Raw genomic sequence first — 57,671 nt, forward strand, 5'->3', positions numbered from 1 at the left:
AAAAAGCATTTTTGAGAGACCCTTTGAAATATTCCAGAATAAGTTCAAGATATAATTTGAACCGGTTTCACCCGGTCCAAAAAAGATACAAAGCCCACCTTGGTACAGATTACGCAGCCCCGACCGGAACAGAAATCAGGTCTGTCGGTGACGGAACTGTCGTAGAAGCTAGGTACACAAGTGCAAATGGCAACTTTGTTAAAATCAAACACAACGGCACCTACACCACCCAATACCTTCACATGTCCAAAATTGCGAAGGGAATGATAACAGGGTCAAGAGTAAAGCAAGGTCAAGTGATCGGATATGTAGGAAGTACAGGTTTGGCCACAGGTCCACATCTTTGCTTTAGATTTTGGAAAAACGGAAAGCAGGAAGATTGGTTGAAGGAAAAAATCCCACCTTCCGAGCCAATATCTCAGGAAAACAGGATGGCTTTTGATCAGGTAAAAGCTGAAAGCATGCGACAGATTGCAGCTATACCTTATGTGAATGCCGACCAAAAGATGGTAGCCAAGGTAAATCCTTAATCCGAGTTTCGATTGAATAATTGAAGACCAAGAAGTAAAATTCTTGGTCTTTTTTTATGGACAGCCGACATCACCTTTGGCTAACTTTTTGTAAAAAACAAATCCCATCGGCCTTCAAAATCGGGGGTTAATATTGAGGCAATCTACCTAATGCAAATGTACCTGGCCTTTCTGGGTATTAGGATTCACACTCTTGATAAAATGTTGGTGGAGCGAAAAACCCGGCCAAGATTTTCTTCGTCTATTAACCTTAGTTGAATTGAATGAAAAAAAAAGGACCTCCCAGAAGGAGGCCATTTTTACTTATCTATCTCGCAAGTTTAAAAAATAAAGTCTTTAATTATTTTCACTTCAACCGAAGCTCTGTTCTTCTATTCAGTTGGTGCATATTTTCAGTACATGGAATTGTTCCGCAATCATTGATGGGCAATGATTTTCCAAACCATTGGTATTCTATTCTGTTTGCATCCACGCCTCGTTGCACAAGGTATTCCATCACCGCTTTGGCTCTTCTTTCTGCTAATTTGAGGTTATAATCTTCATTTCCCCTTTGGTCAGTGTGACCAGAAAGGTAAAGCTGAAGATTTTTCAATTTTTTCATCACCAATGTTACCCTCTCCAAATCCTTCTCATGGACTGCCCTGATCGTTGATTTGTCAAAATCAAAATACACAGCAGGGATAGAATTCATCTCGTTTTGGATTTGCTCAAAAAGAGATGACTCATCACAAAGGTCTTTTCCAAATAGCGAAGCCGGCAAATCATATTCTTTGTTAGTGTCCGAGAAGGCCTCCAAAACCAATTCACTTCGCCTGTTCAGTTGATGTTTTGTCTCAGGACAAGGAACATTATCACCGCAATCGTTAGCCAGATTTTCCTTTCCAAACCAATCGATTTTCACCCTATTTTCCGGGATACCAAAATTTGCAAGATAGTCTTTGACTGCTGATGCCCTTTTCCCACTCAAAAGCCTATTGTATTCAACAGATGCCCGCGCATCGGTATGAGAACCCACTGCTAAATCGAGAAAATCATATTTTGTCATCAATTCAGCAATTTTATTTAAGACCGGTTCGGCGTCATTTCTAATTTTTGCTTTGTCCAAATCATAATAAACAATATCAACCAAGACAGGCAAATTATAGGGAATTCTGACAAGTTTATATTCTCTTTCCAAAACATCATCTTGAAGACCTTTGGTAGAAAGTGTACTGTCATAAATGCTAAAATATCCTTTTTTACTGATTTTAAGGTTAAAATTACTTTCGGGTTTAAGATCTGCCAAAAGTTCTCCTTTGTCGTTCCTAACATTGGGAATCAAATCCATGCCTTCTTGTTCTGTTAGAGTGGAAGTAAATTCCTCGCTGATAATATAATCATCACAATCGATCACTCTTGCGATGAGTTTTTTGAATAGATCTTCAATCAAGTAAATGTCATCCAATCCCATTCCACCAGTTCTATCCGAGCTCAGGTACCTTTTTCCATCTTTGGTGACTAGGTATCCAAAATCATCGCGTGCGGAATTGTAAGGAAGCCCCATGTTTTGTATGTTATTGAAAACTGAACCTAAAAAATCTGCTTTGAAGACATCCATTCCCCCTAAGCCCGGGTGACCGGTGGATGAGAAGTAGAAAGTAGATCCATTAACAGATGGGTATCTTTCATTTTTGGAAGTGTTGATTTTGTCGCCGAGGTTGACAGGTTCCCCAAAATTCATATTCCCATCGTAGCTGACATAATAGATGTCAAACCCTCCCATTCCTCCAGGTTTGTCTGAAGCAAAGTAAATTCTTTTGTTTTCTTCGTCTACAAAAGGATTCATGACACCGTACTCAGTTATGCTATTGATTGGGAAAGCCTTGGTCTCGGATAAAGATCCATCAGCACCGATTTTGCTGTAGAAAATCTCTGAATTAAGGGAATATTCCCTGCTGCCTTTAATCTTATTTACATCTCTAAAAACAGAATAGAATATCAGGTTTTGGCTTTCCATCAGACTTGGATCACTCACGTGAAGGGCATCCGGAAGGTCAGGTACCAATGCGGAAAGTGTGCTATCTTTATCAAATTTGTAGATTCCAAAAAACGATCTGTCATTGAAGCTACTTTTTTCAGTGCTGTAAAGGTTGCTTTTGGCATCTAGCCTGATTCCTTTTTTGTCTGTGGGCGTGACATTTCCCCTATCGCTTGAAAAATATTGATTTCCGATTTTGTCTTCTTCCAATCCATAATCAGATCCGACTGAATTGATTCCTTTGGCAAGAACCAACTTGACATGGGCTTCTTTAGTGGTCATGGATCTGATCAAGTCAAAATCAAGTTCAGGAAAATCATCTTCATCAAATGAGGAGCCTTTCAGCATTTCATCTATTTGATCCCCTCTTCCAACTTTCATCGCCGCTGTAAGGTATTGGGCATAATCTGATCTCTGGGCTTCTTCATTTGTAATTACTTTTTCCCACCACTCGAATGACTTTTCATAATCTTGGACTAGGCTAAAAGCTTCTGCAGCTTTTCTAGCGGTAGCTATTTTTGGATTTCGCTCATAAGCTTGTCCGTAAATTTCTGCAGCGTGTTGAAAGTTTTCAAGTTCATTCTGCTTGTCAGCATACTTTAAAAGTCTGTTTTGTGCAAAAGATGGATTCGAAAAGGTTAAAGAAATTACAAGGAATAAAAGAGTGTAAAGTATATTTCTCATGATCAGAACCATCTTGGATTATTCATTGTGACTTTTCTTGGAGATAAATAAAATCCTACAGAAAACTCATGAGAATTATTTCTGGAATTTTGAAGCGCATTTAGGGATTGATCATAAGCATATCCAAATCGAACTTTATCAGTGGCAAAAACTTCTATAATGAAAGCCATTGCATTTCTTCTGCTGATTTCACTTTCTAGATTATCATTCCAGATATGCATATTGGTCCGATAGGAAGCACCTAACCAAAGTCTGTCATAAAACAGGAACATGCCGTTAAGGTCAACATTTGTTGGAGAACCCTTTACTTCTTTGATAAGGAATGAAGGTTTGAATTCAACCGCATCTGTGATTGGGAGCATGGCCCCTGCTGTCAGGAAGAAATGCAGGTCATGGAGAGAAAGAGAGATATCTTCTCTTTCCATCGATTTCTTTCCAATCATATTGAAAGCACTCAGTCCAGCATAAAATCTGGTTTTGTGAAAAAACAAACCCACATTCATATTGGGACTGAATAAGTTGTTTATTCCGGCTGGGATTTCTACATCATCCTGATCTATCGGATTGAGCATGTCCCCGTTCAATTGGTATTCAGAGACTCCTGCACTTGCACCTAAGGCCAGATATGATTCTTTGCCAGTTTGGATCCTATAGGAATAAGTTAATAATCCTGTGGTCGTTCTTGTAGGTCCGATCTGATCCGAAAGCATTGATACTCCAAAACCCATCATTCCCTCATTGGCGCTCAGGTCTGCGGTGATGGTGAAAGTGCGTGGTGCTCCTTCTAGATTGACCCACTGATTTCTATAAGTACTCTGGATATATCCCTGATTTTTGTATCCGGCATATCCGGGATTGATATGTAAGCCATTGAAAATATATTGGCTGAATTGGGGCAGCTGCTGTGCCTGTGCCTGATTCAAAGCCATCCAGGCAACCATCAAGCAGAGTCCAAATATTTTGAAATTCCTTTTCATACTTTGCGAGATTTATTTTTTGATAACCTGGATCCAACCTTTAAACTCATGTACTTTGCCTTCGGTATCTGTACCCCTGAATACAAAGAAGTAAGTTCCTCCCACTATTCCTTCTGCGCTCCAGTCATTTTCATAATTACTGTTTTCATAGAGGTGGTCACCAAATCTGTTGAGGATTACTATTTCCCTCTTCGCAAACTTTTGAGAGCCCCTGATGATGAACCTGTCATTTTTCCCATCATTGTTTGGAGTGATCACGTTCGGAATAAAGAGGGCGTTGATCTGATTGGTATCTTCGGCAGTATTGTCATCCGGATTGATATCCTCCTCATCTGAAGACAACATCACCCTGTTGACGATATTCAGCGGGTTTCCATTGATGAGGGCATCTGCCTTCACCCTGACATAGATCGTCAATTTGGAATTCCCAGGGAAGAATGGAATGGTATAGGTGAGTTTCTTTCCTGAAATATCCGTGGTGACTTTGATGTCATTTGAGGAGAAATTAAACCTTGTGCTGACATAAGTAACTCCGTTTGGAAGGTCATCTATCACCACGACATTGGTGGCATTGAATGTGCTTAAATTGGTTACATCAATCTGATATTCGAATTCATCTCCTTCGAAAATTTCCACCTCGTGGGAAGTTTTGGAAATGCTCAAATCCACTTCTGAATTGACCAATCTGAAGGTGACAAAAGCTTCATCACTGTTTGTTGGATTCAATGATTCTCTCAGAATATACTTTAATCTATATTCCCTAGCTTCATTGACACCTGGGATAAGACTCAACTCACCCTCGCCGGTGGTCAATAGACCGATGATTCCATCAAGTTCTATGAATTCGAAGTTGATATTGTCTGGCGTTACAGGTTTGCCATTGAGTAGGTCATTTGATAAGATATTGCCTAGTACGCCTCCGTAATCCAAAGCATGTGTTCCAAATTCGTCGTCATTGGCGATGATCTGATTTTTAGACCCGCTTACTGTTACTGAGTCGGTGGACTTGATTTCCTCTCCTTCTGAATCTGTGGCGTTTACCAAAACGGTATTCAAAATTGTTCCTAAAACAAGGTCTTCGGCTTTTACTGTATATTTTGTCTCAAAAGAAACAATCTGTCCGGGAGCTAAACTTGGAATTGTTTCATTCATTCCAGTCAATGGATCCACGACAGTGATGTTGGTCAAAGTCGTATTTCCGGTATTGGTTACAGCTATGGTATAGGTAATCTCCTGTCCAACTTCAGTAAATGATTCAGTATTTGTTGTTTTACTTACTGAAATCCCTTCTACTTTACAAGAATTCACATTGATAGTAACCAATGATCTTGGACCGATACAGTCTGAAGCGACACCTTCAGCAACCCAAACCTGGATTGATCCTACCATGGTGGAATCGACCTTAAATTCTGTAGTAGCTACGCCACCTTCCGCCTGGGTGAAGAAGAAGACTTCAAATTGACCTTCTTCTCCTTGATTACTTGGTAGAATTAAGGTATTCAAATTAGGGATCTCCTGACCTTGACAAAATTCATAAGCTGTACCCTGGGCGATGGTTGGGCTTGTGGTTACTATCGAAACCTCTATTTTGAACTCAAAAACACAATTACTTGAATTTACAGGAATACCATAATAAGTTCCGCTTTTTGCAGGAAATGGATTTGTTGCGTTGAATTCAGTTGAATTGTTGGGATCGATGCCATCAAAGAACCTTATTCCTTTTGGAAAAGAAAGAGAAATGGTGTTTACCGCAATTCCCTCTTCAGAATTAATGTTGCAGAAAGAGAAATTGCTGAACAAATCAAGTTCACCACAATTTGCCTGTACCCATTCCAAAGCACCTGAAATTGGGATTACTAGAGGTGTTTGGATAGGTTCTCCTTCACATGCTCCATCCAAAAATCCCTGGGTCAATTGAATCCCGCTAAAATCGGTTTGGGAAATTTTGCCTTTTCCAGAAATAGATCCTCCTACTGATATAAAGGCCTCACAACCAGGATTGGACAAGATTAGACAGTCCTCTGTAGCTTTCAGCTTATAGGTCAATCTTGCCAAAATAGTGGTAATATCATCAAGCTGAGGTAACTCACCCAATTCCCAAACAATGGAGCCGGTTGGACCCAAGTTAGGATCGAAATAGGGTGCTTTAACGGTATTTGGTGTGAAGAAAACCTCAAAATTAGCACTTACGAAAGTTGAAGTGTAAGGTATGGGGATGATAACTTTTCCATTCTCAATCGCCTCTGTTCCAAGGTTTCGTATGTCCAAAGTATATTCAATTTCCTGTCCCGGTGATACAGAAGGATTTTCAGATACTGGTGCTCCATTGATGGAAACAACCTGATTGAGTCCTTGAATGTCCGGAACATAAGCATCTACAGAAAAGGCAATCGAGTAAATATTATAAATATCTCTCCTAGAACCATATCGAAATACTGTTGAGGTTTGTCCATTGGCAATGATAGAATTGTTTGGATTTGGAACATTCCACATCGCTATGTCAATCCCAGTATTATTGTCAAGCATTGGATTTCTTGGATTTGGTACCAAGTTCCCGTTGGCATCGCTTACCGGGGTAAAGATAGAAGAGTTGAAAAAGTTGTTTGTACTATTCAAATCATGTTTTAATCGAACCCAATTAGTATTGGCTGCATTTCTGATTTCCAAGTAATCTCCACTTAATCCTCTTTCTCCCTCTCCTGCCATTACTCCGAGCTTAAGGTTTACCGGTCCGTTCTGTACAGCGTTGAACCCATTGATCAAAAGTTCTCCATCGACTGCCACGGAATCACCTATTGCCCTGACATATGAGTAGCCGTCAAATATGGTCACATCTCTCCATTTCATTTTGGAGTTTTCATAGACTACTACTATACCCCAATGGCCAAAATACCCTACAGCACCACCGTTTCCTTCGGTGAGCGCAATATCTGCCACCGTATATTCTCCAAGCCCTTGGCTTTGTATCAGTTGTGTAATATCAACATACCCCACATACATATCGTCCAATTCTCCGGCAGGATATAAAATATTATTGGCAGAGGCAGTTACTTCTGTGTATGCAGAGGCATTTGGACCTTTTATTTTTACTTTCCTTTTGTCAAGGTTAGTGGTATTAATAATTTCTGGAATGAATGTCCCATTAGCAGTAATTCTGGCAAAATTTTCAGTTGTCTGATATGCGGATAATTCCTCTGTTCTTGAAATATTTCTCTGTAACCTGTCTACTTTCAATGCAACTTCACCATCATTAATGATAATCGGGTCAAAAGTCACAGTTCTGATATTTCCATCAGTTGTAACAACCTGATTGGTCAAGGTTATAAATGTCCCACTTGTCCCAATCCTGTATCTTGCAGGATTGTTATTGTTGTTTGAAAATTCAAAAGCAAAGGTATCGCCACCTTTTCTTGATGTAAAATTAAATCGGGGTAATCTGTTTCCTTCTCCACCACTCCTACTGATTGTCATCGTATAATATGAATATGACACCTGATTGCTGTGGTTGGCGATTTGGACCTTATTGGAAACTGAAACAGGCGCTCCTGGTTCTACACTGGTTACTACATCGAAATTCATACCCAATGAAGGATTTGCTCTTCCTGACCAATAAAGACCCGCATAGATTATTTCAGAACAATTTGGATCTGCATTATTTTCACCTGAAAAGACCAAAGTGGAAGAAGATGAATTGACAGTATTTGGGTTTCCATCTACATCTACATAAATCATTTGACTTCCGGAATTATTGATCCTATTTGGATCTAATAAAGTCAGGTTGGTATTGCCGATGATGGTAAAATCACCCCTTAATTTAAATATGTTGTTTTCGGGTGCCGGATTTCCAACTCTATGCTTAAATGGAACTCTATTGTCAGTCTGGGCTGAGATCTTTCCTGAAAAAACTGTGATCATTATGACCAAAAACAAATTGGTCAGGAGGTGTTTTTGAAAAGAAATTTGGAAAAATGTTTTCATTGTTTTAAAGTCTTAGGATTAAAAATTAGAATTAACCTGATATAAAAGAACAATATCACCTTCTTCAATTCCTGTCACCATACTTTCGACATCTTCTGAGGTCAATGGGATTTCTGAATGGATTAAAATGAAGGCAAGGTTTGAAAAACCCTTGAGATTTTCTGGGTTAATCCTTAGGCCTGACTTTTCCGAGTCAATTCCCAAATTGATTTGTAAAAGTTTGACTGTTCGAAAAATATTATTTCCCGATCCCAATGTTGGAATAGAATTGATATCAGTAGAGACTTTTTGGGGAAATCCCTCTCCAACAATTTGAGTTTTGGAATCCGAGATGATAATTGTAGAGACATTGTCATACACAAGACTTCTAAGAAAATCAGTGTTTTTTTCTCCCTCTTCTTTTAAATATTCTTCTAATGAGGAAGCTTTTTGGGAATAGCTTTCTGTAAAAGAAAAACAAACCATTACAATTATAAAAGAGAAAAGAAGGGTAAAACCTTTAGAGATTTCTTTCTTAGGAAATGTAAATAATGTCATCATAAGGAGATATTTAATGAACAAAATGGGTAGGCAGTTGAGATAGATTAAGCCTTAATCGAGTTAAATGGGTGGTAAGGGTGAGTTATTAACATTTAACTGTCGTAAAAATACAATTATTTGATTTTCATTTCCTAATAATTTTGAAAAAATATTTTACAAAATGCATTTTTTTGCATTCAAATACTCCACTAGAATTTTAATCCAAATATAAAAAAGATTGCTTTTTGAATAAAAAAAGGGATTTTTCAACCCCTTTTGACTTTTTTCATTTTTTCTTCTTTTAATGATTGGAGATATTTTTTGATCATTTCCAATCTCTGATTGACTCCCACATTGTTTTGGGGAACAATCCTATCCAAACTCCATAGCATAATTCTGATAACCTTTTAGTCCTTTGAACGGTCTCATAAAAGATTTGTTTTTCCCGATTGGTTGACTGAAATTGATCAATTATTAAACCCAAATAAAATGAAGCCAAACCAAGAACCGGAATTTCTAAAAACTAAGGTTGAAGAAATCTTTCTACTTCAGAAACAACATTCTTTGAAACTCAGAAAAAGTTCTGCCATCAATCGCATTGCACTATTAAATAGAATATTGTATTGGATCAATAAAAACCAGGAAGATATCAGAAAAGCTGTTCATGCTGATTATCAAAAACCATACCCTGAGATAGACATTACGGAGATCTTTCCTGTTAACATAGAAATCAACCATGCCATCAAGCATCTTGAGCATTGGATGAGACCAAAAAAAGTGGGAACTCCTTTGATTTTTTTGGGAACGAAGGCCTATATCCAATATGAACCCAAAGGAGTCAGTCTCATCATTGCGCCTTGGAATTACGCTTTCAATCTTGCTGTTGGGCCCTTGGTGTCTGCTATTGCCGCCGGCTGTACTGCCATTCTCAAACCATCGGAAATGACACCACATACATCTGCTTTGCTCAGAAGGATGGTCGGTGAAATCTTCGACACCCAGACTGTGGCTGTTATCGAAGGAGGCGTTGAGATTTCTCAAATGCTTTTATCGCTTCCTTTTGACCATGTTTTTTTTACTGGAAGTCCTTCGGTTGGGAAGATTGTCATGAAAGCAGCTGCTGAGCATTTAACTTCCGTTACTTTGGAATTAGGAGGGAAATCTCCGGTGCTGATTTTGGAGGATGCTGACCTGAAAGATACCGCTGAAAAAATAGCCGCAACCAAATTTCTAAATTGTGGACAGACATGCATTGCCCCGGATTACATTTTGATTCCGGTAAGATTGAAGGATACATTTATAGATGAAATGAAAAAAAGCCTTGAAAAAATGTATGTTTCAAATAAAAAAGGAATCGAAAGCTCGAAAGACTATTCCCGAATTGTAAATGAAAACCATTTCAATAGGATTCAGCATATTATAGCAGATGCTAATTTAAAAGGTGCAAAAATAGAATTTGGTGGAAATGCGAATAGGGAACAAAATTACATTGAACCTACCATTCTCTCCAATATGAAATGGGACATGAAAGTCATGCAGGAAGAAATATTTGGGCCGATTTTGCCTGTAGTTACCTATGAAAATTTGGGTGATGCCATTCAGATTGTCAACCAACAACCAAAACCACTCGCTTTTTATGTTTTCTCAAAAAATGACCAAAAGGTTAACGCCATTTTCAACGAAACCTCTTCGGGTGCAGCTGTGGCTAATGACTGTGCCGTCCATTTTCTTCACAGGGAACTTCCCTTTGGGGGTGTCAACAACAGCGGCCTCGGTAAAGCCCATGGACATTTTGGTTTTTTGGCTTTCAGCAATGAAAAATCCGTCCTGAAGCAACGCATCGGTTCGGCTGCAGTCAATCCTCTGTTTCCTCCTTTTACTTTGGCTAAAAAGAAACTGATCAAAGGAATCCTGAAATGGCTTTGATTATAAATACCTCAACCTAAAATCCTGTGTTTTGAAAAATAGAATTTTGACTTTCCTGCTCCTTATATATATGATGTCACATTCATTTTCTTTTGGACAATCAAGGCCCCGCGACTTGGGAATTCATATTGGAGTGATACCAACTGGTCTACAAAATTCCATCACCGATGTGGCAGGTGTCAAAGTGGGGCATACTACGCTTATTCAAGGTGCGAATGTCAGAACCGGTGTAACAGCTATCATCCCACACCCGGGAAATCTGTTCCAATCAAAAGTCCAGGCTGCTGTATTTGTGGGGAATGGATTTGGCAAACTCGCAGGAACGACCCAAATAGAAGAGTTGGGAAATATTGAATCTCCTATCATCCTGACAAATACCCTGGGTGTAGCAGCTGGGATCGAAGGTGTGGTGGAATCCACGCTATCTCAACCAAGAAATGAAAATGTACAATCAGTCAACGCCGTCGTGGGAGAGACCAATGACGGATACCTCAATGACATCCGAGGAAGGCATGTAAAAGCGGAAGATGTGGTTGCTGCAATTTCTAATGCCAAGGATGGAAAAGTCTTGGAAGGGAACGTCGGTGCAGGAACAGGTACGGTATGTTTTGGATTCAAGGGTGGTATTGGAACTTCATCACGAAAACTCCCCGAATCTTTGGGTGGCTATACGATAGGGGTTTTGGTTCAGACTAATTTCGGTGGGGTTTTACAGATTGATGGCGTTCCAATAGGCGTGGAATTGGGCGATTATAGCTTCAAAGACCATTTGGTTTCTGTAGATGGATCCTGCATGATCGTCGTAGCCACTGATGCTCCTGTCAATGAAAGGAACTTGAAAAGAATCGCACAAAGGGCCATGATGGGATTGGCCAAAACAGGTGGAATAGCCTCCAACGGTTCGGGGGATTATGTGATCGCCTTTTCCAATTTTCTCGGAAACCTAATTTCCCATAATTCTCCTTCCTCGAACTCCAAAAACCCACCTACCTCCAAAATGATGACATGAGTGCACTTTTTCTTGCCACCATCGAAGCTACAGAAGAAGCCATCATCAATTCACTTTTCGCAGCAAAAGATATGACAGGTAAAGATGAAAGAACCGTAAAGGCTTTGCCTAAAAAGGAGGTAATAGAGATAATGAAGCGATTTAATAGGATCAAATAATTTATATTAACCTAATTATAATTTATCAAGATTCTCTAGATATTTTTCTGCTTGCTCCAAGATTTTGGACTTGTCTTTTATCTTTTCCCAAGTCTTGTAGGCCATTCCTATTCTTGGATTCTTGGCCAATTTGTCCTCATTTCGGTCATAAAAATGCCAATATAGACTGTTGAATGGACATGCATTTTCACCTATTTTGAGGTTTTTGTCATAATGGCATCCCTTACAGTAATCGCTCATCTTATCGATGTAATTGGCAGAGGAAACATAAGGCTTGGTGCCCACGATGCCGCCGTCAGCAAACTGACTCATGCCTCTTGTGTTGGTGATTTCAACCCATTCGATAGCATCGATATAGATTCCAAGATACCATGCATCCACCTCATCAGGATCTATTCCGGCCAACAACGCAAAGTTTCCTGTAACCATCAGCCTTTGAATATGATGGGCATAAGACTTGTCCAAAGACTGTCCGATGCTGTGCTTCAGGCAATTCATTTTGGTCTTTCCGGTCCAATAGAATTCGGGCAATTTCCTTTCGTGCTCAAAGAAATTTAAAGTCGAGAACTTAGGCATTTTCGCCCAATAGATCCCACGCATATACTCCCGCCAACCTATGATTTGCCTGATAAAACCTTCTACTTGGGCGATGTTGATCCTGTCCTGATGTGCAAACCAATATTTCTCTACCTTTTCCACCACTTCAAGCGGGGAAAGCATTTTGGTATTCAAACTGAAGCTGAGGCGGCTATGAAAAAGAAAAGCATCTCCTGTGTACATTGAATCTTGGTATTCGCCAAAACTGTCCAAGAGTTTTTCACAGAAATAATCAAGAACCTGAAGGCTTTCCTCTCTCGAAACAGGCCATTCGAAGTTTTTCTCACCTATTGTTCCGATGGTTTCGACTCCCATCTTTTGGAGTAAACCGGTAATGTCACTTACATTTTTTGGAAATACCTTGGGCGCTTTGAGAAGCAAGGGGTCACGGAATTTGTTGCGGTTGTCTTGGTCGTAGTTCCATTTTCCTGTCAAAGGCTCTTTGCCATCCATAAGGACGTCGTATTTCTTTCTCATTTCACGATAGAAAGTCTCCATCAGGAATGTCTTTTTCCCTTTGAAAAAATCCTCAAGAAATTCTCTCGATGTCAAAAAATGTTCCGAATCGAAATGCCGGGAAGGAATCGAAAGGGATTTACAAAAATCTGCCAACTGCCGATCGAGCCGATATTCATCCGGTAAGAGGTATTCAAAACTTCCGATTTGGTGTTTTTCAATCAGAAAAAGCAGATTTTCCGTGAGGTTTTGGGTATTGTCAGGATGGTCAAGATTCCAGTAAACGACTTCATGACCTCCTTTTTGAAGGGCATCGGCAAAATTTCTCATGGCCAAAAAGAACCCGACCACTTTTTGGATATGGTGCCGGACATAGCCTGTTTCCTGTTTCATTTCCATCATGACATAAATATTGTCAGGATGTACTTCTCTGAACCAAGAGTGATTGATGTTAAGTTGATCGCCTAGAATCAGGCGCAGTGTTTTTGACATAGGTTGTGCACGGACTGATTACCATACACCATTTGCCACCATTTTGTTTTCTCTTAGGAGGGTAACCGTTCCTGTTTTTTCGATCGTTTCCCCTTTGGGAGTTTGGAAGGTGACTTTGTAGACATAATTGCCTGCAGGCAACAATTGACCATTCAACTGCCCATTCCATCCTTCGGCATTTTGGATGGCATTCGAAAAAATCATTTCTCCCCATTTGTTAAAAATATCCATCCTATACCCACTGATTCCTTTGATTTCAGGTTTGAAGAGGTCATTCAAACCATCATTGTTGGGAGAAAAAGCATTTGGCATCATGAGGTATTCACTTACTTGGTTGACTTTTACCTCCTCTTTTTGAACAGAGGAACAACCAAAAATATCATACGCCTTGAGTACAACTTTAAATTCTCCCGGCATTTTGAAAACATGGACAGGATCTTTTTCCAATGAAACTGTACCATCTCCAAAATCCCATTCCCAAGCAATAAAGTCTTCAGATATTTTACTTTCAAATTTCAACTTATCATCGACCAAAATTTCTTCTTCGGTGTCTAGTTCAAGTTTTTTGAAATCAAACCCGAGTCTGTCAGCAGAAGCGATATTGCTGTAGTCGACAAAAATCTTCTCGGTAATTTTGCAGCCATAGGCGTCAGTTACTTCCACAGCCAATTCTCTCTCTGTCAAAAATTCGATCTCTTGGGTGTTTTTGTTGACATTGAGCCATGTAATTTGATAAGGAGCTTTTCCACCTTTGATGCTGACCCAAGCCACGCCCTTCGCCTCATTGGTCTCACAGTTGACATCAACGGTGGTTTCTATCCTTGCGGTAAGTTTTTCCGGACCAGTGATGTTGAAAGTCTTTGAGGTTTCGCAACCCATTTGATCTATGATTTTGACGCTATACTCACCAGAGGATACATTTTCAAGGTTTTTTTCTTTGCTACCATTGGTCCAAGAAAACGTAAATGGAGCCATTCCGCCTTCGATATCGAGAGATATTTTACCTGATTTAGCATCAGCACAAAGCAAAACATTTGAAATCTCCGCCGATACAGACATTGGTTCGGCATCTTGGATGGAATAAGTCTTGGAAACGCTGCATCCGTTGGCATCCGTCACAGTCAATCCATATTCTCCTGCGATTAAGCCGTTGATTTTGTTTGTGGTTTTGCCATTGGACCACAGGAACTGAAACGGGGCTTTTCCTCCATCAGCAGTGACTGCAATCGAACCTTTGGGCTCATTGGAGCAGGATATGTGCGTTACTTCTTCTTTTAGCTGAATGGCTCCACTGTTGGATTTGATTTCAAAGTAGATGGTTTGGTTACAGTTGAACTTGTCGGAAACTTTCACAGAGTATGAGCCTGCCGAAAGGTCTTTGGCATGTAGCGCATCTGTCAAGCCATGGCTCCATTCGATTTTATAAGGTTCTCCCCTGCCCATTTTGATGTTAATTTTGGCTTCACCATCGGCGTTGCTACAGGAAACATTTTTGGTTCCAGACATTTCGATGACTAAGGGAAAAGGCGGCTGAACAACAATTTTTTCTTTGATTTGATGGCCCTGACTGTCTTTTACCCAGACAGTATATGTTCCCGAGAGCAGGTTGTACCTGTTTTGAACAGTCTGAAGATTGTTCCAAACAAAAGTATAAGGTGGAACCCCGCCGGAAATATCCAATAAAATATGTCCTCTATCGGCATGGTTACAAAGCGCAAGCTGACCGCTTACTGTTACTTCCATATCTCCCGGATCTGGTATTCCGCTTTGATTCATGGTCCTGAATACCGATGCATCCAAGGCTACAGGTCTACGGATTTTGCTGTACAATTGCTCCAAGTAGATTCCTTGCGAAAAAGCAAACGGACTTATTACCTGAAAAAATATCAGGATAAAAAGAGAGGTGAAAAGTCTTTTTTGCCAATTCATTTTTATTAAAGGTTTTGCAAAAACAGCGCTCTTTGACCAAGGGATTTTGTGGTTTAAAAGCAAAAATCTGTTTTTAGAAAATTGAAATATTATTTTATGTTATTTGAATAAAACAAAATGATATCTCTGTGTTTGGGTGATTTTATTTAATTTAAAAAATAATATAATAGAAAACCAAGGAATGGAGATTAGTCAAGATATGGTAAAAATGTTGAAAATGATAGGCTTTGCCATCAATTTCAAAAACGCTTGGTAGACCTACTTTTTTTGATGTATGAAGTGAAAAAAGAACTTCAGAAAAAATTGAAATAAATTTTCATCTATTTTCCTAAAAAGAAAAAAACCCGACTTTTTTGAGTCGGGCTAAATGTCTGAGGACATAATATTTTACAAACCGATATCAACCTGATGCCTTAAGATATCTTCAAAGGTTTCCCTTTCCCTGATGAGGTGCGCATTGCCATTGAGGATTAAAACCTCAGCAGGACGAAGCCTAGAATTGTAATTGGAAGACATAGAGAAGCCATAAGCTCCTGCATTTTTTATCGCCAAAATATCACCTTCCTGTACATCCTTTAATTTTCTGTCGGCTGCTATCGTATCCGTCTCGCAGATGTAGCCTACGATGGTATATATTCTTTCGGGACCTTCAAGTTTGGAAATATTCACCACCCCATGATAAGCATCGTACATCATCGGGCGGATCAGGTGGTTGAGTCCTGTATCGACGCCAACAAAAGTCGAGGCAGGAGTCGGTTTTACCACGTTGACTTTAGCCAATAGATAACCCGATTCTGACACAAGGAATTTTCCCGGTTCAAACCAGATTTCAAGCTCAGTACCATATTCCTGACAAAAAGATTTGAAAGCCTCAGAAACCCTTGATCCTACTTCTTCTATGTCGGTATAATTATCATCAGGCTTGTAAGCGACTTTAAAACCTCCTCCAAAATCAAGGAATTTGAGGCCACTGAATTCTCTTGCTGCATCAAAAACAATATTGGCTCCTCTGAGGAATACATCAGCATCAAGGATATCCGAACCGGTATGAATATGAAGACCAATTACGTTTAGGTCATGGGCCTCCACGACTTTGAGTACATGTTTTAGTTGAAGGATCGAGATACCAAACTTGCTGTCAATATGACCCACAGATATTTTTGCATTGCCACCAGCAAGGATATGAGGATTTAACCGGATACAAATCGGAACCTGATTTCCATAATAAGTACCGAAATGCTCCAACATCGGGATGTTGTCGATATTGATCATCACTCCAAGGTCAACAGCTTTTTGGATTTCTTCAAAAGAAACACTGTTGGGTGTGTACATGATTTCTTGTGGTTCAAAACCGGCGTGCTGGCAAAGCATAACTTCCTCCAAAGAAACAGCATCCACTCCTGTACCTGCTTTTTTCAATAATTTCAGGATATTGATATTGGAAAGGGCCTTGGTAGCATATTTGATTTTGAGCTGGACTCCTGAAAAAGATTTTTGTAAAAGCTTTACCTTATTAAGGATTTTGTCCCCGTCATATACATATAAAGGTGTACCGTATTCATTTGCCAAACCGATCAAAGAAACTCCCTGAATCTGATATTGCTGGTTTTTGACTTGCATGAAACTAAATTTAAGCCCCAAAGATAAGGATAGAACCACAATAAAAAAGATTGAAAATAGGCTCCTTTAATCTTCTTTGATTGAAATCCGTTAGGTAATTTCCACAGTTAAATTATGTTAACCTCAACTCATCCCATCCAAGAAGGAATAAATTTGCATCATGTCGAGCTCACAAATGAAACTTATCATAGTCCTGATGTCCATCGCCAGTCTTGGGCTGGTGGGATTTCAATACTATTGGATCAGAAATGCGCTCCGCATCAACGAGGATAGATTTGAACAGGCAGTCTACCAATCATTAGCCGCTACAATTGCCCAAATCGAGAAAGATGAAACGAGTGATGTTTTTTTGAGCTACCTCGCTCAGGACACTTTACTTCAACAATCTCTGGTCAACCAGATAGAGCCGATTGTGGTCCAGATTCGCCAAAGACCCATTTCGGGAAGAAGGAGACCTTCAGTAACCGACACACTCCTTCAGGAACCTATCCCTCAGATAAGTCAAAGTTTTAGAAGGTTGATTGAAGCAAGAGGTCTTGACAAATCTGTGATGGACGACCTCGATAATTTCTTTACAACCCTGACTCCAGAAATCGCTTCTTCGATGTTTACCCCCGACGAAATGGAGATTTTACTTCAGGAAAGGGAGCGGCAGCTGAAATACCTGAACCAATCCGAAAAAGTGTACAGGAGTAGATATGGATTTGCCCCTAATCCGGATTTTGTAGAGGAGTACAATATCCCCATGGATTTTTTGGAGAAGATCAGGATAGCCAATCAAAAAATCGCATTGTTTGACCGTGCTTGGGGAGAATTGATTGGAAAAAAAGATGTCTTTTCTAGAATGGATACCGGTCAGGTTAATCAAATCCTGAAAAATAACCTTCAAGAAAAAGGGATTAATCAACCTTTCGAATTGGGGATAATCAATGAAAAAGGGAAGCTTTTTCCTGTCACAGCTTTATTAGATTCATTTTCTTTGGTCAATTCCAAAATGCAGGCAAGGTTATTTCCGGGGGATATTATTCCGCAGGAAAATTTCCTTTTTATCCATTTTCCAAATAAAAGAGCCTATGTTTTCAAACAAATATGGCTTCCAGTGCTGAGTTCGGTACTGTTTATCGGAATCGTAATTTTCTGTTTTGTCTATGCCATCAGGGTGATTATCCGGCAAAAAAACCTTTCAGAAATCAAGAATGATTTTATCAACAACATGACCCATGAATTCAAAACTCCTATTGCAACGGTCAGTCTTGCAGTAGAAGCTTTGCAAGATCCTGAATTGTTGAATCAGGAATCTTTCCGCAAAAGATACCTGAACATCATCAAAGACGAGAACAAAAGATTGGGAGGTCAGGTGGAGAAAGTTTTGCAGGCAGCTACCTTGGAGAAAAAGGAGTTCAGCTTGAAAATGGAATATGTCGACTTGACGGAAATTTTGGAAAATGCAAAAACACAATTTGAACTTCAGGTGGAAAATAAAGGTGGAAAAATCACCTTTGAAAACAGGATGACCGATCCCAATCTGATGTCGGATCCTTTCCATTTGTCGCACATTATCAATAACCTGCTCGATAACGCCAACAAATACAGCAAAGACAGTCCCATCATCCACATCAAAGCTTGGGACCAAAACGGTTTTGTTTTCGTGTCTATCCAGGACAATGGAATAGGCATGTCAAAAGAAGCCACCAAGAAAATTTTCGATAAATTCTACAGGATTCCCACAGGCAATGTCCACGATGTGAAAGGCTTTGGACTTGGACTATCCTATGTCAAAACCATTATCGAAGCACACAAAGGTGAAATATCAGTAAGCAGTGAACCAGGAAAAGGAAGTATATTTACCATCAAACTCCCCAAGACACCATGAGCAAACCAAAACTATTAGTAGTAGAAGATGATCCGAATCTAGGGGATATCCTGCAGGAATACCTGACCATGAAAGGCTATGAAACTACCCTCTGCCGTGATGGTGACGAAGGTTGGTCCAAGTTTAAAAAGGACAAATACAGCATGGCTATCTTAGATATCATGATGCCAAAGAAAGACGGCTTTACCCTAGGCAAAGAGATCAAGAAAGTTCAGGAAGACCTTCCGATCATTTACCTGACTGCCAAAAATCTCAAAGAAGATATCATCGAAGGATTGAAAATCGGTGCGGATGATTACATCACCAAGCCTTTTAGCATGGAAGAATTATTGCTCCGGATAGGTGCCATTCTCCGTCGAACACAAAAGTCGGAGGAAGTAAATACATTGAAGCTGTATAATTTTGGTGAATTCGAGCTGCATTATGATGAGCAATACATCAAAGGCCCATCAGGCATACACAAACTCACTTCCAAAGAGAATGAACTGATCAGGTTATTGGCCTCTGAAATCAACAAACTGGTAAACAGAAGCCACGCCTTGAAGCAGATTTGGGGAGATGATTCTTATTTCAATGCGCGAAGCATGGATGTGTACCTCAGCAAAATCCGGAAAATCCTCAAAGACGATCCCAAAGTCCAGATCATCACGATCCACGGGGAAGGTTTCAAAATGGTAGTGACAGACTAAAAATGATCAAAAAAAACAGCAATCAAATAATTGTATTGGGCTTCCTCTCGGGGATAGCCCTTTTTTCTTGTGCGCAAAAAAAGCAGGAAACCATTGTTCCTTCGGTAGGATTGGTGAAGGAATTTTCTTCCGAAAATGCCCATATCGAAGAGCCGTATCTTTTCACTTCTCTTCAAGGGGACACGTATCTTTCTTGGATAGAAAAATCTGATTCTGTCAATATTTTTAAATTCTCCAAGTTGGAAGGGGAAACTTTTTCCCCTGAAACCATCATATCGCAAGGATCAGATTGGTTTGTCAATTGGGCGGATTATCCACAGATGTCAGCTTTTGCAGACGGGACTTTGATCGCTGCATTTTTGCAAAAAAGCGGCGAAGGAACCTTTGCCTACGATGTCAGGATCACCATTTCCAAAGATGGGAACCAATGGTCTGAGCCCTTTGTCCTGCACGATGACAACACCCAAACAGAACATGGATTTGTTTCCATGGTTCCTTGGGGAGAAAATGTACTTGTCACTTGGTTGGATGGAAGGAATACCGGAGGTGGTGGGCACGAACATAACCATGACCACGGTCATCATGGTCAAATGACGGTTAGGGCGGCGGTATTGGATACTGAAGGGAAGAAAATAGACGAATGGGAATTGGACAACAGGGTCTGTGATTGCTGTCAGACGACGGCGACCATGACCGAGGAAGGTCCCGTGGTGATCTTCAGAGACAGGTCTGAAACCGAAATCAGGGATTTGGGGATTGCAAAATTTGAAAACGGAAATTGGAAGGAAACGGCACCGGTTTATATGGATTTGTGGGAAATAGCCGCCTGTCCAGTCAATGGCCCGAGGGTGTCCGCTATGGAAAATCAAGTTGCCGTGGCTTGGTACACCGGAGCAAAGGACAATCCTGAAGTGAAAGTGTCCTTTTCTGATGACAACGGAAAATCTTTTAATCCTCCCACCAAAATCGACCTTGGACAAACCCTCGGCCGCGTGGACATCGAGATGATAGCCAAAGACAATGCGATGGTATGCTGGATGGAGGAAGGAAAAATTCTCGTCCGATCAGTGAGTTCCTCCGGTAAATTGGGTAATCCGATCCAATTGGCTACCTCATCCGACAAAAGAAGTAGTGGTTTTCCCCAAATGACCAAAAACGGAAATACACTTTGGTTTGCCTGGACGGATGATTCTGGGAATCTGAAAAAAGTCAAAGTCGCAAAAATGCCAATTTAATAGTTGGTATCAGTTCTAGATACCACACCTAACAGCATTTCCATTTTTCCCTTAAAGTCAATAATCCGTTCTGAAGGATATAAATACTCTGCTTTAAGCAATTGCACATAGGCGGCTTTGTATTTTTGCTCATCAAATTTTTTGACCGCATCATTATAATATTGCAACCCTGCCAATTCACGGAGTCCGATTTTTTCGAATAGGGTATTGGATTCATTTTTGGAAAAAAACGATCCCACCTCAACTGGCTTCAGGTTGGCAGATTTAGATGAATGAATGATAAAACTGTTTAGAAATCCCATAGTCTTCTTCTCTCCCAAGATCAGTCCTTCATTTGCAAAAGTACTTTCTATAATAAATGGTGTTTTCTTAAAAATTCCTTGGATGAATACGTGCTCTTCAGTTTCGATGATCTGATATGGAATATCAAACCGGTTTAAGAGCAAGGCATAAACAGCAGTTCCCGTGACGCAATCATAAATCCCCTGATCAATTGTCTTTGAGAAGTTGGCGTTTTTTTGGTATTCTTTCAAAAGCTGTTGTTGAGCAATGATGTAGATATCAGACAGGATCCTTATGTTTTTTCTCTTTTTGTTGGAGAACTTATCCAAATTAGATACGACTTGGTTCCAATTTGTCAGGGAAAGGTTTTCATTTGGATAAAGAGATTGGAGTAATAAAAATGGATTATCCTGATGGTTAAAAAGTAATTCTCTTTCAGAAGTATTGTCAAAAACAGGAAGAATCAGATGGTCAATTTTATCTTGGGAGCTAGCCGAGAAGCTAACCAATAGCAGAGATAACAGTATCGTTGACAATTTTTTCATTTACTTCGAGGAGCATATGGTAACATTAGGTTAATCCAAAATTAACAATAAATTAATATAAAGGAAATAAATGATCATAAACTTAACATTAAAATAATATTGAAAGTTAAGTATTGTAAAAAATGCTTTTTCTGAAAAGGATTTTGGATTGTGTGATGAAATGTAGCAGTGCTAAAAATTGGACAAGAAGCTCTAAAAACATTCTGACTTTACTCTTGATCAATAGGAGCATGAGTTATGGAGGACTTAATTCAGAATTCTGAATTCTTAACTCCACACTATCCTTCTCAAATCTCCCGTCTTAATTCTCGCTTCTCGTCTCTCGCTTCTCGTCTCTCGACTCTCATTGATGGTGATAAGGTTCATTCTTCAGGATCGTAAAAGCCCTATAAAGTTGCTCGACAAAAAATACCCGGACCATTTGGTGGGAAAAGGTCATTTTGGAAAGTGAGATTTTGCCGTTTGCCCTTTGGTACACTTCGGCTGAAAATCCATAAGTACCGCCGATGACAAAGACCAATTGCTTCAAGCCTGCATTCATTTTCTTTTGGAGGTAGTCGGAAAAATCCACGGAGGAATATTGCTTTCCCTGTTCATCGAGCAGCACCAACTCATCGGAAGTCTGTACTTTTTTCAAAATCAGTTCTCCTTCTTTTTCCTTTTGGGAAGCTTCGCTGAGGTTTTTAGAGTTTTTTAGATCAGGGATGATTTCCAACTCGAACTTGATATAAAACCCCAAGCGCTTGCTGTATTCCTCCAAAAGGGACTGAATGGCTACATGGTCTGTTTTGCCTACGGCGATAAGTCTGATCTGCATCCTGCAAAATAATTAAAGGATTATCGAATAATGTTGGGTGAGGAGATTTTATTGGGAAAAATATTGTATTTCTTAGGTTTGTATAAAAGGAAGCTTGGATATTTAGGATTTTGGTTCTACGTTTAGATACTTCAAATAGATCCGCAACCATTGTGCTATTTGTTACAAATAGCAAACATAGAGCAATAGTTGTGTGAAACAAAAATAGTACTCCATTAAAGAACGAACATGATATTCCTTAGTCATTCCTCAATTGACAAGCCCTTAATAGATGAAATAGCATTTGAATTAATCAATGAAGGATTAGACATTTGGCTTGACAAATGGGAGATTGAAAACGGTGATCTTTTGGACGATAAAATTAATCAAGGAATCAAGGATAGTTGTTTCGTCATAGTATTTCTGTCTCCGGATTCAATGAAATCTTCTTGGGTACAAAAGGAAATACAAGAAACTATTTCTAAGGAGAGTACTGAAAAGAAAAAATATCTTTTATTAGTGAAATTGAAAGATTGTGATCTTGACCAGAAAATAAGTAATCGCCTATATACAGATTTTTCAATTTCATTTACAGAAGGGTTAAGTAACTTAATTCGACTTTTAAAGTCAAAGGCTAAAAATATTAGGAAATTGACCAATCCCTTAATCCCAATTAAGATTAACAATCTTTTATATGTCGACACAGAATCATTATATAGGCTACTTTCAAGAATTGGAGACATTATTAAACTAAATGGTATTCAAAAAGACCAAATCTTAATTGTACAAAATAAAGAATATTATGATTTTAAAAGCATGGCGTATCAAGAATTTGATAAATTCAAAATATCCGGAAACAACAAGGATAGTATTTCTTATTTTAGAGAAGTATTAAGATCTATTGAAGACCTTGAAGAAACTTTAATTGACGGAATAGTTCAAATTCTTTCGCAAGGTCAACGGTATGACTATTATAATCTAGTTAAATCCGTTAAATGGTTTTACAAATCAATCTTCTTCACAATTGGTTCAAAGCTGGATCAACTTCTAAATAAAAGAGTAAAGGATTATACGGGTGTAGAATTAGTTCACTCTCCATTTGGTAGTAATATTAGTGCAGCGAAATTCTATGGTGTTAAATTTGTTAGATACTTTGACATTTGGAAAGATACAAACCCAAATGACTATATAAAATTTTGTGTTAGCGACGATTCATTTATATCACGTGACTATGAGAAATTCCCCTTTCAAAAGGGATTTATTGAGGTTTATGATCCTACCGAATGGTTCAAGTATTTAGTCCCGCAAATGGTAAGAGGTGGGCTACTAAACAGAAAGTTGCCAGTTTGGTGGGACTTTGAAAAAGCTAAGATAGGACCGAGCTAAGAAAACATTTCCTAACAGATTTTTTGCTTCATGGAGTATTAAAAACTTTCCAAACGACAAGTTCTTATCAATCAAATGAGAACGAAAAATCGAATTAAAATTTAATATAATTTTTCATTTAATGATATTATACATATCTACTATATTTGGATCTGAATTTCAGAAAATGTTCGGAGGAAAAATTGAACCTTGGACAGGACATAAAATTGATTATTTCATCCTCGGGTTAAGAATAGGAGAACAACAGTTTAATGACTATTGCGAGAAGGGAATCTATCATGAAGGAATTAAATGGGAAAAAACAATTCGTTCATTAAGAATACAATTATCGCAAAAAGCTCTAAAAAATCTGATAATTCAAAAACCAGAATTAAGCAATGAACTTTTGTTGAATTTTATTAGTAACGAAGAAAAATGCAGTTTAAAACGTATTGAATTTCTAAAACTTTATATAGAATTTATTGATTTAGAGAGAATTTTTAAATCTGATGAAATAACAATTGATTTAATATTTCTTAAAGAATTAAAGAAACAATTAAAAATTTACAATAGGGAAGCAGACCTATCATATCTAAAAATTATAGGTCAAAATAAAAATGTAATCTGGTCAGTTGAATTTCTAAAAGAATCTAGGGAATTTTTAAGTTGGGATGTTTTAAGTTCTAGCAAATATTTAAATTTTTCGAAGGGTCTTATAGAAGAATTTAAAAATTATTGGAGCTGGGATCTTTTAAGCGAGAACGAGAATATTCAATTTAATGAGGAATTTCTAGATAAATTTAAAGGTTATTGGAATTGGAATAAATTAAGCTCCAATAAATCAGTACCACTTACAATAGAATTATTAAAGAAATTTAAAAAATATTGGGATTGGTCAGGTTTATCTGGAAATGGTTTAATTTTTTGGTCGAAAGAATATTTTTTCGAGTTTAAAGATTCCATAGATTTTTTCCGAATGGCTGGAAATAAGAATGTTGACTGGACTCATGTGTTCAATAATTATAAATACTCTATAGATCCCATAAAAGAAAAAGATTTTTGTTTACAACTCGTATTTAATAATCCTGCATTTAATCCTAAAGCACAAGATCTAATCTATTTTAAAGAAAATTTATATTTCCGTGGGAACCACCCTGATCCTAGAGGATATGTTAATTTAAAATCTACAAAACTTTTGAAATATTCTGAAAAGCTAAATAATAGTTACAGGATACATAACAATGATTTACTTTACGAAGAATTTTCCAACGCTATTAATTTTAGAATATCCCCGTGCTTATCATCCAATATAGGCTTAAAATGGACAGACGATCTGTTATCACGATTTTTTTCAAAACTCGATTTTTGGTTAATAGCCTTAAGGGGAAATTTGGATTTGGAATTAATTGAAAAATTCTCATCTTTTTTTGAAGAAATAAGATTTACACATGTTACATATGGACAAAAAAAATCAGATTTTGGAACACCATCCTATTACCATTTTCATTCAGGATGGCAAAACTTATCCTGCAATCCAAATTTTACACAAAATGAAGAATTCTTAGTTTGGGCCTCTAAGCGCACCACAAGGATTATACCTTCAATAGAGTATTTTTATGGAGACAACTTTGATATCGAAAGGACTATAACAAACATAAATATTGAAGGAGGTTTTCAGTGGGTTACATTAAATGAAGTATTTACAAAACGGATTAATAATTTTGAATTTAATATTGACTATACTTCTTTGCATACAAAGTAAGCTCACCACTTTAAAGAAAGGCCTCATCAAAATATTATGCTTAACAATAATTCAAGGATTATTCTGTGTAGATCTACACAATCATTACGAACCGATCTAGCAGACCTACAAAAGTTTTATAATATCCTACAATAACATCTCATTTTTCTGGCTTTCATTTAGAACCAATTTTTCCCCTAACCAAATAGCGAATTTTTCTGCGCAAGTCTGCGCAATCTGCGGGAGCTACGATTTGATACCATCCAAATAAATCATTCCTTTAAACAGTCCTTTTTTGTAAACAAACAGCCATTTACCGTAAGTCAAAATCACTTAACAAAATTTCACAAGTATTTGAAAAACAATAGGATAGGTTTTGGTCTTTGTAATGTCAAACCAAAACTTTTATTACCATGAAAAAATTATTTGCAGTTGCGATGTTGTTCTGTTTTATCCTAACATCATCATTCACATTGAACAAGAATGCCACTTTAAACCCGGAAGCAGATATCGTTGATCTTGCGATTCAGACCGAATTCCTATCCACCTTGGTAGCCGCTGTCAAAGCCGGTGACTTGGTCGGTGTATTGAAGGGTGATGGCCCTTTTACCGTTTTCGCTCCTACCAATGATGCCTTCGCCAAACTTCCTGCAGGAACAGTGGAGAATCTTTTGAAGCCTGAGAACAAAGCCCAATTGGTAGCCGTCTTGACTTACCACGTAGTACCGGGAAAAGTTTATTCCAAAGACCTCAAAAACGGAATGAAAGCTAAAACTGCCCAAGGATCTGAAGTAACCATCACCTTGAAAGACGGTAAAGCTATGGTAGATAATGCTACTGTAACTGCAGCTGACATCGAAGCTTCCAATGGTGTGGTTCACGTGATTGATACAGTGATCCTTCCAAAGATGTAATTGTCCACAGTCGACTGACGAGAGGCACTTAAATTGAAATTAATTCTTCAATTCCAAAGTGGGACATATTAAAAATCAATAAGAAAAAGGCCTGATTCAAATCGAATCAGGCCTTTTTGTTTTACTATTAATTTACCATTTTTCTTGATTCAAACCATATAATTCTAGAATATGAGTGCAGATGAAGAGGCTATATACAGTCAACTATGGTCTGTGGTCTTTTTACTTTTTCACCTCTGCCGTTGCTATTTTCCCTGCGGCCTGTTCAGGAAGATATCCTTTTCTCCTCAGAATGGCTTCCAAAAATTTCCTTTCATTTTCTGTGTTGAAGATTTTGAAAGGGAGATATATAAATTGGGCTTTGGACATAGTCAGGATGTAGGCCTCTTTATTTAGTTCCACTTTTTTGATCATGTCCCACTTGATAGGCATTCCCTGTTGGACGTTGAGCTTCATCAATATCTGCCTGCTGTCAATCTCATAAGACATCTTTTCAAAAATCACTTTGTTCTGTTCCATCTGGGTGACACCTGCAAACTGAATTACCCAAAAAAGCCAATATAAGGCATAAGCCAAGATGGCCATGCTGATCCACCACCATGAAGCTATCCAAAAATAACCGCATCCGATGGCAATGGCGATCAATACCACCCACCATTGTTCTTTGAGGATATTGGTCAACCCTAGCTTAATGTAGGTACCTGTTGTTAATTGATATTTTTTTGTTTTGACTATCATTACTTGATTTTTTTCGTGCGCAAATATCTAATGATATCCCTTATTTCACAAGCTAAACAGGAAACCAATTAATTTTTTTAAAAATTCTTAAATCAATCTTGTCTTTGGCGAGTTAAATGATTGACTTCTACAAGGTTTTGTAGTAAATTGATTCAAATTTCTTTGAATATGAGTAGCTTAATTGTTGATTTGGTTCTTTGCGGAGTCGCCTACGTGGTGCTGATTTATTTTGTGGCTACCATGACCAAATCCAATCTTGGGCGAAATACAGGCAGCAACGATGATGGAGATGGGGGCGTAGAGGACTTTACCCCACCAAAAATCGATTTGCCGCCGGGGGTGATTTGGCCCACAGATTCTCCTACAAAGAAAGCTCCGAGAGAACCCATGGAGGTTTGACTCAATTGCACTTATCGCAAACTCCCTGAATCAGTAAGCTTACCTCTTTTTTGGTATATCCTTCGGGCAAGGAGATTTTTGGCAAGCCCACTTCTTCCATACAAATAGTTCTGCCGCACTTTTCGCATTTGAAATGAACATGCTCGTGGTCATGACGGTGCTCTCCCGCATGGGAATGTGAACACAAGGCGTACTTGGTAGCTCCACTGTCATCAAGGACTTTATGGACGAGGTCATTGTCCAAAAAGGTCTTCAGTGTCCTGTAAATCGTCACCCGGTCAAAATCTTTTTGCAAAACCTCTTCAAGATCAGAATGGGAAAGCGCCACCTGTCTTTCCAAAAAAGTCTTTAACACTTCCTTTCTACAATTGGTAATCCGCAAACTGTGTTCTTGAAGGAGTTGAAGAGGGCTATTGGGCATTATTTTAAAATTGGTTTGGGTAAAAATAGGGACTTAAGGTTACAACACAAAAAAAGGCCAAACATGTTCAGCTTGGCCTTTTTGGTTTTACATTTCAAAATATTACCCGACTTTAGAACGAGTGATGAATTTACGAATCCGTCATGCTGAACGTAGCGAAGCATCTCACAAAAGATTGGAGATCCTTCATCTTCGTTCCTCAGATTCAGGATGACGCCATTCCAATCCAGATTGCCAATTACTTTGGATCCAAGATTTTATTGATTCTTTCCAAAGCATCCTCCAAATGGAGTTTGGATAATTTGTCTGAAGTTCTTGGAATGGCTGCAGTAATCTGTCTTTGCAAGGTTTTCAATTCACCTCTTGCCATCGGCCTGATATCCGATTGGGAAGCATTGATCTGCGGCCCTACAAATGCCCTGAACTGTGCAGGAAGTGTCGGTTCATTACCGGTTAGCAACAATTCCAACCTTTCGATATGTGCTCTTTGAAGACTTCTTCTGTGGACGTCTATGGTTTTGCCGGAAGGCAATTCATTCCAAATTCCACCCCTAAGGTCATCAAATAACTCCACCATGGTGTAGGCATTTTTACCGTTTAGGGCTTCGTTTTCGATCATTCTCCCAAGCCTACCCCATTCCAGGATTCCGTTCAAAGTAGTCACCTGAACCCCTCGGATTCTTTCCAAAGCACCAAAATCACCTGTTCTCTCAATGATTTTTTCATCCATCAACCACGCAGGCGTGGCAAACAATTCTTTGTTGATAAACTGAACGGCACGCTTCTGCTTGGTTTTGTCAGTATGGACATAGACAGCGTCACCTTGACCGGATGATTTGTAGAATTCATAGACTCCACCGACATTGGTTCGGATGTGACCCATGTACCTGTTGTACTGTCCGATGACCTGACCGTACATTTCGTTGAGGTCGCTGTAATCTTTGAATGGTTTGTCTGCTTCAGCAGTCCATTTCATCAGATTTGGAAGGATCACTTTCAGGTTTTTGATACCATAATCCGAAGCTTTCATCGCGTCATCACCCAAGTCTTCACTTTGGCTGCTTGGATCATAGCTGTTGCCCTGACGACCAAATCTGTAAACAGGATCTCCCTGCTTGGCAAGAATCCATTTGTCCAAAGTAGGTTGCTCTTCTTCGGGAGTTTTGGCGTCCAATATCGGTCTGTAACCCCATGCGATAGAGTACTTGTCATAAGGCCCTACATCCGGCATCAAGCTGACATTGTCATCTCCCGGCTGTGCGATGTAGTTGAATCTCGCATAATCCATGATGGAAGGGGCTGTTCCAAATTCTTTGGTGAAAGTAGCTGAGCGCAAAGAATCCACCGGATAGGCGTGTGAGGAGGCAAAGTTATGCGGAAGACCCAAAGTATGTCCCACTTCATGAGAAGATACAAATCGGATCAACCTGCCCATGACTTCTTCCCTAAAGTTGACACCCCGGGCTTCAGGATTGACTGCTGCAGTTTGGATAAAGAACCAGTTTCTGAGCAGGTTCATCACATTGTGGTACCAACCGATATCTGATTCGATGATCTCTCCAGATCGTGGATCGGACACGTGAGGGCCGTACGCATTTTGGATATCCGAGGCAAAATACCTGATGACAGAATACCTCGCATCCTCAGGACTCCAATCAGGATCTTCTTCTTTGGTAGGTGCGTCTTTGGCAAGGATAGCATTTTTGAATCCCGCTTCCTCAAAAGCTTTTTGCCAATCTTCGATTCCCTGCTTCAGGTAAGGTCTCCATCTCTCAGGCGTGGCGGGATCGATGTAAAACACAATCGGTTTCTTTGGCTCTACCAATTCACCTCTTTTGAATTTCTCATAATCTTCTTCCTTTACTTCCAATCTCCACCTGTCAAGGAAAGTCCTTGTTGCTGCTTTTTGTTGGTCGAGGCCGTAATCCACCACGGAGCGGCTAAACCATCCCACACGTCTGTCGGATAATCGTTGCATCATGGGGTCTTTTGGTAACAGTACCATGGAGGAGTTCATCTCTACAGTAATCAAACCTGTGCTCGCATTGGATGGCGGTTCAGTAGCTGCATAAGTCATGACATACCGTGCTTCGATGTTGATCGGGTAAGGGCTTACACGCTCAATATAGGAGCGCTCGTTGTCCAGTCTTGTTACTTTATATTGCGTCCTTCTGTTTCTTGGTAATCCTATTGCTTGGACATCTTTGGTAAACAAATCTGTTACTTCTATGACAACACCATTTTTGTCTGTTGCTTTTGCTTTGACATCAAATTTTTGGAGAATCGGTTCCAAGTTGGAGCTTTTTACGGCAGTGAATATCGGCAAGGAGTCAGCAGCAGTGTTGCTGTAGGAAACCACTTTTAGGAGTAGGTTGTCTCCATTTTGATCCCATCTGACGAGCAAAGTGTTTGTCCTTTCACCCCCATAGCCGATTCCGTCTGCGGTTTTGGCAATAGTCGTGACGATGAGCATTTCTCTCCCGATGAGGGTGTCGGGGATTTCATAAAAATATTTGCCCTCCAACTCATGGACTTTGAAAAGTCCGTCTTTTGACTTTGCCTTGTCGGTGATGACTTCGGCGTAGGGTTTTGGCCCTGTCTTTGGTGGTGTCGGTCTTGCAGGAGCAGGTGCCGCTGTCGCAGGGGCGTTTTTGGAATCTTTTTTCTTTTTCTTTTGGGCAAATGCTTCATCACCGACGAAGACCATTCCGATCAAAAAAAGAAACGTCAATCCCTTTCGTAAATACATTTGGGTAAACTTCTTCATGTTTAATATAGTTGACTTGATAATTAACTTTTGAATTTAACCCGTAATTCAGGGCATTTCTTAAATTCAAAGGCTGAAATTTGATAAACGGCAAATCATTCCATTTAAAAGGCGCGAGAGTTTTATGCAGCATTCAGACATTATTATTATTGGCGGAGGGTTGGGGGGATTGATTGCTGCACACCATTTGGCAAAAAACGGAAGGGAGGTTTTGCTCATTGAAAAAAAAACTTACCCTTTCCACCGTGTCTGCGGAGAATATATTTCCAATGAAGTCAAAGATTTTTTACTCAAGGAAAATCTATTCCCACAGGAAATAGGTCCTTCCGTCATCACCAAGTTTCAGCTGAGTTCTATTAAGGGAAATGTAGCCAATATGCCCTTGGACCTTGGAGGCTTTGGCATCAGCAGGTACTCGTTTGATTTGTTTTTGTACCAAAAAGCAACAGCTGTCGGCGTAAAATTCCTGCTCCAAACGCAGGTTGAGGAAGTTGGATTTGAGCCAAAAGAAAACAGGTTTTTTCTCAAACTCAACAAAGGAAATTCCATGACAGCCAACCATGTCATCGGGGCTTTTGGCAAGCGGTCCAAAGTGGATAAGGCCATGGACAGGCCATTTATGCATCAGCGGAGCCCATTTATCGGAGTCAAATACCACGTCAAAACGGACTTTGATCCGAATACCGTCGCCCTGCATAATTTTGAGGGAGGATATTGCGGCATCAACCAAGTGGAAAATGGGGTTTCCAATCTTTGCTACCTGGGTTCCAAAAAGCAACTCCGTCAATATGGAAGCATCCCTGAAATGGAAAAAGAAGTGCTCTATAAAAATCCCCATCTCAGGCAGATTTTCCTGAACAGCGAATTCCTTTTTGACAAACCGGAAGTCATCAATGAGATCAATTTTTCACCCAAGCAGCCGGTCGAAGACCATATCCTGATGGTCGGTGATGCTGCAGGGTTGATTACCCCGCTCTGTGGTAATGGCATGGCAATCGCGATCCACACAGGCAAATTGGCTGCTGAAGCCATTCTTCAGAATCAAGATAGAAGACAAATTGAAAGCCAATACCGCAGGCAATGGACCCTTATTTTCAAAACCAGGTTGTGGATCGGCAGAAAAGTGCAGTGGCTTTTTGGGTCAAAAACAGTTTCAGAATTTTCGGTTGGCCTAATCAAAAGTTCCCCTTTTGTGGCAAAAGAGATTATGAAAAGGACGCATGGGGAAAGATTCTAATTTTTGATTTGAGATTTGAGATTTCACCCAAGAGCCTGCAAAATCTGTGTATTCTCCAAGAAATACCAAGCAAAGAAGATATTCAGGGCGATGGCAGAAATCCTGTTCATCCACATGGTCCAAGAGTAAGTAGTGTATTTTTCTTGGTCCTTGCGAACAAATGAAAACCAAACGAAGAAATAGAGAATTACCGGAAGCATCGCAGCTAGGAAACCATAAAAGGCGCTTTCCTGATTTCTGCTTAGGAAAAACCAGCTGAAGCAGATTCCTGTTACCAAAAACCAGATGCTTGAAAAAGCAAACGTTCCTTTTTTGCCCAGTTTCAGGCTCAAAGTAATATCCCCTCTTTTTGCATCTTCTTCATGTTGATAGACTTGGGTCAGGGGATAAGAACCCCACAGCATCAGACTGGACAGCAAGCCCGGAATCAAGACGTGGCTTTTGGTAAAAACCTCCCAACCAAAATCACTCAATCCCGCATAAGCCATGCAGAAGGTGAAGCAGCCCTGAAAGAAACCTGCCACAATCCAACTTACATAGGCATACTTTTTGAGTCGGATAGTGGGATGGCTGTAAGCCATGGACACGAGGCTATACACGAGCAGCATGCTGCTGAATTGCCAATTGATTATCAGTCCAAGCCCTAGAGAGATTACAAAAAATAAAAGGGATAGAAAATACAGTCCATTGCTTACTTTTGGAGGATTGCGCAAGCCCCCGATGCTTTTTTCGTCCTTGTCAAAATACGAATTATAGCCATTGCTGGAAGGGTAGAGAAATAAGTGTAGGGCAACAAGAACAATCAGCATCCTTTCGGGATTATGATTGGGTGTAAAGGCCAAAGCAAAAATGAATATCGGAAGGAGATAGAAGGAAAATGGAATTCTGAGGTGTTTCCAACTGGATAATTTAAACATAAATAAATTAGATTTTTAACTTTTAGGACAAGGGATAATTATCTTTCGGGTATACCAAGTTAGAAAAAATAAGTGTAACTTAAACTTAATGAACAACCACATTGTAAGCATTGGCACAGCCAATCCTGGAAATCCGGTATCCCAAATTCAGATTGGGGAATTTATGAAAATGGCTCATGGATTGGATGTTCAGGAATCAAGGAAACTGAACTTTGTGTACCAAAAAACAGGAATCGAAAATAGATTCAGTGTCATCGACGATTTCAACTATACAGATCCTAAAAAGTTCAGTTTTTTTCCTAACAACCGGGATTTAGAACCATTTCCTTCTACCAAAAAGAGGATGGGACTTTTTGAAAAATCCGCTTTGTCACTTGCTTCCGGAGCCATCGATGATTGCCTTTCGAATACACATATTCAAACCCATGAAATTACACATTTGATTTTAGTCTCTTGTACAGGGATGTTTGCCCCGGGGTTGGATTTGGAGATTATTCACGCAATGGGATTCCGCAATGACATCGAACGCTATGCTATTCATTTTATGGGATGCTATGCGGCTTTCAATGCCCTCAAATTGGCAGACCGCATTTGTGACAGCGATCCTGCTGCCAAGGTGCTTGTGCTCGCGATTGAGTTATGCACCATCCATTTTCAGAAGGACTATACGGAGGACAATCTCTTGGCAAATGCTATTTTCGGTGATGGAGCTGCTGCGGCTTTGATAAGACGCCAACCGGTCGGATTGAAGATCAAAAAGTACCATAGCCGTGTTTTCAAAGAAGGAGAAAGTGACATGGCTTGGTCGATCGGGGACTTTGGGTTTGAAATGAGATTGAGCAAATATGTGCCCGATTTGCTCCATAAGGGTTTGAGTGAAATTCTGGGATACCTTGAAGAAGTATTTCAGTTGTCCAAAATCAAACACTTTGCCATCCATCCCGGAGGTAAGCAGATTCTTCAGAAAGTAGAAACTGCTTTTCAGATTTTACCCAACCAAAATTTGCACTCCCACCAGGTATTACAAGCTTATGGCAACATGTCCTCGGCTACCATTCTCTTTGTCCTCAAAAAATGGCTTCTAGATTCTGAGTCCAAGGGTGACATTTTGGCTATGGGTTTTGGCCCCGGATTAACATTGGAGACCCTCTTGCTGGAGAAATAATGGGAAAGTTCGATCAGCGCTGCTACGACAAAGAGATCATGGATGACCTGGAAGTTGGGGGAGAAATTCTGAAGCAGACATTGCGCGAGCTCCGCACCATCAACCGTTTTTTGGGTGGCAATCATGTCACTACTTCTGGTCTAAAGATCCTCTTGAGCAAAGACAAAACTCGTGAATATACCATCGCTGACATTGGCTGTGGTGGCGGTGATATGCTCAGGGTTATGGCAGATTGGACTTTAAAACACGGTATCAAATGTAAATTCCTGGGAGTAGATGCCAACGAGCATACGATCGGGATGGCAAAAGCGAACCTAAAAAATTATTCTAATATCAGTTTTTTGACCCAAAATATATTTGACAAAGAATTTGAAAAAATCAAAGTTGATGTGGTTACGTGCACACTTTTTACCCATCATTTCAACGATGAGGAACTTATTTTTCTGTTGAGGGTTTTTAAAAAGAGCGCCTCTTTGGGTATGGTCATCAATGACCTACACCGCCATCCTTTGGCTTATTACAGCATTAGACTGTTGACGGCTTTATTTTCCAGATCCCCCATGGTTCAAAATGACGGACCACTTTCAGTTCTCAGAGGTTTTACACGCAAAGACATTAAGCGTGTATTGCAAAAATCCGGTATGGGAGCTTTTCAAATCCAATGGAATTGGGCCTTCCGATGGCGGGTAATTTGCAGATTCAATTAAATTTGCGTCAAAATCATATTGAAAAACAAAAATTTAATTTCGCATGGAAGAGTATGGAATTGATTTAAAGACCTTGGATTTAATCAAACAACAAGCTATTGATCTTGCTTTCAAGGTTGGGCCAAAGCTTATACTTGGTGTTATCATTTACCTGATTGGTCGGTACATGATTGGATTTGTCCAAAAGGTCATGGGCAAGGCTTTTGAAAAATCTGATGTAGATGCATCCCTTGCCACTTTTCTAAAAAGCTTCGCCAAAGCGATACTTTGGGTATTGTTGCTCATCAGCATTGCCACCACCATGGGTGTGGAAATGACTTCTTTCGTGGCTATTCTTGGTGCGGCAGGTTTGGCCATAGGTCTTGCTTTGCAGGGTTCATTGGCAAATTTTGCAGGAGGTGTTTTGATCCTGATGTTTAAACCTTTCAAAGTTGGTGACACCGTTGAGGCCCAAGGGACCACCGGTGAAATAGAAGGTATTGACATATTATATACCAAAATCCGAAATTTTGACAACAAGCTTGTCACAGTTCCTAATGGGGTTCTTGCCAATAACCTGATCGTCAACTATTCCCAAAAGCCAACAAGAAGGGTAGATATGAAAGTCGGTGTAGCTTATGGAACAGACATCAAAAAAACCCGGGAAATCATACTTGGTGTTTTGGCCAAAGATGAACGGATTCACCAGGAACCTGCTGCGACGGTTTTTTTCGGTAACTTTGGTGACAACTCACTAGACCTCACCATCAGGTGTTGGGCTGATACAGGTAACCTGTGGCCGGTGTATTGGGAAAATATGGAAGCAATAAAGGAGGCATTTGAGGAAAATGAGATAGGGATTCCATTTCCACAAAGAGATGTACATCATTATTATCCTCAAGGTAAAGAATAAAAAAAGGCCGGAAATTCCGGCCTTTCTTATTTTATCAATATCCTATTCAAACATAATTCAAGAAGATCATTTTGAAATTCAAGACTTTAATCCGGTGACTGTTGTCTGTGGACTATGAACTTCTTCAATCAAATTCCACAGGAACCGTTTTTCCATTATGCGAAACTGTAGCAAACTTGTCACAATCACCGTTACCATAATCCACCACAAATTTTGAATCGGGATCCAAGGTCAATTCCACTAATCCGGAAGATGGCACCCAATTTCCTTTGTCGGTGCAGGATTGGATAAAAATGAGCTTTCTCTCAATGCTTGTCCTAAATGGGATACCAAGTCTAGTCCTGCCTCCGGCACCACCAGTCACCTCGAGTTTAAATCCATTTGAGTCCATTGGTAGGAATAGTCTCTTAATATGTTCTCCTTCTAAAGTCGCAAATGTTCCATCCGGCCAGGTAACTTTTCCGGCAGAAATAACTGTTTGGAACAAGAAAAACTTTCCTTCGGCATTGAACCCTTCGTGGATGAGCCTACGTCGTCCCTCTATTTTGAGCCCGTTGACCTCATAGCCATCAAATGCCAAGGTGATTTCTGTTCCTGACTCAAAGGAAAGCGCAGAATAATAAATCATGATTTTGCCTTTTCGGGTGATTCCTTTGGGGCTTTTACAGCCAGCTCCGAAATTGATGACGATTGATTTGTTGTTAGGGAAAAAATCAACTTTTGTATCCGCGCAAAAATCGCTTTGGATATCCATGTTGGTTCTAAGACCAAGACCGTTGCTTTGCATCGCAGAGAGGGTAAAAAAGTCTGCTTCATCAAAAGCGGCATTAACCTGTGCCTCTTCGTTTAGAACTGCAGTGTCCTGTTGGGGCAATAGTTCTTCTGTTTGTTCACAAGAAAAAATCAAAAAGATCATTCCTAGGGCAAACAGGAAAGTAGGGATTTGTGGGTGTTTTACTTTCATGGGGATTAAGTTTTATCCCTGAAAGTAAAGCAAAAAAAATCGATTGATTATTCAGTTGACGATGAATTTTTTGATGTTTTTTTCGGGTTAGGCTTTGAATCTGAGGCACATCCAATATTTTTGGTAAGAGATACATTTTCAGGTATACCACCGAATCCTTCCGAAAAGTCCCATTCTGATGCCAATTCTTCATTTTCACTTTTTATCTCTTTTGTTACCTTTTTTTGAGCCATAGCTAACTTTCTCAGTTCGTTATTTCTGCATCCAAGAGGATGAAGTTCAACTCATCTATATCCGTCTCGTTGAGTTTAAGTTTGCCTTTGATGGTAATGATTTCGTCCACATTGATTCTCTTGGCAGGTTTCTTTTTGAGATAAGCCACCACGATACTTTCCGGACCCGCTCCACCGCAAAAGAAGCATTCTGCATTTGGGAATTTGGACAAAACCGCATAGTTGGATGTGGCCATATCCAAAGGAATGTAGAATCCGGTAACCGATACCTCTTTTCCTTCGAAGGCTTTCAGTTCGTCAGGGAATATCGGATAGAGAAAATACATTCCAAATTCCCTGTTCAATTTCTCCACAAACCTGGTTTTGGTAAACATGCCCCACATGTCCAAGGGCTTTTGTTGGGCACTAGCTCCAAACACTAATATGGCCAAAGCCAAAATCATCCATTTTTTCATATTCAATGATGCATGCGGTAAATTATTGAGATTTATAAAAATACCTATTTATATCTTTCCAAACCTTCTGCAAAGTGAAAACACCTGCTTTTTGATATGGTTCAATTCATCCGATATTTTACGAATGTGGCCTTCTCTACCTTTTAATTTTAGCCCTGCGAGATTCTTTTGGTATCTTTAGGCCATGGATATAGTTTACGGTACGGAGGATATAATAGGTTTACTTGCCAAGGCAAAAAGAAAAAGCATAGTGCTTTCTTTGGTAAGGTTATCCATTTTTTTTGTGATGGCAGCTGCGTTTATTGTTGGTATTACAGATAGACCCATTTTTTTATTGGTGTTTTTAGTCTCGCTTGCAGGTTTTCTGTATCTCATTCTACTTTTCAATCAAAACAGGGATAAAACTGATTTTTTGGAAGAGTTGGTAAAAATGGAGCAGGAGAAAACCAAAAGAGCCTTGCGAAATCTTCTGGGTTTTGACACCGGATCAGAATTCATGGACAAAGCCCATCCTTTCTCCAGTGATTTGGATCTTTTCGGCAGCCATTCTTTATTCCAATTGCTCAACCACACTGTCAATAAAGGAGGAAAAGCCAAATTGGCTTCATGGTTATTGGCTGATATTCATGAGGACATGTTCATGTCGAGGTTTGGTGCAGTTAAAGAACTCAGCCAAAACCCCGGTTTTTTATCTTCATTTGAAGCCACCGGAAGGGCATTTATCAAAGAGGAAAAGTCCAAAATGGGATTTTACAATTGGCTAAAGAAACCGGAAAACTGGCTCCCTATAAACTATCTGCCTTTGGTCATCGGTCCTGTGGGAGGAAGTATTTTACTTTTTTTGGCCGCGGTTGGAATGATTCCCCCAGTATGGATTGGAGCATGGATTGTATTGGGAATATTGTCCCTAACACTGGTTTTGAAGCCACTGCAGGAAGCCTCCAAAGTTTTTCCAAACCAAGGTGATATCAAGACTTTTGGGAAATGGGCTTTATTGATTGAAAACGCTGACTTTTCAGATTCCTTTTTACATTCACTCAAAGCACCTATCAAAAATGAAGGGTTTACTGCTTCTAAAGTTTTGAAATCTTTAGAACAAAAGTCCTTTATGCTCCAAAACAGGATCAACCTGATGTTTGTGATTTTCAACCTGATTTTCTGGATTGACTTTTTTCTGCTTTGGAGAGCTGAAATCTGGCGTAAGAAATTTGGCAGTCACATTGCCGCATGGGAAGAATTATTTGATACCTGGCAGGTATTGGTTTCGCTTGGGACATTTACACATGAAGAACAAATAAGCGCTGTTCCCATTTGGTCAAAGGAAAAAATCATTGAAGTAAAAAATCTCAAACACCCTCTGATTGACAAGGAAAATGCTATTGGCAATGATTTTTCCATTGACGAGGATACCAAGACAGTGTTACTGACCGGGTCAAACATGTCTGGAAAAACGACATTTATGAGAACACTCGGCATCAACATGGTCATGGCTAATATTGGTTTAAGTCCGATGGCAGATTCCTTTCTCCTTTATCCATTTCAGTTATTTACCAGCATGCGCAATTCTGATAATTTAGGAGAAAGCGTCAGCTCTTTCTATGCGGAGCTCTCCCGCATCAAACAGCTTTTATCCAAAGCCGAAAATGGAGAAACGGTCTTTTATTTACTAGATGAAATCCTAAAGGGCACCAATACCGCAGACAGAATTATGGGTAGCGAGGCATTGATTAGACAGCTTGCGGCAAGCAACTGTAAAGGCATCATTTCCACCCATGATATAGAACTCAGTCAGCTAGACAAAAGTCTTGGTTATCTTATGAATAGAAGCTTTCACAGTGAAATTATGGACGACAAAATCCACTTTGATTACAAGCTTAAAGAAGGTCCATGCCCTAGTTTTAATGCCCACAAACTCATGGAGCTGATGGGCATCAGATTTTAAAACAGGTGATTTTGGCATGATAGTTGGTTTAGTTGATAGGAAATCAATTGTTTAACTAAACTAATTTTGCCATGAGTTCAATCTTGTATTTAATTGCCGTCATTTTGGTTATCGGCTGGATCTTAGGATTCTTTGTGTACGCTGTAGGTAGTTTGATCCATATTCTTCTTGTCTTGGCAGTTATTGCTATCCTCTTTAGATTAATTGGAGGCAGGTCAGTCTAGTATCTTAACTTATCCATTAATGATTTAGCCCTTTTCCAAGGGCTTTTTTTATTTACGGCAATCTGATTTCAGTTACCGCCATTTTTAACTTATTTTTGGACTTTCAACAAGGGATTCGGTGCAACAGAATTATCAACAAAAAACATTAGGAATATTAGGTGGGGGTCAGCTTGGACGCATGGTCATCCAATCCGCCATCAGTTATAATATCGACATCCATATTTTGGATCCTGATCCTAATGCTCCTTGTAAATCCATCTGTCAGAAATTTGTAAATGGCAGTCTAAATGATTTTGATACAGTGTATGCGTTTGGTCAGGGCTGTGACATCATCACTATCGAGATTGAAAATGTGAATACCGAAGCCCTTCAAAAATTGGCTGATGAGGGAAAGGAAGTATATCCACAGCCCAATATTATCAAAATGATCCAGGACAAAAGGCTTCAGAAGCAGTTTTACAAAGAAAAAGGGATTCCCACTGCGGATTTTATCTTGACTGAAGACAAGGCGGATGTGATCATAAATGCTTCTTTTCTTCCTGCCGTCAACAAACTTGGGAGGGAAGGTTATGATGGACGAGGCGTGCAGATCCTGAGGAAAGAAAGTGATTTGGAAAAAGCCTTTGAAGCTCCGGGATTGTTGGAAAAGCTGATTGACTTTGACAAAGAAATCGCCGTCATCGTAGCAAAAAATAAAAATGGGGAGACTTTGGCATTTCCGGTAGTTGAGTGTGCTTTTCACCCCACCGCCAATTTGGTGGAGTTTCTATTTTCCCCAGCACAAATCACGAGTGAGATCGAGCAAAAATCCAAAAAGATAGCCATACAAGTCATCGAAGAATTGGGAATGATCGGCATCTTGGCCGTGGAGATGTTTGTCACCAAATCGGGAGAAATCCTTGTCAATGAAATAGCGCCCCGCCCTCACAACAGCGGGCACCATACGATTGAGGCCAATTTTACCTCCCAATTTGAGCAGCATTTCAGGGCCGTGATGGACATGCCATTGGGCAATACGGACACCCGATGCCCTGCCGCAATGGTCAACCTGCTCGGCGAAGAAGGATTTACAGGCGATGCTTATGTCGAAGGATTGGATGAGGCCATGTCCCAAAAAGGGGTTTATGTACATCTCTATGGTAAGAAAACGACTAAGCCTTTTAGAAAAATGGGGCATGTCACGATCTTGGACACTGAGATTGAAGTATTGAAAAAAAGAGCTTTGGAGATAAAAGAACTGATCAAGGTAAAAGCCTAAAATATGGAAATACAGGTAGGGATAATTATGGGAAGCAAGTCTGACTTGCCCATCATGTCGGAGGCCGCATTGGTATTGGAAGAACTCGGCGTAGGTTATGAACTGACCGTCGTGTCCGCCCACCGCACCCCTGAAAGGATGGTGGATTATGCAAAGAGAGCGAAAGAAAGAGGACTCAAAGTCATCATCGCGGGAGCGGGTGGTGCAGCCCATCTGCCTGGAATGGTCGCATCACTGACTACCCTCCCGGTAATCGGAGTTCCTGTGAAGTCCTCCAATTCCATTGATGGATGGGACAGCATCCTTTCCATCCTTCAGATGCCCTCAGGGATTCCCGTGGCCACGGTCGCACTGAACGGTGGTAGGAATGCAGGGATTTTAGCCGCCTCCATGATTGGTGCATTTTCTGAAGAAATATCCAAAAACTTATTGGCCTTTAAGGAATCACTAAAAGAAAAAGTAGAAAAGTCTGCTGAAGAAATTGAAACAAAAGGTTGGAGGCATGCGTAAATACAATTGGCTTATAAATTAAAGTTTACTAGTGTGGCTTATTTAAGTCACTAGTTTGATTGAAAGGGCGGGTTTATGTAAGCCCGCTTTTTTATTTGCCTTCCATCCAGATGGTTTTTTTCTTTACTTTGGATTTCAAACATGGATTTCAACAAAAACATCAAGTTCAAAATCGGCTCCGAACAATGGGAAATGCCATTAGGCGTGATGCTGTTGGTGAGCGGAATTACTTTGGTATTGATGATTGGCGGGGCATATCTTGGATTCAGGTTTGGTCAAAGCCTGCACTAATCAATAAAAAGTCCCCATCCATCATCGTATTTTTCTGCGGACGCAAATCCCTTCACCCACACGACAAACATTTCCTTGTACTCTTGGATCGCATCTCGCAAAAGCTGCAGGTGTTCCTCGGCATGCGTTCCCTCCAAAGCCAGCTGATAGGTCATCGAATGGAGACTCCGGGCATGGATTTTTATGATGGTGGCATTTTCCATTTTGAGGATATAATCATTGACACCTTCGGCACCGGAAAATTTGGCCGATATAATCATGGCACTTTCCATCATAAGACTTCCATACAGTTCAGCTCTTGCTTCGTCAAGTGAGCCTACCAAGGCATTAGTCAGCTTGTAAATCTCCATCCCTTTGATTTTAAGGGGATGGTTGTTGATTCTGTCCTTTTCTTTCTGGAACTCTTCCTCATCACTTCCATCCCAAGAATCATTTTCGTCATCGTCTTCCCACATGGCATTTTGGTTAATGTTGACATTTTTAGATAAAAAAAAAATGTCCCAAAATTCTCCTTTGAGACAAATTATATGCAATCCAAGTAAGTAAAATACCTTTAAAAAGGCAATACGTCATCCCCGCTTTCTTCAGAAAAAGTGGTGACATCAGGAATGGATTTGGCTGTGGCTGATTCTTTTGGTTTTTGGGTACCGCCTTTTTCTACCTTCCATACTTTCACATCGGTATACCACCTACCATTATATTCTCTGCTTTCGAGATCTACCGAAGCCGTGACATCATCACCCACATTAAGCGCAAACTGATCAATGTTGTCACCCCAGATGACCATGCACACTTTCTTTGGGTATTGTCCCGGTTGTTCCACGATATATTCTCTTTTTCTCCAAGTTCCTTTGGTGGAGGACCCGCTTGCCTCGGGCATGATTTGAACTACTTTTCCGATTATTTCCATAATTTTTTGTTAGTATTGAAAAACCGAAGTTAATAAATTTCAATAGCTAAATACAGCTTTCACCTGACCTGACGCCTTAATTACTTCTTTTTTATAATTCTCTGCAAAATCAGGCCCGAGATTTGCAACATTATACTAAACCAAAGAGTATATGCGTTTAAGAAATATCCAATCAAAAGAATTTTTTGAGGATCACCTGCTCATATTCCAAATTAAATTTCAGTTTTTTGATAGTAAAGTACAAATTGTTTTATACTGACTAATTTTTGTGAAATTTTCAAATAAAAAAATCCTGTAACTGTTGCATCGAACAAAGTGATTCTTTACATTTGGTTACAATAATTTAATTGTTTCACCCTCTAATATATACTATGGCATAAACCTCTACGTTATTTTAAAGTCAATTTGTATGAATGAAAGGATAAGTCCTAAAGATGCCGAACTGATCGCGCAGTACAGAAGTGGAAGTGAGGCAGCATTTGAAAAGTTAGTAAATAAATACAAATCGAGGGTTTACACCACCATATACCTGATAGTCAAAGATCAAGGCGTAGCCGAGGATTTACTTCAGGATGTATTTGTAAAGGTAGTTCACACCCTGAGTGCTGACGGTTATAACGAAGAGGGAAAATTTCAGCCATGGTTGATGCGTATCGCGCACAATCTCGCCATTGATTTCTTCAGAAAACGGAAGCGCTATCCCACCATCGTGATGGAAGATGGGATGGATGTTTTCAATTCTCTGAGATTTGCTGAGGAAACCATCGAAGATGTCAAAGTCAAGGAAGACACTGTGGAGTTGGTACGAAGACTGATCGATGAGCTTCCCGAATCTCAAAAACAGGTGCTGATTATGAGGCACTACATGGATTTGAGTTTTCAAGAAATTGCAGAACAGACAGGTGTCAGTATCAATACGGCACTTGGAAGGATGCGATATGCATTGATAAACATGAGGAAAAAACTAAAACAATTAAACGTTGCCTATGACAAAATCTTTTACCCCAAATGACCTGTTAAGATATATCTATCAGGAAATGAGTGAGGGTGAAAATGAGTTGGTTGTGCAGGCCCTGCGAAGTGATGATCACTTGATGCAGGACTATTTAGACATGCTGAGCACGCTTGACCAATTGAATCAACTCATTCTTACACCTTCGGAAAAAGTAGTAAAGAGCATTCTTCGGAAAGCCAATTCTACCGGTCTCGAAAAAGTATGAACCTATCGAACAGAAAAAGGTAACCTGAAGGCAAAATGCTTTCAGGTTTTTTTATGCTGAATAAGTTTCCCAATTTTTAAATTTCACTTTTTAGAAGTTCATACTTCTTCTGCTTTTCCTGCCACCTTTTTGCGGCATATTGCTGCATATCCTCCACTTTGTCTTTTTCATCCACTATCTCAAAACCGAGCAAAGTTTCTATTATATCTTCAAGGGTAATAATGCCATCCATCCCACCATATTTTCCCATCACCAACGAAATATGTTCCCTTTTGTGGATCATTTCCTCCCAAGCATCAAATAAGGTTGTGGGCTGGGGAAAGGTAATTATCTGACGTTTTATGTCTTTTAGTCTCAGATCGAATTGATCTTCGGCGAGCTTTTCGAAGACTTGTTGTCTAAAAACATATCCGGTGATCGAATCCCTATTTTCATGAAATATGGGGATTCGGGAAAAGTGCAAAAACTCTTTATTTTTTAAAAATTCCTGTAATGTCATTTCTTCGTTTGCAGTGACTACCACCACCCTAGGAGTCATCACCTCACTGATTTTAATGGTTTTTAGCTTGATCAGGTTTTGGATAATTTTATTCTCTTTGTCTACAAAAATCCCCTCTTGTGTACCAATACTAGCCAATGCCGATATTTCTTCTCTGCTTGTAGTAAGCGAAGATTTTTCTCTTGAAAGCATTTTGGTCAAGATTGAAGAGATATAAACCAAGGGATAAACAATGAAAATTGTTCCTTTGATGAGTTTTGATGCAATCCCAACCATTTCCTTGGTATAATTTGCTCCTAAAGTTTTTGGAATTATTTCCGTCAAAATTAAAATCAATATGGTCAAGACCGCCGAAACAACCCCAAAATATGCCTCCCCAAATACCACAGTGGCTTGCGCGCCAACCCCGGCAGCGCCTACGGTATGGGCTACCGTGTTCAAAGATAAGATTGCCGACAAAGGCTTATCAATATCTTCTTTTAGTCCAATCATCGTGTCCACACTTTTATCACCATTTGCTGACTTTGATTTCAAATAGGACATCGGAACTGAAAGCAAAACAGCCTCCATGATAGAACACAGGAATGATATAATGAGGGCAAGAAAAAGGTATGTTAAGAGTAAAGTCATGGCTTTTTAAAATTTAGATTATGTAAATGCTCTTAATGAGCTAGGCAAAAATTTTATGCAGCTTTAGGTTTATGCTTGAACCCCAAATGGCTACTTTCCTAATCCAAGCAAAAAATCAACCAATACCCCAACAATTTGGAAAAATGGAAGGCTAGGTTTGATTCTTTTGGATTGATAAAAAAGTTTATTATTCCAAATTATTGCGAAAATTTTCCTTCCAGCATAAATTCCAAATTAACCAAACATTTTTTTGGACGTTGCATCTGCTGCTTTTTTGTTTTTATCGATGACGAAGTCTACAGATTTTTAATCGGAAGGCATTTAATCCTTAGATAATAAAGAAAGATAAAATGGGAAGCGGATGGGAATACCCAGCATTTTAAGATTAACATTTTAATCCAGAGTTTTCATTCAATGGATAGCTGTTCTACAAATGACTTGTCATGTATCAATTTATCAATCACATCTTCCAGTTGGTTTACAAGCATATCGGTATTTTCAAATAGTATCGGGAAATGTTGATTTTCCTTTAACCTATCTAAAAATTCAAACCGGCTATCTGAATCAGCTCTACTCGGGTTTTTAGGTAGATCAATATCTTTTTGAAAGACGCAAATTCTTGGCATTTTACCTTTTTCAAATAAAGATTTAGCCAAATTAAATTCTTCCAAAGAATACTTACCAACTTTAGAATAAAACAACAATGCAAATAAATTACATTGTTCAATTTCGAGATTATAATTGTCTTGGGAGCGAAGTGATTTACCGATATGCTTCCCATCTTCCCAAATAAGCAATTCTATCAAAAAGCCCTGCTTCCTCAATAATTTGTTTTTTCTATTTAGTGCCTGCTCAATCTTTTCACGCTCAGGTAAAAGTTCATTTGAGGATGCCAAAAACAGGTTGAGTAAGCGAATTTCAGGAGTGTTTTCTCTTACCACATTTGTTTTCAACTGAAGAGCCTGACCCTCCTTGAATTTTTCAAATACAAAGGTGTTTTCAAGTAGTGCTAACACATTCACCTCATCCAAAGATTTATCACATTCCACCTTATGGCGGCCTTTTTCCAAACGCCGTTGAAGATTGTCAAAATCGAAATAATGCGCATTGTTTTTTCCGGTCCGGCATCCTTCACATGTACATGGTACTTTTTCTTTGTACTTGATCCCTTTGTATCCTTCGTGCAACTCCCGAAAGGTTTTCAATATTACTGTCATCATTCCCTTGCGGTTATTTCCCTGTGTTTGGATATAAAAAGCATCCCTACCCTGCAATTTCGTTTTGTTTACTTCAGCAAGCGTGTCATCCTCCCATTTAAGAACAACCCCATGCCTCCAAACAAGGGTTCTTCCTTCTGCTATATCTGCATGACGGGTAACTATAAATTGAGTTAACAGGGCTTTAGGTAAAAATTCATATTCAATATACAATTCCAATGAATCAAGATCTGGCCAAACGAAATTTTCTGGTCTGCCAGGTGGTAAAAGCGGTGGTGTTACATATTCCTCCTTACCAAATAATTGATAGGCCAGCTTAAACTGCTTAATCAGTTCTAACAATTGGGGGCGCATATCTTGATACTCCGCACTGTTCCATATTCGCTTTATATCTGACCTGTCAAAAAAACCACATTTTTGTTCTGCGACGATTTCGTCATCTAAGATCTTATAAACTGCATCAGTAGCCCATTCATTCTTTAGGATAATAAATTGTTCTAATAGCTCATTCTTTTGATAATGCAGACAATCACCCACTTTATGAAGAACTGAACTTAGGATTAAGGCACTATCTCTTTCCTGAAGGTTGTTATTTTTACAGATTTGCAAATATTCCTTCAATGTGATGTATTGCTCATTTCTTCGTTCATTTAAAACTCTCCTTATAGCTGCCCAATTGGATGGAAAAACATATTTGGTATGAGGAAGGGTTTGGGCAAGCAATCGAATGTATTCCTCTGCATTCGAAAAATTGTGTTTCGTTCCTAAATTAACTGTAAAGACTTCTTTCAATAGGTCAGGAAATTGCCTTTTCCAATAATTGGTATCAAAGCTGCCCATTCCGATTCCTGTTTTAAATTCATTCAGTATCAATAACAGTGGACTTCCCTCACCAAAAAGTGCGGCGGTCTGAAACCAATCATCAAAATCTGTCGTGTTGTTGCCACTTTCCGCCACCATAATATAAAGACTGCTTTCGGTATAAAATAGCTGATGGAGGGTTTTGTATTTGTCCTGTCCTGCAAAATCCCAAATGTTTATTTTGAAATCCTTGCCATTTGCCAATTTGAAACTATAGGCACCAATTTCTATATCAACCCCTGTCGTTCGATCACCTTCCTTAGGCAACTCTTTACCGAGCAGACGATTGGCAAGAGATGTTTTCCCGGATCGGCCATCACCTAACAAGATCAATTTGGCTTCATTTAAAAACTCCTCACCACTTTTTTTACGTTGAACAAAATATTCCCCTATGGCGTCATTTCCATTTTTTATTACTTCAACTGGAGGATTTTCGATAGGATTGCCATCAACGAAAATGCCAGATTCAAATAAAGCGAATTCCAAAAAAATCGGTATCCCAAATTCCAACAGGAACTCTTGTATTTCGGTGAGCTGGTTATCTCTCAAATCAAGCAATTTTAGTTTTTTTATCGCATCCAAGCCTTTTATTTTGGTGAGTAAGTTCCTTTGCAAGGAAAGTTGAGTTAATTGGGTGAGTGTATCCAAGCCTTTTATTTCGGTCAGTTGATTATTTCCCAAAAAAAGCCGGTCTAATTTAGTGAGCGCATCCAAGCCTTGTATTTCAGTGAGTTGGTTACCTACCAAAGAAAGCTGATTTAATTTAGTGAGTGTATCCAAACCTTTTATTTCGGTGAGTTGGTTATTCCACAAAAAAAGATCAGTTAATTGAATAAGTGCGTTTAAGCCTTTTATTTCAGTGAGTTTGTTATTTCCTAAATTAAGATGGGTTAATTGTGTGAGGGAATCCAAGCCTAATAACTCGGTGAGTTGGTTACTAACCAATTCCAGTTGAGTTAATTGCTTGAGCGCATCCAAACCTTTAATTTCAGTGATTTGGTTATCGCTCAAATTAAGCCAAGTTAATTGAGTAAGCATATCCAAGCCTTTTATTTCGGCGAGCTGATTATTTCCCAAAAAAAGCCGGGTTAATTGTGTGAGGGAATCCAAGCCTATTAATTCGGTGAGTTGGTTACTACCCAATTCCAGTTGAGTTAATTGCTTGAGCGCATCCAAACCTTTAATTTCAGTGATTTGGTTATAACTCAAATTAAGCCAAGTTAATTGAGTAAGCACATCCATGCCTTTTATTTCGGTGAGCTGGTTATTTCCTAAATCAAGCCAATTCAATTGAGTGAGCGCATCCAAGCCCTTTATTTCGGAAAGAAAGTTATGACTAAGGAAAAGCGAAGTTAACTGTGTGAGTGCGTCCAAACCTTTTATTTCGGTAAGTTGGTTGCCTGCCAAACGAATCGAAGTTAATTGAGTGAGTGCATCCAAGCCCTTTATTTCGGTGAGAAAGTTATCCGCCAAACTAAGCTGTGTTATTTGAGGTAGCTTAGAAATTTCTGAAGGAATTTCAATTAATTCTAATGTGGACAAATCGAGTTCCTTAGCATTACTTTTTTTGGCGTTCTGAATTCTTTCTAATGCTATTTTAAGTGACATATAAAAAATTATATTTTGTTAGAGTTTGATTTGGTTTTAATCTTTTAGATTCATCTCCGCCTTCAACCAACCTGTTCAATTTTAGACCAGAATGAATCGTTTTATTAATCTAAGTAAATTTTAAAAGAATTCAAGTATTAAGAATCGAAATAGAAGTTAAAAAATAGGGGTTATGTCTATAGATATAAAAAGAAGAGCATTCTTTCAATTCTCACTCCAAAACCCCATCCAAAAACACCTGTGCTTTCCCAATCAAGTCTTGGTTGGTCGCTGGGGTGAAGCCGTGTCCCTGTCCTTGGATATATTCCACCAAGTGTGGGACATTTTTGGCGACAAGGGCGTCTTCTAAGATTTCACTTTGCGAAATGGGAACGACGGTGTCTATATTCCCGTGAAAAAAGACTGTGGGAACGGAATTGGGCGTGATGAAGCCAACAGGGCTTGAATCGGCATATATCGCCGGTTTGGCAGTAGGATTTCCTCCAAGCAAATTGTCAAAAAGCAGTTGGGTAAAAAGGCTGAAACCATGGAAACTGACAAGTTCCGTAGGCGGGAAAAAGGCTACAACAGCTTTCACCAGACCATTTTGATTGTTTTTGTGGCTGTGCAGCAAAGCCAAATGCCCTCCTGCGCTTCCCCCTGCTAAGATAATCTCGTCGCTCACATCCCATTCCGAGAGTTGGGATTGAATATATGCCATGGCGTTTTTGATGTCCTCTTCCTGCGAAGGAAATTTGTTTGCGCCGGTCGATATGTTGAAAAGCCGGTAATTGAGCGCAATGTAAGCATAGTCATCCTGCACGGCTTCCAACCAAGGTTTGAACTGAACAAACTCATCTTTGGTGCCATCCACCCATCCACCGCCATGGATCCAAACAAAAACTTTGGTGCTGCTTGTACTTCTGTTTGCCGGCAAAAAAACGTCCATTACCTGCCTTGCATTGGTGCCGTATGAGGTATTCAAAAGTTCAGCAGCTACTTGAGGATTTAATCCAAGTTCCGTGTCATCCTTTTCTACGCAGGAATAGAGTATAAAAATTCCCAAAAAAAGACTAACGACAAATCTCAAAACTGAACTCCTTACCATAATTTTTTATTTATTTGATTTGTGAAACAACGAAAGTAAGGATTACTTGTTGTAAAAATGGGGATAAGGTTAGTAAGTTAACGGTTATTGGTTATGTCCGATTTAGAATTCTAAAACATGATTGTCCCCAATGACGCCACTGGCCGAACTTTATTTTAATTTACACCTCGACTTCGCTCGGTGCCCGATGGTTTTGTTTTTAGAGGAAGGGAGGAAAATGCGGCTGCGCCGCATTTTCCTCCCTTCCCAGTCATCATCCAATATCCGGTGGCCGACCGACGGTTGGTGAGCCTGTCGAACCAAGTCGAGGTCATTTTGTCAAATAGAGATGGTGGTAAAAAAGCGAATAATTATATTATAAAATGTAAATCCTACTATGTTGGCGACAAAACATCAACAAATATCCAGTATCTATCAATATCTACAATTCCTAAAACTCTGATCGAAGTTCAATTGTAGCGGCATATGGACTGTCGACTATGGACTTACTGACCAATATCTATTTTCAAATCTCAAATTTTCAAATCTCAAATTTTCAAATCTTAAATAAATCCATGCTTCGAAAAGAAAGATACGCAGCTGTCATCGACCACTTTACTACACACATGCCGATCGCGGAGACAGAGCTTGTTTTCGAGAATCCCTATCAGCTACTTGTCTCCGTGGTCCTGAGTGCGCAGTGCACTGACAAGCGTGTCAATATAACGACTCCGGCGATTTTCAGGGATTTCCCCACACCAGCACATTTGGCAGCCACTGATTTTGATACGCTGTTCCCCTATATCCGCAGCATTTCTTATCCAAATAACAAGACCAAACACCTGATCGGTTTGGGGAAAATGCTGACAACAGAATTTGGCGGAGAAGTTCCTTCCACGGTGGATGAACTTGTCAGGCTTCCCGGAGTAGGTCGCAAAACTGCCAATGTCATCACCTCGGTGGTGTGGAACCAACCCAATATGGCAGTAGATACGCATGTTTTCAGGGTTTCCAAGCGCTTGGGTTTGGTCAATCAAAATGCCAATACACCGCTTGAAGTGGAAAAACAGCTGATCAGAAACATCCCGAAGAAATATGTCCACATTGCTCATCATTGGCTGATTTTGCACGGACGGTATGTTTGCTTGGCCAGAAGTCCCAAATGTATGGAGTGCACGATCACGCACCTGTGCAGGTATTTTGAGAAAAACAAAGAAGCAATTCTGAACAAAGATTCCGTACCAACCAAAAAGAAAAAATAAATGTGTGGCATCCATGCACTCGTCCAACCTCAACCTCATGGCCTTACCGCCATCGAAAGGATGATGCATGCCACCGAACACCGGGGACCGGACTTCTCTGGTTTTTGCCAGGTGGAAGAGGGTATTTTTTTTGCTGCAAACAGGTTGAAAATCCAAGACCTCCGCGATACCTCCAACCAACCCCTTAGGTCAAAAGACCGATCGGCGGTTTTGGTATGGAATGGTGAACTCTACAACCATCCCGAGTTGAAAGAGATTTTGACAAACGAGGGATATGAACTGGATACAGTTTCAGACTCAATCATCCTGCTTCAATGGTTGATGGCTTTTGGCAAAGAAGGAATCCAAAAACTCAAAGGCATGTTTGCTTTTGTTTTTGCGGATTTGAAAAAAAAAGAGATTCTTGTCAGCCGGGATATCTCTGGAGAGAAACCCCTCTATTTCCACCAAAATGGGAAATCCTGGATTTTTTCTTCTGAGACCAATGGGATTTTGGCAGGAATGGAATATCCATCCAAAATTGACAAAACCCAATTCCTACCCTATTTCTATTACAGGCATAGCATGCCTGATAGCTCATTTTTTGAAGTGGTAAAGCAAGTCTTACCCGGAGAAATCATCAGTCTGGATTTGGAAGGTCATGTTGTCCAAAGGGAGAAAATGGTTTTGGAACGAAACCAAAAACGAGAAATCTCCCAAAATAAATTTGAAGAAATACTCCAAGAAGCTGTCTCCAAAAGTTTTGCAGCAGAAAGACCCGTTGGGATGGTCCTCAGTGGAGGTGCAGACAGCAGTCTTCTGTATGCAGTTTGGTACGAACTCACCGGGCAAAAATTGCCAACTTATACTGTTGCCTTGGAAAGTAAGTTGCAAACCAAATACAATGACCCTCATTTTGTCCGGCTTTTCAACAAACAATATCCGTCCGAACATAGAGAAATCTCGGTGAGTAAAGCCACTGTCATGGAAAATTGGGAGGCTTACATCCAATCCATGGACCAACCGATTGGAGACAGCGCAAGTTTTTTGACTTGGTTGGTAGCCAAGGAGGCCAAAGAGGAAGTGAAAGTCTTGGTCTCGGGCGCCGGGGCGGATGAGCTTTTTGCAGGATACAACAGGCATCGGGCTTTTCGGCATTTCCTGAATCATCCTACTGTGTTGAGGCAGATCGCCACATTTTCAGATTTTCCTTTTCCAACTTATCTAAAAAAATTGCTCCAAAGTATCTCCAAAAATCCTGCGGACACCTTCATCCAAATGGCTGCCGTGGATAAAATCCCTGAAGCATATCTAGGTATTTTCAAATCTTGGTATCCCAAAAGTGAATTCGATTTCAAGAATGCTTTGGATTGGGACCGGACTTTTTATTTGGTCAATGACATTCTGAAAATCCACGACAATGCCTGCATGGCACATGGCATTGAAGGCCGGGCACCTTATTTGTATTCCGGACTTTTGGAATTTGCCCTTGCACAGACCGAGGAGGAATTATTGAAAACCAAAGAGAAAGTCTTCATCAAGGAAGCCTTGAGAAAACGTGGCCTTGGGCAGATTGCTGACCGCAAGAAACTTGGATTTGGCTTGCCACTGCAAGAATGGATGGAAGAAAATGATTTCAGGGAATGGGTCTTTGGGTCCATCCGACAGCTATCTAAAGATTGGAGGGACTGTTTTCCACCTGAAATGCTTAAATTTACAGCACAGCCCGAAAAAGCAGAAAAGAGACATTTTCTATTGGTTTGGAACATGTTTATCCTTGCAGGTTGGCTGACAAAGTTTCCGAAATGAAGATCATTTATATTCATCAGTATTTTGTCACGCCTTCGCAGGGAGGTGGAACCCGCTCTTACCATTTGGCCAAAGGCATGGTGGAAGCGGGAATCGAGGTGGAGATGATCACCTCCCATTCGGAAAACTACTATGATTTCAAGCTTATCGACGGGATCAAGGTGCACTACCTTCCGGTATCTTATCATCAGGAATACGGATTCTTGAAGCGTATATGGGCATTTACTGCCTTTGTGGACCAATCAAAAAAACTACTTCTCAAATTGCCACGACCTGATTTTCTTTATATTACCTCGACACCTTTGACGACGGGATGGATTGGGTTGTGGGCCAAAAGGAAACTCGCCATTCCTTTCTTTTTTGAAGTGAGAGACCTTTGGCCGGATGCGCCGATACAGGTGGGCGTCATCCAAAACCCTATATTGAAGAAAATTCTTTACAGCCTCGAATCCAAAATCTACAAGCATGCTTATAAGGTGATAGCCCTTTCTCCAGGCATTGCCAACTCGATCCGTGAAAAGTGCAATTTCTGCAAAATCCAACTGATACCCAATTTTGCTGACACGGATTTTTTCCAACCGATGGAGAAAAAAGAATCATTCCTCCAAAAATTTGGCCTCAAACCAAATTTAACCATCGCTTATGCTGGCGCAATTGGTCAGGTCAATGCTGTCCATGAAATGTTGATTCTTGCAAAAATGGCTCAGGATAAAAGTAAAGACTATCAATTTGTGGTCATGGGAAAAGGAGCTTTGACTGATGGTCTCCTGCGCCTGGCCAAGGATTTAAAACTTGACAATTTCTTCTATTTCCCGTTTGGAAGCAAGGAAGAAGTCCGACAATTATTGAGCGTTTCAGATTTGTCGTTTGTATCATTTGCCCATCTTCCAGTGCTCAAAACCAACAGCCCCAATAAATTTTTTGATGCTTTAGCAGCGGGAAAAGGAATCATCGTCAATCATAAAGGGTGGGTGTTCCAATTGGTCCAAGAGTATCAACTTGGGTTTTATTTCAATCCTGAATCGCCCGATCAGGCGTTTAGAAAATTAGAAAAAATGGAAACTAATCCAAAAATGCTTCAGCAAACCCAAAAGAATTCCCGTGAATTGGCAGAAAAATTTTTCTCAAAAGAAATAGCTGTCCAACGGCTCCTAGATGTAATTGATCCTGATAAATTTGGGAAAGACTTTAGGGACGAGGTTTATATCCTGACTGCTTAAAAATCTTATTGGCATCCGTTTCCCCCATCAGTTCCCATAGTTCTACATTTTCATTGGCTTGATAATCATCAACGATATTCCAACCTAGCCAACGCCCTACCCTTCCCGGAGCATCCGGACTAATCTCAACTGTCGCAGGTGCTTCTCCGGTATATTTTCTGATCTCAAAAGGATTGTTCTCAAAAAACAGGTCATTTTCGACAAAATAAGACCAGATCAATACCTCATTGTCAAAGCATGCAGCCACTTCTTCGCTCGTATATCCAATTATAAATTCATCCTCAGTGCATGGCAGGATCGCTTTGGTAAAATGGTACGCTTTGCCATAATAGATCATTTCTGCAATAAGAGAGTTTTGCTTCAAATCTGTTTTGTTGTATGTGGAAGAAATCGCAGTCACTATCATAGGTACGATATAGTTAGCTTCATACCTCTTGGCAATATATTTAGGCACATCAGGAGCCTGAAACCTGTGGTTTGCCGGTAAAAAGTAATCCAAACCGATGACAATCATTTCTTCATCTATGTAGAGATCAGAGCTAAATCCACTTACAAATGTATAGACTTTTGGCACCTTAAATTCAGGGAAATAGTGCTTGATATATTTAAAAGCATTGGTAAGCTCTTTTTCCAGGTCTGTAATTTCCGGATAATGAATATTGACTTCATCATAAAGTTCACGCATCAGCGTATCCTGATGGGTAGCGAGCAGTTCCGCTGCCAATTCTTCTTTAGAAGGGTAAGTGGAAATTAGCAAATACTTTTCAGCAAAATAAGGATGCTTCTCAAAAAGGTAGCTGAAATCGGTTGCTAGCTTGGCCCCAAAGAAATCTTTTTCCAATCTTATTATCTCCAGATCAACCTTATTTTTAAGAATATCTTCATCCAAAAGGCATTCTTGGGGCTCTTTTTTGCAGGATGAAAAAAGGGCTGATAGAATCAAAATTGCCGTTAAAAGATTTAGGTTTTTCATGCGAGCTTATGGCTGGAATAGAATTTGGCCAAATCTACAAGGAATCTTAAAATTTCTGTTTGATTTTTTAGTAAAGTATATTTTTTAGAAATACAAAAAAATAGTTTTAGTTACAATATGATGGTATTGGTTTACAAATTTGATTCGTTGGTACATTCCTTACCAACATTCACAGATTACACAGGTTTTACGATTATTCCAATTAACACTTAACCAACAAAAATTATGAAAACTATCAGATCAAAATGGTCAATATTGACTTTATCCGCATTATCATTGACTCTTGGATTCAGCTCATGCAATGATGATGACACTCCTGCACCAACCAATCAAAATGTCGTTCAAGTTGCCGCTGCAAATAGTAATTTTTCCACATTAATAACCGCTGTTCAGACCGCCGGATTAGTAGAGACGTTGTCAGGTCCGGGCCCATTTACCGTTTTTGCGCCTACAAATGAGGCATTCGGTCGATTTCTAACTGCTAATGATTTGACTGCCAATGAGCTATTGGCTTCTGATGGTCTAGGTGAAACATTGACTTACCATGTAGTAGGAGCTTCAGTTCCTTCCTCTGCAGTTACAGCAGGAAAAGTAACGTCCGTCTCAGGTAGTCCTTTTTATGTAAGCATTTCTCCAACTAACGAAATCTGGATTAACGGCAATGCAAAAATAACCGCGACAGACGTCGCTGCCTCCAATGGTATCATCCATGTCTTGGATTATGTCATTACCGCTCCAACACAAAATATAGCAGAAATAGCAATTGCATCTTCCACTGCCGCACAACCTGAATTTACTCAATTAGTATCAGCACTCGTTAGAGCAAATCTTGCTGGTGCTTTCCAAGGTGGTTTTGATGATAATTTCACAGTGTTTGCACCAACAGATGCGGCATTTAGAAATCTTTACACCGCATTAGGAGTGACGAGCGTTGATCAGATTCCTTTGGAAACATTGACTTCTGTATTGCAATACCACGTAGTACCTGCAAGAGCCTTCTCTCAGGATTTGAGACAGGGTGCTTCACTTCCCACTTTATTGACAGGAAAAAACCTGACAGTAAACTTGTCCGATCTCAAAATCAATAATTCAGGTCTCGTTGCTGCGGCTTTGAACATCCATGCTACCAACGGTGTCATCCATGTAATCGATACAGTATTGTTGCCGGAATAATTTTAATTTGAAGTATTTCCTCCTTTAATTTCGATAAGTATTTGATGATAATATATTGAAAGCTTGAAATGCGGGCATAAGATCAGATTTATATAATTCAATTATAAACAGAAAAAGTGCCGGGAAACAACGGCACTTTTTTTATACTCGTTATTTTTTGATTATTTCATTCTGTGAAAAACAAACTCGCAATAGGTAGGGAATTATTAAAATACATGAGTTTTAAAAAACTCAGCAATTACTTGTTGCTTTTCTCTTCATACCATTTGAGTAGGATAAGTGGAAATCCCAAAATATGGGGCTATCCGACTACCTTGTCCGTTGAACCCACCACTAGCTGTAATCTTCGCTGTCCCGAGTGCCCGAGTGGCTTGAGGAGTTTTACAAGACCCACCGGAATGATTGAAAAGCAGCTTTTTCAGAACATCATTGACCAATCCAAAGATTACCTTACGTACCTCCACATTTATTTTCAAGGAGAGCCATTTCTTCATCCCAAGTTTATGGACATGGTTTCCTACGCGGATAAAAATAAAGTTTTCACTTCCACTTCTACGAATGCGCATTACCTGAATGAAAAAAATGTGAAATCCATCCTAGATTCAGGTCTAAAGCAACTGATCGTATCCATGGATGGCATCACACAGGAAATCTATGAGGATTACAGGATAGGCGGAAATCTGGAAAAAGTCAAAGCTGGTCTTGAACTGCTAATCCAAAAAAGAAAAGAAGCAAAGCTTCACTTCCCGAGAATTGTCCTTCAGTTTTTAGTGACAGGAAAAAACGAGCATCAGATTCCTGCCCTGAAAGATTGGGCAAAAGACATTGGCGTGGATGAATTGCAACTGAAGACTACCCAAATCTATGATTTTGAAAACGGTTCACCTTTGATTCCCAAAGACCATAAGTATTCCCGGTACCTACCAAAAGGCGATGGAACCTGGAAACTCAAAAAGGAAATTGAGAACAAATGCTGGCGTATGTGGCAAGGTGCTGTATTTACCTGGGATGGAAATATGTTGCCATGCTGCTTTGACAAAGATGGACAGCATGTTATGGGAAAAATCACCCTTACCAATCTGAAAGAAATCTGGAACAATGAGATATATTCCCTTTTCCGAAAGCAGCTGATGGATGATAGGTCCCAGATTGACATCTGTAAAAACTGTACGGAGTAATTTCCCCGTCCTCAGAATTAATTGACTTGATATTTCAATAGTGCATGGAATAGTTATCTTTACGCAGATTTTCTACTATTTTGTATAGAAAACGCCCTAGGTTTATACGCCTCCTTACATCAAGTATAGCCAAGTTGCCAACCAGATGACACACCAATACCTTATGTATTTTCAGCCTAAATTATTTCTAAAAAAAGCTTTAGCAATATTTTTTATCATATTTTCATTGATTTGGTTACAAACAGAAATCGCCCAAGCCCAATCCATGAATGACCTCAGCGCCATTAAAGTGGATGACTTGTCAGATGCACAGATTCAGGAATTGATCAAAAGAGCAAGCGAGGCAGGTTTATCAGAGACGGAATTGATCCAGATGGCTAGACTTAGAGGTGTATCTGAGGCTGAATTAGAAAAACTGAAAAATAGGATTGAGAAATTGGACGGCGCGGGTGCAGGGGTAAAATCTTCGGCCGGTTCATCCAAAAGAGAACCAAGGAAACAAGGTGATTTAAATGAAATCACAAGTGGGTTGTTTCAAGAGCAGGGAGATATGGGCTCATTGGCTGATCAAACGTCACCCTATTTTGGAATGGATATTTTTTTCAATAAAAAAA

48 protein-coding genes and 1 pseudogene (2 of these 49 cut by a window edge) are annotated in these 57,671 nt (G+C 39.7%); 27 read left to right on the forward strand and 22 right to left on the reverse strand.

The features are described 5' to 3' along the window. Nucleotides 1-530, forward strand: partial view of a M23 family metallopeptidase gene (locus M3O96_RS07410; protein WP_249719695.1) — the end only. The gene continues 745 nt to the left of window position 1, outside the view; 530 of the gene's 1,275 nt are visible here — the last part of the coding sequence; its start codon lies beyond the left edge, outside the window; the stop codon is at nucleotides 528-530. 346 nt (nucleotides 531-876) lie between these two features. Here the strand turns inward: M3O96_RS07410 and M3O96_RS07415 are convergent, their stop codons facing one another. From M3O96_RS07415 to M3O96_RS07430, 4 genes are read right to left on the reverse strand one after another with little or no spacing between them, the layout of a single operon-like run. Then, nucleotides 877-3,231 carry an OmpA family protein gene (locus M3O96_RS07415; protein WP_249719696.1) on the reverse strand — a complete coding sequence of 785 codons (2,355 nt, stop codon included), beginning with the start codon at nucleotides 3,229-3,231 and terminating at the stop codon, nucleotides 877-879. A gap of 2 nt (nucleotides 3,232-3,233) precedes the next feature. Beyond that, nucleotides 3,234-4,208 carry a PorP/SprF family type IX secretion system membrane protein gene (locus M3O96_RS07420; protein WP_249719697.1) on the reverse strand — a complete coding sequence of 325 codons (975 nt, stop codon included), beginning with the start codon at nucleotides 4,206-4,208 and terminating at the stop codon, nucleotides 3,234-3,236. Between the two features lie 12 nt (nucleotides 4,209-4,220). Next, the gene (locus tag M3O96_RS07425) at nucleotides 4,221-8,186 is read right to left on the reverse strand and encodes a CLIPPER-2 domain-containing protein (RefSeq protein ID WP_249719698.1); all 3,966 of its coding nucleotides are present in this window, start codon (nucleotides 8,184-8,186) and stop codon (nucleotides 4,221-4,223) included. Nucleotides 8,187-8,204: 18 nt separating this feature from the next. Next, nucleotides 8,205-8,726, reverse strand: coding sequence for a hypothetical protein (locus M3O96_RS07430; RefSeq protein ID WP_249719699.1), 522 nt, complete (start codon nucleotides 8,724-8,726; stop codon nucleotides 8,205-8,207). Between the two features lie 468 nt (nucleotides 8,727-9,194). On the opposite strand from M3O96_RS07430, the gene M3O96_RS07435 reads away from it, so the two are divergent. Both M3O96_RS07435 and M3O96_RS07440 read left to right on the forward strand, forming a co-directional pair. Further along, nucleotides 9,195-10,631 (forward strand): aldehyde dehydrogenase family protein, encoded by a 1,437-nt coding sequence (locus M3O96_RS07435; RefSeq protein ID WP_249719700.1) that lies wholly within the window; start codon nucleotides 9,195-9,197, stop codon nucleotides 10,629-10,631. Between the two features lie 70 nt (nucleotides 10,632-10,701). Next, a pseudogene (locus tag M3O96_RS07440) lies at nucleotides 10,702-11,798 on the forward strand (DmpA family aminopeptidase). Between the two features lie 15 nt (nucleotides 11,799-11,813). Here M3O96_RS07440 and M3O96_RS07445 read toward each other — a convergent pair. The 3 genes from M3O96_RS07445 to lysA form a co-directional block, all read right to left on the reverse strand. After that, nucleotides 11,814-13,343, reverse strand: a complete 1,530-nt coding sequence (locus tag M3O96_RS07445) for a cryptochrome/photolyase family protein (protein WP_249719701.1) — start codon at nucleotides 13,341-13,343, stop codon at nucleotides 11,814-11,816. An 18-nt stretch (nucleotides 13,344-13,361) separates the two neighbouring features. Further along, nucleotides 13,362-15,272, reverse strand: a complete 1,911-nt coding sequence (locus tag M3O96_RS07450) for a T9SS type B sorting domain-containing protein (RefSeq protein ID WP_249719702.1) — start codon at nucleotides 15,270-15,272, stop codon at nucleotides 13,362-13,364. 387 nt (nucleotides 15,273-15,659) lie between these two features. Continuing rightward, nucleotides 15,660-16,892 (reverse strand): diaminopimelate decarboxylase, encoded by a 1,233-nt coding sequence (gene lysA, locus M3O96_RS07455; protein ID WP_249719703.1) that lies wholly within the window; start codon nucleotides 16,890-16,892, stop codon nucleotides 15,660-15,662. 175 nt (nucleotides 16,893-17,067) lie between these two features. Between lysA and M3O96_RS07460 the strand changes: the two genes are divergently transcribed. From M3O96_RS07460 to M3O96_RS07470, 3 genes are read left to right on the forward strand one after another with little or no spacing between them, the layout of a single operon-like run. Then, nucleotides 17,068-18,765, forward strand: a complete 1,698-nt coding sequence (locus tag M3O96_RS07460; RefSeq protein ID WP_249719704.1) for a sensor histidine kinase — start codon at nucleotides 17,068-17,070, stop codon at nucleotides 18,763-18,765. Beyond that, nucleotides 18,762-19,454 (forward strand): response regulator transcription factor, encoded by a 693-nt coding sequence (locus M3O96_RS07465; protein ID WP_249719705.1) that lies wholly within the window; start codon nucleotides 18,762-18,764, stop codon nucleotides 19,452-19,454. Before M3O96_RS07460 ends, M3O96_RS07465 begins: the two co-directional genes overlap by 4 nt. 2 nt (nucleotides 19,455-19,456) lie before the next feature. Further along, on the forward strand, nucleotides 19,457-20,689 hold the full coding sequence (locus tag M3O96_RS07470) for an exo-alpha-sialidase (RefSeq protein ID WP_249719706.1): 1,233 nt from the start codon (nucleotides 19,457-19,459) through the stop codon (nucleotides 20,687-20,689). Here M3O96_RS07470 and M3O96_RS07475 read toward each other — a convergent pair. Both M3O96_RS07475 and rlmH read right to left on the reverse strand, forming a co-directional pair. Continuing rightward, nucleotides 20,686-21,516, reverse strand: a complete 831-nt coding sequence (locus tag M3O96_RS07475; protein ID WP_249719707.1) for a hypothetical protein — start codon at nucleotides 21,514-21,516, stop codon at nucleotides 20,686-20,688. The genes M3O96_RS07470 and M3O96_RS07475 overlap by 4 nt on opposite strands. A gap of 343 nt (nucleotides 21,517-21,859) precedes the next feature. Then, nucleotides 21,860-22,333, reverse strand: a complete 474-nt coding sequence (gene rlmH, locus M3O96_RS07480) for a 23S rRNA (pseudouridine(1915)-N(3))-methyltransferase RlmH (RefSeq protein WP_249719708.1) — start codon at nucleotides 22,331-22,333, stop codon at nucleotides 21,860-21,862. A 228-nt stretch (nucleotides 22,334-22,561) separates the two neighbouring features. Between rlmH and M3O96_RS07485 the strand changes: the two genes are divergently transcribed. From M3O96_RS07485 to M3O96_RS07495, 3 genes are all read left to right on the forward strand, one after another. Beyond that, on the forward strand, nucleotides 22,562-23,698 hold the full coding sequence (locus M3O96_RS07485; RefSeq protein ID WP_249719709.1) for a toll/interleukin-1 receptor domain-containing protein: 1,137 nt from the start codon (nucleotides 22,562-22,564) through the stop codon (nucleotides 23,696-23,698). Between the two features lie 121 nt (nucleotides 23,699-23,819). Continuing rightward, a complete protein-coding gene (locus M3O96_RS07490) occupies nucleotides 23,820-25,439 on the forward strand; it encodes a hypothetical protein (RefSeq protein WP_249719710.1) in 1,620 nt (539 codons plus the stop codon). 392 nt (nucleotides 25,440-25,831) lie between these two features. Further along, nucleotides 25,832-26,332, forward strand: a complete 501-nt coding sequence (locus M3O96_RS07495) for a fasciclin domain-containing protein (protein ID WP_249719711.1) — start codon at nucleotides 25,832-25,834, stop codon at nucleotides 26,330-26,332. Nucleotides 26,333-26,554: 222 nt separating this feature from the next. On the opposite strand, the gene M3O96_RS07500 is transcribed toward M3O96_RS07495, so the two are convergent. Next, a complete protein-coding gene (locus M3O96_RS07500; protein WP_249719712.1) occupies nucleotides 26,555-27,070 on the reverse strand; it encodes a YcxB family protein in 516 nt (171 codons plus the stop codon). 168 nt (nucleotides 27,071-27,238) lie between these two features. Between M3O96_RS07500 and M3O96_RS07505 the strand changes: the two genes are divergently transcribed. Continuing rightward, nucleotides 27,239-27,469, forward strand: a complete 231-nt coding sequence (locus tag M3O96_RS07505) for a hypothetical protein (RefSeq protein ID WP_249719713.1) — start codon at nucleotides 27,239-27,241, stop codon at nucleotides 27,467-27,469. Nucleotide 27,470: 1 nt separating this feature from the next. On the opposite strand, the gene M3O96_RS07510 is transcribed toward M3O96_RS07505, so the two are convergent. Beyond that, entirely contained in the window at nucleotides 27,471-27,890 is a 420-nt protein-coding gene (locus M3O96_RS07510; RefSeq protein ID WP_249719714.1) for a Fur family transcriptional regulator, read from the reverse strand. A gap of 238 nt (nucleotides 27,891-28,128) precedes the next feature. Further along, the gene (locus M3O96_RS07515) at nucleotides 28,129-30,657 is read right to left on the reverse strand and encodes a zinc-dependent metalloprotease (protein WP_249719715.1); all 2,529 of its coding nucleotides are present in this window, start codon (nucleotides 30,655-30,657) and stop codon (nucleotides 28,129-28,131) included. A 124-nt stretch (nucleotides 30,658-30,781) separates the two neighbouring features. Here M3O96_RS07515 and M3O96_RS07520 point away from each other — a divergent pair, with 124 nt between their 5' ends. Then, entirely contained in the window at nucleotides 30,782-31,894 is a 1,113-nt protein-coding gene (locus tag M3O96_RS07520; RefSeq protein WP_249719716.1) for an NAD(P)/FAD-dependent oxidoreductase, read from the forward strand. Between the two features lie 23 nt (nucleotides 31,895-31,917). On the opposite strand, the gene M3O96_RS07525 is transcribed toward M3O96_RS07520, so the two are convergent. Further along, the gene (locus M3O96_RS07525; RefSeq protein ID WP_249719717.1) at nucleotides 31,918-32,811 is read right to left on the reverse strand and encodes a UbiA family prenyltransferase; all 894 of its coding nucleotides are present in this window, start codon (nucleotides 32,809-32,811) and stop codon (nucleotides 31,918-31,920) included. Between the two features lie 88 nt (nucleotides 32,812-32,899). On the opposite strand from M3O96_RS07525, the gene M3O96_RS07530 reads away from it, so the two are divergent. The 3 genes from M3O96_RS07530 to M3O96_RS07540 are packed head-to-tail and all read left to right on the forward strand — an operon-like array spanning nucleotide 32,900 to nucleotide 35,575. Continuing rightward, nucleotides 32,900-33,976, forward strand: a complete 1,077-nt coding sequence (locus tag M3O96_RS07530; RefSeq protein WP_249719718.1) for a type III polyketide synthase — start codon at nucleotides 32,900-32,902, stop codon at nucleotides 33,974-33,976. Then, on the forward strand, nucleotides 33,976-34,683 hold the full coding sequence (locus M3O96_RS07535; protein WP_249719719.1) for a methyltransferase domain-containing protein: 708 nt from the start codon (nucleotides 33,976-33,978) through the stop codon (nucleotides 34,681-34,683). Before M3O96_RS07530 ends, M3O96_RS07535 begins: the two co-directional genes overlap by 1 nt. 43 nt (nucleotides 34,684-34,726) lie before the next feature. After that, on the forward strand, nucleotides 34,727-35,575 hold the full coding sequence (locus tag M3O96_RS07540) for a mechanosensitive ion channel family protein (RefSeq protein WP_249719720.1): 849 nt from the start codon (nucleotides 34,727-34,729) through the stop codon (nucleotides 35,573-35,575). Nucleotides 35,576-35,699: 124 nt separating this feature from the next. Here the strand turns inward: M3O96_RS07540 and M3O96_RS07545 are convergent, their stop codons facing one another. Genes M3O96_RS07545 through M3O96_RS07555 form a run of 3 tightly spaced genes read right to left on the reverse strand, consistent with a single transcriptional unit; the run spans nucleotide 35,700 to nucleotide 37,227 of the window. Further along, entirely contained in the window at nucleotides 35,700-36,539 is an 840-nt protein-coding gene (locus M3O96_RS07545) for a hypothetical protein (protein WP_249719721.1), read from the reverse strand. A gap of 47 nt (nucleotides 36,540-36,586) precedes the next feature. Continuing rightward, entirely contained in the window at nucleotides 36,587-36,772 is a 186-nt protein-coding gene (locus M3O96_RS07550) for a hypothetical protein (RefSeq protein ID WP_249719722.1), read from the reverse strand. An 11-nt stretch (nucleotides 36,773-36,783) separates the two neighbouring features. Beyond that, nucleotides 36,784-37,227, reverse strand: coding sequence for a hypothetical protein (locus M3O96_RS07555; protein WP_249719723.1), 444 nt, complete (start codon nucleotides 37,225-37,227; stop codon nucleotides 36,784-36,786). A 184-nt stretch (nucleotides 37,228-37,411) separates the two neighbouring features. Between M3O96_RS07555 and M3O96_RS07560 the strand changes: the two genes are divergently transcribed. The 5 genes from M3O96_RS07560 (at nucleotide 37,412) to M3O96_RS07580 (ending at nucleotide 41,452) form a co-directional block, all read left to right on the forward strand. Continuing rightward, nucleotides 37,412-39,169, forward strand: coding sequence for a MutS-related protein (locus M3O96_RS07560; protein WP_249719724.1), 1,758 nt, complete (start codon nucleotides 37,412-37,414; stop codon nucleotides 39,167-39,169). A 71-nt stretch (nucleotides 39,170-39,240) separates the two neighbouring features. Beyond that, nucleotides 39,241-39,393, forward strand: a complete 153-nt coding sequence (locus M3O96_RS07565; RefSeq protein WP_249719725.1) for a lmo0937 family membrane protein — start codon at nucleotides 39,241-39,243, stop codon at nucleotides 39,391-39,393. Nucleotides 39,394-39,511: 118 nt separating this feature from the next. Then, nucleotides 39,512-40,651, forward strand: a complete 1,140-nt coding sequence (locus tag M3O96_RS07570) for a 5-(carboxyamino)imidazole ribonucleotide synthase (protein ID WP_249719726.1) — start codon at nucleotides 39,512-39,514, stop codon at nucleotides 40,649-40,651. Nucleotides 40,652-40,654: 3 nt separating this feature from the next. Continuing rightward, complete coding sequence (purE, locus tag M3O96_RS07575) at nucleotides 40,655-41,161, forward strand: 5-(carboxyamino)imidazole ribonucleotide mutase (protein WP_249719727.1); 507 nt, start codon at nucleotides 40,655-40,657, stop codon at nucleotides 41,159-41,161. 141 nt (nucleotides 41,162-41,302) lie between these two features. Continuing rightward, entirely contained in the window at nucleotides 41,303-41,452 is a 150-nt protein-coding gene (locus M3O96_RS07580) for a hypothetical protein (protein WP_249719728.1), read from the forward strand. Here the strand turns inward: M3O96_RS07580 and M3O96_RS07585 are convergent. Together M3O96_RS07585 and M3O96_RS07590 are read right to left on the reverse strand one after the other, a co-directional pair. Then, nucleotides 41,449-41,907: a hypothetical protein gene (locus tag M3O96_RS07585; protein WP_249719729.1), complete on the reverse strand. Its 459-nt coding sequence runs from the start codon at nucleotides 41,905-41,907 to the stop codon at nucleotides 41,449-41,451. The two genes, M3O96_RS07580 and M3O96_RS07585, sit on opposite strands and share 4 nt — an antisense overlap. Nucleotides 41,908-42,005: 98 nt before the next feature. Continuing rightward, on the reverse strand, nucleotides 42,006-42,362 hold the full coding sequence (locus M3O96_RS07590; protein WP_249719730.1) for a DUF3127 domain-containing protein: 357 nt from the start codon (nucleotides 42,360-42,362) through the stop codon (nucleotides 42,006-42,008). Between the two features lie 409 nt (nucleotides 42,363-42,771). Here M3O96_RS07590 and M3O96_RS07595 point away from each other — a divergent pair, with 409 nt between their 5' ends. Together M3O96_RS07595 and M3O96_RS07600 are read left to right on the forward strand one after the other, a co-directional pair. Then, nucleotides 42,772-43,374 carry an RNA polymerase sigma factor gene (locus M3O96_RS07595; protein ID WP_249719731.1) on the forward strand — a complete coding sequence of 201 codons (603 nt, stop codon included), beginning with the start codon at nucleotides 42,772-42,774 and terminating at the stop codon, nucleotides 43,372-43,374. Continuing rightward, nucleotides 43,349-43,582: a hypothetical protein gene (locus M3O96_RS07600; protein ID WP_113926050.1), complete on the forward strand. Its 234-nt coding sequence runs from the start codon at nucleotides 43,349-43,351 to the stop codon at nucleotides 43,580-43,582. The genes M3O96_RS07595 and M3O96_RS07600 overlap by 26 nt, the downstream gene beginning before the upstream one ends. Nucleotides 43,583-43,658: 76 nt before the next feature. Here M3O96_RS07600 and M3O96_RS07605 read toward each other — a convergent pair whose 3' ends face one another. The 3 genes from M3O96_RS07605 to M3O96_RS07615 form a co-directional block, all read right to left on the reverse strand. After that, nucleotides 43,659-44,711, reverse strand: coding sequence for a CNNM domain-containing protein (locus tag M3O96_RS07605; RefSeq protein ID WP_249719732.1), 1,053 nt, complete (start codon nucleotides 44,709-44,711; stop codon nucleotides 43,659-43,661). Between the two features lie 407 nt (nucleotides 44,712-45,118). Then, nucleotides 45,119-48,397 carry a leucine-rich repeat domain-containing protein gene (locus M3O96_RS07610; RefSeq protein WP_249719733.1) on the reverse strand — a complete coding sequence of 1,093 codons (3,279 nt, stop codon included), beginning with the start codon at nucleotides 48,395-48,397 and terminating at the stop codon, nucleotides 45,119-45,121. Nucleotides 48,398-48,608: 211 nt separating this feature from the next. Next, on the reverse strand, nucleotides 48,609-49,484 hold the full coding sequence (locus tag M3O96_RS07615; protein WP_249719734.1) for an alpha/beta hydrolase: 876 nt from the start codon (nucleotides 49,482-49,484) through the stop codon (nucleotides 48,609-48,611). Between the two features lie 554 nt (nucleotides 49,485-50,038). Between M3O96_RS07615 and nth the strand changes: the two genes are divergently transcribed. The 3 genes from nth to M3O96_RS07630 are packed head-to-tail and all read left to right on the forward strand — an operon-like array spanning nucleotide 50,039 to nucleotide 53,733. Continuing rightward, the gene (gene nth, locus M3O96_RS07620; RefSeq protein ID WP_249719735.1) at nucleotides 50,039-50,725 is read left to right on the forward strand and encodes an endonuclease III; all 687 of its coding nucleotides are present in this window, start codon (nucleotides 50,039-50,041) and stop codon (nucleotides 50,723-50,725) included. Further along, on the forward strand, nucleotides 50,726-52,513 hold the full coding sequence (gene asnB, locus M3O96_RS07625; RefSeq protein ID WP_249719736.1) for an asparagine synthase (glutamine-hydrolyzing): 1,788 nt from the start codon (nucleotides 50,726-50,728) through the stop codon (nucleotides 52,511-52,513). It begins immediately after the preceding gene. After that, the gene (locus M3O96_RS07630; RefSeq protein ID WP_249719737.1) at nucleotides 52,510-53,733 is read left to right on the forward strand and encodes a glycosyltransferase family 4 protein; all 1,224 of its coding nucleotides are present in this window, start codon (nucleotides 52,510-52,512) and stop codon (nucleotides 53,731-53,733) included. Before asnB ends, M3O96_RS07630 begins: the two co-directional genes overlap by 4 nt. On the opposite strand, the gene gldB is transcribed toward M3O96_RS07630, so the two are convergent. Next, nucleotides 53,702-54,706: a gliding motility lipoprotein GldB gene (gene gldB / locus M3O96_RS07635; protein ID WP_249719738.1), complete on the reverse strand. Its 1,005-nt coding sequence runs from the start codon at nucleotides 54,704-54,706 to the stop codon at nucleotides 53,702-53,704. The two genes, M3O96_RS07630 and gldB, sit on opposite strands and share 32 nt — an antisense overlap. 225 nt (nucleotides 54,707-54,931) lie before the next feature. Between gldB and M3O96_RS07640 the strand changes: the two genes are divergently transcribed. The 3 genes from M3O96_RS07640 to M3O96_RS07650 all read left to right on the forward strand — a co-directional run. Continuing rightward, the gene (locus tag M3O96_RS07640) at nucleotides 54,932-55,879 is read left to right on the forward strand and encodes a fasciclin domain-containing protein (RefSeq protein ID WP_249719739.1); all 948 of its coding nucleotides are present in this window, start codon (nucleotides 54,932-54,934) and stop codon (nucleotides 55,877-55,879) included. Between the two features lie 215 nt (nucleotides 55,880-56,094). Continuing rightward, on the forward strand, nucleotides 56,095-57,057 hold the full coding sequence (locus tag M3O96_RS07645; RefSeq protein ID WP_249719740.1) for a radical SAM/SPASM domain-containing protein: 963 nt from the start codon (nucleotides 56,095-56,097) through the stop codon (nucleotides 57,055-57,057). 163 nt (nucleotides 57,058-57,220) lie between these two features. Next, a protein-coding gene (locus M3O96_RS07650) for an SLBB domain-containing protein (RefSeq protein ID WP_502798905.1) crosses the window boundary here: on the forward strand, nucleotides 57,221-57,671 show its start. Its footprint extends 2,165 nt past the window's final position; only the first 451 of its 2,616 coding nucleotides appear in the window; its start codon is at nucleotides 57,221-57,223; the stop codon falls past the right edge of the window.

This window comes from Aquiflexum sp. TKW24L, assembly GCF_023502205.1.
In the GTDB taxonomy this organism is placed as follows: Bacteria; Bacteroidota; Bacteroidia; order Cytophagales; family Cyclobacteriaceae; genus Cognataquiflexum.

Bases quoted from the DNA above. Each gene is read 5' to 3' on its own strand.
- M3O96_RS07520 (WP_249719716.1), top strand. From the start codon at position 30,782: ATGCAGCATTCAGACATTATTATTATTGGCGGAGGGTTGGGGGGATTG.
- M3O96_RS07525 (WP_249719717.1), bottom strand. From the start codon at position 32,811: ATGTTTAAATTATCCAGTTGGAAACACCTCAGAATTCCATTTTCCTTC.
- M3O96_RS07550 (WP_249719722.1), bottom strand. From the start codon at position 36,772: ATGGCTCAAAAAAAGGTAACAAAAGAGATAAAAAGTGAAAATGAAGAA.
- M3O96_RS07445 (WP_249719701.1), bottom strand. From the start codon at position 13,343: ATGTCAAAAACACTGCGCCTGATTCTAGGCGATCAACTTAACATCAAT.
- nth (WP_249719735.1), top strand. From the start codon at position 50,039: ATGCTTCGAAAAGAAAGATACGCAGCTGTCATCGACCACTTTACTACA.
- M3O96_RS07630 (WP_249719737.1), top strand. From the start codon at position 52,510: ATGAAGATCATTTATATTCATCAGTATTTTGTCACGCCTTCGCAGGGA.
- M3O96_RS07540 (WP_249719720.1), top strand. From the start codon at position 34,727: ATGGAAGAGTATGGAATTGATTTAAAGACCTTGGATTTAATCAAACAA.
- purE (WP_249719727.1), top strand. From the start codon at position 40,655: ATGGAAATACAGGTAGGGATAATTATGGGAAGCAAGTCTGACTTGCCC.
- M3O96_RS07460 (WP_249719704.1), top strand. From the start codon at position 17,068: ATGAAACTTATCATAGTCCTGATGTCCATCGCCAGTCTTGGGCTGGTG.
- M3O96_RS07475 (WP_249719707.1), bottom strand. From the start codon at position 21,516: ATGAAAAAATTGTCAACGATACTGTTATCTCTGCTATTGGTTAGCTTC.
- M3O96_RS07415 (WP_249719696.1), bottom strand. From the start codon at position 3,231: ATGAGAAATATACTTTACACTCTTTTATTCCTTGTAATTTCTTTAACC.
- M3O96_RS07585 (WP_249719729.1), bottom strand. From the start codon at position 41,907: ATGTGGGAAGACGATGACGAAAATGATTCTTGGGATGGAAGTGATGAG.
- M3O96_RS07640 (WP_249719739.1), top strand. From the start codon at position 54,932: ATGAAAACTATCAGATCAAAATGGTCAATATTGACTTTATCCGCATTA.
- M3O96_RS07505 (WP_249719713.1), top strand. From the start codon at position 27,239: ATGAGTAGCTTAATTGTTGATTTGGTTCTTTGCGGAGTCGCCTACGTG.
- M3O96_RS07600 (WP_113926050.1), top strand. From the start codon at position 43,349: ATGACAAAATCTTTTACCCCAAATGACCTGTTAAGATATATCTATCAG.
- M3O96_RS07530 (WP_249719718.1), top strand. From the start codon at position 32,900: ATGAACAACCACATTGTAAGCATTGGCACAGCCAATCCTGGAAATCCG.
- gldB (WP_249719738.1), bottom strand. From the start codon at position 54,706: ATGAAAAACCTAAATCTTTTAACGGCAATTTTGATTCTATCAGCCCTT.
- M3O96_RS07430 (WP_249719699.1), bottom strand. From the start codon at position 8,726: ATGATGACATTATTTACATTTCCTAAGAAAGAAATCTCTAAAGGTTTT.
- M3O96_RS07545 (WP_249719721.1), bottom strand. From the start codon at position 36,539: ATGAAAGTAAAACACCCACAAATCCCTACTTTCCTGTTTGCCCTAGGA.
- M3O96_RS07605 (WP_249719732.1), bottom strand. From the start codon at position 44,711: ATGACTTTACTCTTAACATACCTTTTTCTTGCCCTCATTATATCATTC.
- lysA (WP_249719703.1), bottom strand. From the start codon at position 16,892: ATGCAAGTCAAAAACCAGCAATATCAGATTCAGGGAGTTTCTTTGATC.
- M3O96_RS07450 (WP_249719702.1), bottom strand. From the start codon at position 15,272: ATGAATTGGCAAAAAAGACTTTTCACCTCTCTTTTTATCCTGATATTT.
- M3O96_RS07610 (WP_249719733.1), bottom strand. From the start codon at position 48,397: ATGTCACTTAAAATAGCATTAGAAAGAATTCAGAACGCCAAAAAAAGT.
- M3O96_RS07565 (WP_249719725.1), top strand. From the start codon at position 39,241: ATGAGTTCAATCTTGTATTTAATTGCCGTCATTTTGGTTATCGGCTGG.
- M3O96_RS07555 (WP_249719723.1), bottom strand. From the start codon at position 37,227: ATGAAAAAATGGATGATTTTGGCTTTGGCCATATTAGTGTTTGGAGCT.
- M3O96_RS07485 (WP_249719709.1), top strand. From the start codon at position 22,562: ATGATATTCCTTAGTCATTCCTCAATTGACAAGCCCTTAATAGATGAA.
- M3O96_RS07490 (WP_249719710.1), top strand. From the start codon at position 23,820: ATGATATTATACATATCTACTATATTTGGATCTGAATTTCAGAAAATG.
- M3O96_RS07470 (WP_249719706.1), top strand. From the start codon at position 19,457: ATGATCAAAAAAAACAGCAATCAAATAATTGTATTGGGCTTCCTCTCG.
- M3O96_RS07535 (WP_249719719.1), top strand. From the start codon at position 33,976: ATGGGAAAGTTCGATCAGCGCTGCTACGACAAAGAGATCATGGATGAC.
- asnB (WP_249719736.1), top strand. From the start codon at position 50,726: ATGTGTGGCATCCATGCACTCGTCCAACCTCAACCTCATGGCCTTACC.
- M3O96_RS07645 (WP_249719740.1), top strand. From the start codon at position 56,095: ATGAGTTTTAAAAAACTCAGCAATTACTTGTTGCTTTTCTCTTCATAC.
- M3O96_RS07500 (WP_249719712.1), bottom strand. From the start codon at position 27,070: ATGATAGTCAAAACAAAAAAATATCAATTAACAACAGGTACCTACATT.
- M3O96_RS07435 (WP_249719700.1), top strand. From the start codon at position 9,195: ATGAAGCCAAACCAAGAACCGGAATTTCTAAAAACTAAGGTTGAAGAA.
- M3O96_RS07495 (WP_249719711.1), top strand. From the start codon at position 25,832: ATGAAAAAATTATTTGCAGTTGCGATGTTGTTCTGTTTTATCCTAACA.
- M3O96_RS07595 (WP_249719731.1), top strand. From the start codon at position 42,772: ATGAATGAAAGGATAAGTCCTAAAGATGCCGAACTGATCGCGCAGTAC.
- M3O96_RS07615 (WP_249719734.1), bottom strand. From the start codon at position 49,484: ATGGTAAGGAGTTCAGTTTTGAGATTTGTCGTTAGTCTTTTTTTGGGA.
- M3O96_RS07425 (WP_249719698.1), bottom strand. From the start codon at position 8,186: ATGAAAACATTTTTCCAAATTTCTTTTCAAAAACACCTCCTGACCAAT.
- M3O96_RS07465 (WP_249719705.1), top strand. From the start codon at position 18,762: ATGAGCAAACCAAAACTATTAGTAGTAGAAGATGATCCGAATCTAGGG.
- M3O96_RS07580 (WP_249719728.1), top strand. From the start codon at position 41,303: ATGGATTTCAACAAAAACATCAAGTTCAAAATCGGCTCCGAACAATGG.
- M3O96_RS07510 (WP_249719714.1), bottom strand. From the start codon at position 27,890: ATGCCCAATAGCCCTCTTCAACTCCTTCAAGAACACAGTTTGCGGATT.
- rlmH (WP_249719708.1), bottom strand. From the start codon at position 22,333: ATGCAGATCAGACTTATCGCCGTAGGCAAAACAGACCATGTAGCCATT.
- M3O96_RS07420 (WP_249719697.1), bottom strand. From the start codon at position 4,208: ATGAAAAGGAATTTCAAAATATTTGGACTCTGCTTGATGGTTGCCTGG.
- M3O96_RS07560 (WP_249719724.1), top strand. From the start codon at position 37,412: ATGGATATAGTTTACGGTACGGAGGATATAATAGGTTTACTTGCCAAG.
- M3O96_RS07590 (WP_249719730.1), bottom strand. From the start codon at position 42,362: ATGGAAATAATCGGAAAAGTAGTTCAAATCATGCCCGAGGCAAGCGGG.
- M3O96_RS07515 (WP_249719715.1), bottom strand. From the start codon at position 30,657: ATGAAGAAGTTTACCCAAATGTATTTACGAAAGGGATTGACGTTTCTT.